Source organism: Jeotgalibaca sp. A122, from assembly GCF_052266715.1.
Taxonomy (GTDB): Bacteria; Bacillota; Bacilli; order Lactobacillales; family Aerococcaceae; genus Jeotgalibaca.
Genome location: NZ_JBQPRB010000010.1, coordinates 1 through 57,671, shown reverse-complemented (window position 1 = coordinate 57,671; position 57,671 = coordinate 1). Strand labels below are relative to the sequence as shown.

The 57,671-nt window shown below is 39.8% G+C and carries 46 protein-coding genes, 2 pseudogenes and 1 other annotated feature; of the genes and pseudogenes, 42 read left to right on the top strand and 6 right to left on the bottom strand.

What is annotated here, in order from left to right; all coding sequences use genetic code 11:
- The first annotated feature begins 172 nt into the window (after positions 1–172).
- Positions 173–1,264 (top strand): baeRF6 domain-containing protein, encoded by a 1,092-nt coding sequence (locus ACTU7M_RS10050; RefSeq protein WP_443474264.1) that lies wholly within the window; start codon positions 173–175, stop codon positions 1,262–1,264.
- A 20-nt stretch (positions 1,265–1,284) separates the two neighbouring features.
- Here ACTU7M_RS10050 and ACTU7M_RS10045 read toward each other — a convergent pair whose 3' ends face one another.
- The gene (locus ACTU7M_RS10045; RefSeq protein WP_443474263.1) at positions 1,285–2,169 is read right to left on the bottom strand and encodes a helix-turn-helix domain-containing protein; all 885 of its coding nucleotides are present in this window, start codon (positions 2,167–2,169) and stop codon (positions 1,285–1,287) included.
- A gap of 114 nt (positions 2,170–2,283) precedes the next feature.
- Here ACTU7M_RS10045 and ACTU7M_RS10040 point away from each other — a divergent pair, with 114 nt between their 5' ends.
- The 3 genes from ACTU7M_RS10040 (at position 2,284) to ACTU7M_RS10030 (ending at position 5,038) form a co-directional block, all read left to right on the top strand.
- Positions 2,284–2,427 carry a hypothetical protein gene (locus ACTU7M_RS10040; RefSeq protein WP_443474262.1) on the top strand — a complete coding sequence of 48 codons (144 nt, stop codon included), beginning with the start codon at positions 2,284–2,286 and terminating at the stop codon, positions 2,425–2,427.
- A 121-nt stretch (positions 2,428–2,548) separates the two neighbouring features.
- Positions 2,549–3,022: a hypothetical protein gene (locus ACTU7M_RS10035; protein ID WP_443474261.1), complete on the top strand. Its 474-nt coding sequence runs from the start codon at positions 2,549–2,551 to the stop codon at positions 3,020–3,022.
- Positions 3,023–3,703: 681 nt separating this feature from the next.
- Entirely contained in the window at positions 3,704–5,038 is a 1,335-nt protein-coding gene (locus ACTU7M_RS10030; RefSeq protein WP_443474260.1) for a M20 family metallopeptidase, read from the top strand.
- A gap of 44 nt (positions 5,039–5,082) precedes the next feature.
- On the opposite strand, the gene ACTU7M_RS10025 is transcribed toward ACTU7M_RS10030, so the two are convergent.
- Both ACTU7M_RS10025 and ACTU7M_RS10020 read right to left on the bottom strand, forming a co-directional pair.
- Complete coding sequence (locus ACTU7M_RS10025) at positions 5,083–5,787, bottom strand: DUF6612 family protein (RefSeq protein WP_443474259.1); 705 nt, start codon at positions 5,785–5,787, stop codon at positions 5,083–5,085.
- Between the two features lie 139 nt (positions 5,788–5,926).
- Positions 5,927–6,940 carry a ring-cleaving dioxygenase gene (locus ACTU7M_RS10020; RefSeq protein ID WP_443474258.1) on the bottom strand — a complete coding sequence of 338 codons (1,014 nt, stop codon included), beginning with the start codon at positions 6,938–6,940 and terminating at the stop codon, positions 5,927–5,929.
- Positions 6,941–7,136: 196 nt separating this feature from the next.
- On the opposite strand from ACTU7M_RS10020, the gene ACTU7M_RS10015 reads away from it, so the two are divergent.
- Entirely contained in the window at positions 7,137–8,633 is a 1,497-nt protein-coding gene (locus ACTU7M_RS10015) for an alpha-amylase (RefSeq protein ID WP_443474257.1), read from the top strand.
- Between the two features lie 88 nt (positions 8,634–8,721).
- Here the strand turns inward: ACTU7M_RS10015 and ACTU7M_RS10010 are convergent, their stop codons facing one another.
- Positions 8,722–9,831 (bottom strand): ABC transporter ATP-binding protein, encoded by a 1,110-nt coding sequence (locus ACTU7M_RS10010; RefSeq protein WP_443474256.1) that lies wholly within the window; start codon positions 9,829–9,831, stop codon positions 8,722–8,724.
- A 215-nt stretch (positions 9,832–10,046) separates the two neighbouring features.
- Here ACTU7M_RS10010 and ACTU7M_RS10005 point away from each other — a divergent pair, with 215 nt between their 5' ends.
- The 14 genes from ACTU7M_RS10005 (at position 10,047) to ACTU7M_RS09940 (ending at position 27,583) form a co-directional block, all read left to right on the top strand.
- Complete coding sequence (locus ACTU7M_RS10005; protein ID WP_443474255.1) at positions 10,047–10,547, top strand: dUTP diphosphatase; 501 nt, start codon at positions 10,047–10,049, stop codon at positions 10,545–10,547.
- A 91-nt stretch (positions 10,548–10,638) separates the two neighbouring features.
- Positions 10,639–12,018, top strand: coding sequence for a DNA repair protein RadA (gene radA, locus ACTU7M_RS10000; protein WP_443474254.1), 1,380 nt, complete (start codon positions 10,639–10,641; stop codon positions 12,016–12,018).
- Positions 12,019–12,039: 21 nt separating this feature from the next.
- Positions 12,040–13,140: a PIN/TRAM domain-containing protein gene (locus ACTU7M_RS09995; RefSeq protein WP_443474253.1), complete on the top strand. Its 1,101-nt coding sequence runs from the start codon at positions 12,040–12,042 to the stop codon at positions 13,138–13,140.
- A gap of 25 nt (positions 13,141–13,165) precedes the next feature.
- A complete protein-coding gene (gltX, locus tag ACTU7M_RS09990) occupies positions 13,166–14,635 on the top strand; it encodes a glutamate--tRNA ligase (protein ID WP_443474252.1) in 1,470 nt (489 codons plus the stop codon).
- 73 nt (positions 14,636–14,708) lie between these two features.
- Complete coding sequence (gene cysS, locus ACTU7M_RS09985; protein ID WP_443474251.1) at positions 14,709–16,121, top strand: cysteine--tRNA ligase; 1,413 nt, start codon at positions 14,709–14,711, stop codon at positions 16,119–16,121.
- Positions 16,118–16,534, top strand: coding sequence for a Mini-ribonuclease 3 (locus ACTU7M_RS09980; protein ID WP_443474250.1), 417 nt, complete (start codon positions 16,118–16,120; stop codon positions 16,532–16,534). Before cysS ends, ACTU7M_RS09980 begins: the two co-directional genes overlap by 4 nt.
- On the top strand, positions 16,518–17,363 hold the full coding sequence (gene rlmB, locus ACTU7M_RS09975) for a 23S rRNA (guanosine(2251)-2'-O)-methyltransferase RlmB (protein WP_443474249.1): 846 nt from the start codon (positions 16,518–16,520) through the stop codon (positions 17,361–17,363). Before ACTU7M_RS09980 ends, rlmB begins: the two co-directional genes overlap by 17 nt.
- Positions 17,364–17,384: 21 nt before the next feature.
- Entirely contained in the window at positions 17,385–17,912 is a 528-nt protein-coding gene (locus tag ACTU7M_RS09970; protein ID WP_443474248.1) for an NYN domain-containing protein, read from the top strand.
- A 150-nt stretch (positions 17,913–18,062) separates the two neighbouring features.
- Positions 18,063–20,144, top strand: coding sequence for a BglG family transcription antiterminator (locus ACTU7M_RS09965; protein WP_443474247.1), 2,082 nt, complete (start codon positions 18,063–18,065; stop codon positions 20,142–20,144).
- Entirely contained in the window at positions 20,141–20,416 is a 276-nt protein-coding gene (locus ACTU7M_RS09960; protein WP_443474246.1) for a PTS sugar transporter subunit IIB, read from the top strand. Before ACTU7M_RS09965 ends, ACTU7M_RS09960 begins: the two co-directional genes overlap by 4 nt.
- A 19-nt stretch (positions 20,417–20,435) precedes the next feature.
- On the top strand, positions 20,436–21,710 hold the full coding sequence (locus tag ACTU7M_RS09955) for a PTS ascorbate transporter subunit IIC (RefSeq protein ID WP_443474245.1): 1,275 nt from the start codon (positions 20,436–20,438) through the stop codon (positions 21,708–21,710).
- Between the two features lie 43 nt (positions 21,711–21,753).
- Positions 21,754–23,742 carry a transketolase gene (gene tkt / locus ACTU7M_RS09950; protein ID WP_443474244.1) on the top strand — a complete coding sequence of 663 codons (1,989 nt, stop codon included), beginning with the start codon at positions 21,754–21,756 and terminating at the stop codon, positions 23,740–23,742.
- 1,211 nt (positions 23,743–24,953) lie between these two features.
- Positions 24,954–27,020, top strand: a complete 2,067-nt coding sequence (locus ACTU7M_RS09945; protein WP_443474243.1) for a hypothetical protein — start codon at positions 24,954–24,956, stop codon at positions 27,018–27,020.
- Entirely contained in the window at positions 27,020–27,583 is a 564-nt protein-coding gene (locus ACTU7M_RS09940) for a hypothetical protein (RefSeq protein ID WP_443474242.1), read from the top strand. The genes ACTU7M_RS09945 and ACTU7M_RS09940 overlap by 1 nt, the downstream gene beginning before the upstream one ends.
- A 59-nt stretch (positions 27,584–27,642) precedes the next feature.
- On the opposite strand, the pseudogene ACTU7M_RS09935 reads toward ACTU7M_RS09940, so the two are convergent.
- A pseudogene (locus ACTU7M_RS09935) lies at positions 27,643–27,824 on the bottom strand (transposase); the annotation flags it as partial.
- 933 nt (positions 27,825–28,757) lie between these two features.
- Here ACTU7M_RS09935 and ACTU7M_RS09930 point away from each other — a divergent pair.
- The 22 genes and pseudogenes from ACTU7M_RS09930 (at position 28,758) to rpoC (ending at position 55,238) form a co-directional block, all read left to right on the top strand.
- Positions 28,758–29,678 (top strand): hypothetical protein, encoded by a 921-nt coding sequence (locus ACTU7M_RS09930; RefSeq protein WP_443474241.1) that lies wholly within the window; start codon positions 28,758–28,760, stop codon positions 29,676–29,678.
- A gap of 12 nt (positions 29,679–29,690) precedes the next feature.
- The gene (locus ACTU7M_RS09925; RefSeq protein ID WP_443474240.1) at positions 29,691–31,019 is read left to right on the top strand and encodes a phospholipase D-like domain-containing protein; all 1,329 of its coding nucleotides are present in this window, start codon (positions 29,691–29,693) and stop codon (positions 31,017–31,019) included.
- A gap of 802 nt (positions 31,020–31,821) precedes the next feature.
- Positions 31,822–33,138 (top strand): DNA cytosine methyltransferase, encoded by a 1,317-nt coding sequence (locus ACTU7M_RS09920; protein ID WP_443474239.1) that lies wholly within the window; start codon positions 31,822–31,824, stop codon positions 33,136–33,138.
- A 718-nt stretch (positions 33,139–33,856) separates the two neighbouring features.
- Positions 33,857–34,313, top strand: a pseudogene (gene tnpA, locus ACTU7M_RS09915) (IS200/IS605 family transposase).
- The gene (locus ACTU7M_RS09910; RefSeq protein WP_443474238.1) at positions 34,306–35,820 is read left to right on the top strand and encodes a hypothetical protein; all 1,515 of its coding nucleotides are present in this window, start codon (positions 34,306–34,308) and stop codon (positions 35,818–35,820) included. Before tnpA ends, ACTU7M_RS09910 begins: the two are co-directional and overlap by 8 nt.
- A 573-nt stretch (positions 35,821–36,393) precedes the next feature.
- On the top strand, positions 36,394–36,984 hold the full coding sequence (locus ACTU7M_RS09905; RefSeq protein ID WP_443474237.1) for a Gx transporter family protein: 591 nt from the start codon (positions 36,394–36,396) through the stop codon (positions 36,982–36,984).
- A gap of 197 nt (positions 36,985–37,181) precedes the next feature.
- A complete protein-coding gene (locus ACTU7M_RS09900; RefSeq protein ID WP_443474236.1) occupies positions 37,182–39,047 on the top strand; it encodes an FAD-dependent oxidoreductase in 1,866 nt (621 codons plus the stop codon).
- 96 nt (positions 39,048–39,143) lie between these two features.
- A complete protein-coding gene (locus ACTU7M_RS09895; protein ID WP_443474235.1) occupies positions 39,144–39,566 on the top strand; it encodes a NusG domain II-containing protein in 423 nt (140 codons plus the stop codon).
- Positions 39,567–39,587: 21 nt separating this feature from the next.
- Complete coding sequence (locus ACTU7M_RS09890) at positions 39,588–40,568, top strand: polyprenyl synthetase family protein (RefSeq protein WP_443474234.1); 981 nt, start codon at positions 39,588–39,590, stop codon at positions 40,566–40,568.
- 214 nt (positions 40,569–40,782) lie between these two features.
- Positions 40,783–41,313 carry an FMN-binding protein gene (locus ACTU7M_RS09885; RefSeq protein ID WP_443474233.1) on the top strand — a complete coding sequence of 177 codons (531 nt, stop codon included), beginning with the start codon at positions 40,783–40,785 and terminating at the stop codon, positions 41,311–41,313.
- Positions 41,314–41,410: 97 nt separating this feature from the next.
- On the top strand, positions 41,411–42,454 hold the full coding sequence (locus ACTU7M_RS09880; RefSeq protein ID WP_443474232.1) for an FAD:protein FMN transferase: 1,044 nt from the start codon (positions 41,411–41,413) through the stop codon (positions 42,452–42,454).
- Between the two features lie 12 nt (positions 42,455–42,466).
- The gene (gene menA, locus ACTU7M_RS09875) at positions 42,467–43,405 is read left to right on the top strand and encodes a 1,4-dihydroxy-2-naphthoate polyprenyltransferase (RefSeq protein WP_443474231.1); all 939 of its coding nucleotides are present in this window, start codon (positions 42,467–42,469) and stop codon (positions 43,403–43,405) included.
- Between the two features lie 71 nt (positions 43,406–43,476).
- The gene (gene rpmG / locus ACTU7M_RS09870) at positions 43,477–43,629 is read left to right on the top strand and encodes a 50S ribosomal protein L33 (RefSeq protein WP_443474230.1); all 153 of its coding nucleotides are present in this window, start codon (positions 43,477–43,479) and stop codon (positions 43,627–43,629) included.
- A 26-nt stretch (positions 43,630–43,655) separates the two neighbouring features.
- A complete protein-coding gene (secE, locus tag ACTU7M_RS09865; RefSeq protein WP_443474229.1) occupies positions 43,656–43,829 on the top strand; it encodes a preprotein translocase subunit SecE in 174 nt (57 codons plus the stop codon).
- A 127-nt stretch (positions 43,830–43,956) separates the two neighbouring features.
- Positions 43,957–44,508, top strand: coding sequence for a transcription termination/antitermination protein NusG (gene nusG, locus ACTU7M_RS09860; RefSeq protein WP_443474228.1), 552 nt, complete (start codon positions 43,957–43,959; stop codon positions 44,506–44,508).
- Positions 44,509–44,652: 144 nt separating this feature from the next.
- The gene (rplK, locus tag ACTU7M_RS09855) at positions 44,653–45,078 is read left to right on the top strand and encodes a 50S ribosomal protein L11 (protein WP_443474227.1); all 426 of its coding nucleotides are present in this window, start codon (positions 44,653–44,655) and stop codon (positions 45,076–45,078) included.
- 99 nt (positions 45,079–45,177) lie between these two features.
- Positions 45,178–45,873, top strand: coding sequence for a 50S ribosomal protein L1 (gene rplA, locus ACTU7M_RS09850; protein ID WP_443474226.1), 696 nt, complete (start codon positions 45,178–45,180; stop codon positions 45,871–45,873).
- A 48-nt stretch (positions 45,874–45,921) separates the two neighbouring features.
- Positions 45,922–46,049 (top strand) — a sequence feature (ribosomal protein L10 leader region).
- Between the two features lie 36 nt (positions 46,050–46,085).
- The gene (rplJ, locus tag ACTU7M_RS09845; protein WP_443474225.1) at positions 46,086–46,580 is read left to right on the top strand and encodes a 50S ribosomal protein L10; all 495 of its coding nucleotides are present in this window, start codon (positions 46,086–46,088) and stop codon (positions 46,578–46,580) included.
- A 75-nt stretch (positions 46,581–46,655) separates the two neighbouring features.
- Positions 46,656–47,021 (top strand): 50S ribosomal protein L7/L12, encoded by a 366-nt coding sequence (gene rplL, locus ACTU7M_RS09840; RefSeq protein ID WP_443474224.1) that lies wholly within the window; start codon positions 46,656–46,658, stop codon positions 47,019–47,021.
- Between the two features lie 69 nt (positions 47,022–47,090).
- Complete coding sequence (locus tag ACTU7M_RS09835; RefSeq protein ID WP_443474223.1) at positions 47,091–47,708, top strand: class I SAM-dependent methyltransferase; 618 nt, start codon at positions 47,091–47,093, stop codon at positions 47,706–47,708.
- Positions 47,709–47,968: 260 nt separating this feature from the next.
- Positions 47,969–51,514 carry a DNA-directed RNA polymerase subunit beta gene (rpoB, locus tag ACTU7M_RS09830; RefSeq protein WP_443474222.1) on the top strand — a complete coding sequence of 1,182 codons (3,546 nt, stop codon included), beginning with the start codon at positions 47,969–47,971 and terminating at the stop codon, positions 51,512–51,514.
- A 79-nt stretch (positions 51,515–51,593) separates the two neighbouring features.
- Positions 51,594–55,238, top strand: a complete 3,645-nt coding sequence (gene rpoC, locus ACTU7M_RS09825) for a DNA-directed RNA polymerase subunit beta' (RefSeq protein ID WP_443474221.1) — start codon at positions 51,594–51,596, stop codon at positions 55,236–55,238.
- A gap of 222 nt (positions 55,239–55,460) precedes the next feature.
- On the opposite strand, the gene ACTU7M_RS09820 is transcribed toward rpoC, so the two are convergent.
- On the bottom strand, positions 55,461–56,138 hold the full coding sequence (locus ACTU7M_RS09820; RefSeq protein WP_443474220.1) for a prepilin peptidase: 678 nt from the start codon (positions 56,136–56,138) through the stop codon (positions 55,461–55,463).
- A 156-nt stretch (positions 56,139–56,294) separates the two neighbouring features.
- On the opposite strand from ACTU7M_RS09820, the gene ACTU7M_RS09815 reads away from it, so the two are divergent.
- Positions 56,295–57,185: a DUF368 domain-containing protein gene (locus ACTU7M_RS09815; protein ID WP_443474219.1), complete on the top strand. Its 891-nt coding sequence runs from the start codon at positions 56,295–56,297 to the stop codon at positions 57,183–57,185.
- Positions 57,186–57,671: the final 486 nt, after the last annotated feature.

Genomic DNA, 57,671 nt, shown 5'->3' with positions numbered 1-57,671 from the left:
ATCTCGGGAATGTACGTTTTTGGGTAATTCATTCTCAAAATTAAATCGAAATATTACAAAGGCTATTGTTTTACAAAAGTCTTGTTTTTGCTACAATACAAGTATGAGGGAGCGCTTTCTTAATGTGCTCCTTAAGCGTACTAATAGTGTGCCAAACGAAGGAGGAAATCACATGAAACAGTTAAACAAATTTCCAGACCAAGAGCTCTTGAGCGCAGAAGGCCCGTTCGTTACAATATACCAATCTGCGGATCCCACGCAATTAGCCATGGATGCTGAACAGATTAAATTCAAAAATCTTATTAGAAAAGCGCTAGATCAAGTTAACGATGATAAACTTCGTAAACAATTGGAAGACATTCCCAATGATAAACAATTTTGGGCAGCAGGCCGGAGTGGTGTCGCATTTTTTATCACACCTAACCAAACGTTCTTCTATGAAGTGAGTTCCAAATTGCAGGATTTTGTTTCATACGGGGAAAGACCGAACATTTTACCCCTGATTGAAGATTTCCAATATATCGAAAATTACCATCTTTTATGTTTAACCAACCGTGAAATGAAGTTATATGCCGGTAGATTGGATTCGATAGAAAGAATTGAATTACCAGCAGATGCTCCAACAACACTTACCATTGCACTAGGTGACGAATTAACACGTGGAAAACAATTAAATGTTGGTGGTGGCGCAGGTAACATTCATGGTGTGAACGATAAAAATAATGAACTTGAAATTGACCAAGAAAATTATTTCCGTGTCGTTGATAAGTATGTAATGGAAAATTTCAGTAATCCAAATCAAACGCCATTAATATTGTTTGCTTTAACGGAAAATCAAGCGGTCTTCCGTAACCTATCAAAAAATGGGTGCTTGCGTGATGAGCGAATTGAAAGTTCACCAACCTCATTGACAGATAATGATATCAAGAAAGAAGTTGGGGAATTAATTGCGAATGTATTACGGAACCGCCATAGTGAAATTATAAGACGGTATGAAGAAACCACCCCCCAATACAAGTTGGGAGACCAATACCAAGATTTAACAACGGCAAGCCTGGAAGGTCGAATCGAAGTCCTATTCCTTGAAAAAGATTCAAAAGTAACGGGTACGATCGATGATGAAGGACAACTGGGTTATGAAGGAAACGAAAACTTCTTCAACCAATTAGCACTAAATGTGACCCGTACAAATGGGAAAGTATATGTGTTAAATCGTTCTCAAATGCCGGGACTAAAGGACGTAGCAGCGATTCTACGCTATTAATAAAATAAAAAATTCTGCCACTAGTTGGCAGAATTTTTTGGTTTATAATGTTCTATTTCTGTAGTAAGTGCCTTTTTTAAGTTATCGTCTTCAAATGCGTCCAGCATTTTGAGGCCTTTTTTTGTGTCTTCCTCCCAGGAAGCGTCATGTAATAACCGCAAAGCAATACCTTTGCGAATGTAGACAATAGCCAATAAACGATAATTATTTTTTTGTTTGAATCGTATGATTAATTCTTCCAAATTTTCTAAAGCTAATGAATAATTCCCGCTACGAATAAGTAATAATGTTAGGTTGGTTTGGATATTATCCGCTAAAACGCGACTTTCCCGGGTTTGATAGTCTTTTAACTGTTGGACAATCCGTTCGGAAATATTCAAGGCTGTCTCCGTAGGAAAGATGAACAGAATAGCATTGATTAACCGAATTTCCATCATATACCAACGATCAAACTTCTCTAGTCGTTTCCAGACTTTGTTGGCAAAGATAGAAGCCTGTTCATAGTCGCGTTTCTTGGAAATAAGGATAAGAGCCTCACAAATATAAGAGATATCCTCGATAATATAATCCTGTTTATCTAATAAATAGTGATTAACTTCTTGGTGGATGGTAGTGAGGGCGGCTGCATCGTTATAGTTTATTAAGAAAAATTCCTCAATTAATGCATCCCGTGGATCAGGTTCCTCATCCAATAACATTTGGAATTCATATTCACTGACATCAAGTCGACTTAATATTTTCACAAATTTATTATAAGTCAGGTCGATAACACCGCGCTCTAATTTAGAATAAGCAGACTGTGAAATAATACCTTCCGTGACAAACTGTTGTGTGTATTTTTTATTTTGGCGGATTTTTTTTAAAATTTCACCTGTTTTTCTGGTTTGATCTGTAGATTTAACCACATAAATCCTACTCCTTTTTAAGAAATAGTCGTATTTGACTATTTGGTTAGAAAAAGAAACTTCTGTTATATAATAAAGCCAATTAGTCCAATACCCGTAAGGGAGGAAGAAATAATGAAGAATCTGGTTAAAAAAGGCAAACGTTTGGTCGCTTTTATCGCAGTATTTACTTTGTTCACTTCCCCGTTGTTATTAAGCAAAAGTCCTGTCACTACGACACAATCATTAGGAGACGTTTGGTTAATCGGTGGTGAATAAATAATTCATTCACTTCCTAATTTCTGCTAAACGAAAAATGGCATAAGTTTAGATTGAAGTTCTTAAAAGGTATTGTAACTGAAAGTCCACGAAAACAAAAGTCGCAAAGGAGGGATGTAAAATGAGTGCTGAGTATCTAGAAGACAAAGAATTTGCAAGTGACCAAGACCCGGTTGAACTATTACCAACCCTGACCAAAGAAATCCAGGACAGTTTAGAGAGTACGATTAAAAATACCAATAGCAAACTCCGCGAACTGATAAAGAATGGTTACTATAACCGCGTCAGCATCACCTTCCGCTGCCAGGTTTATGAAGCAATTTTATTTTTCGAAGCGACAATGGAAGATTTGAGTGTTTTGTCAGCTGTTGGGAGACGCACACTCTTCTGTTATATGGAAGAATTTAATCAGATTGCACGAACAGCTACTAGTTTAAATACGTCACTTCGTTTCTCGTGGAAAACAGACTCTTATCCAGATGATTATTCATCGGAATGCTTTTTAGTCTTATCAAAGGTTTATCGCGAACTGGCAAATATGTTCGAATCTTTGGAAAAACTTGAGGACATATCTGGATTACTGGAAAACAAATAGAGAGAAATACATAAAGTACGTTGGATAAGGTAAGGGAGACTAGGCTTGCCTAGTCTTTTTTAATAATTAAAGATAAGGACTGGATAGAAATGAAATATTTACAAAAAAAATAAAAGAAAAACCCTTTTCTTTTTTCGTTGGTTGGATTGGAATCGTCATCATACTTTTGAATAATCAGTTTTTCCAAGGCAGCTTTCTATATTCAGAGGATTTTTCATTTCTGACGAGCAATGCTTCGGGAATCGTCTTTTTTATGTTCTTCTTATTATCTGCTATTGAAATCATTAACTTTGATATTAGAGGGAAAGATAACGGCCATAAATAACAGACCTAACAATTAGCACGACCATTTTTTAGTGGTGTGCTATTTTTTGTGTTCGTATTTTAGGTAGCGTTTCCTTTGTGGTATCCTTAACATTAAGAGGTTTCTTTGGATATTGTTGTTGATAGCTATTGGAATCTTTGGTGCCTGGGGTGGTCCAATTAATCCATCGGGATACGAATCAAAGGAGGAAACAAAATGACTCAGTGGTTTTTTGCAATCTTAGGATTAGTCGTATTTGCCTGGAGTTGGTCTAAAATGGGTAGCATTATGGAAGAATGGAAAGACAAGGGCAAGAAGTGAAACTGTATTATCTAAAAGAGCAGTGGTAAAATATCTATAAATAAAGGAGGCTCATTATGAAACAATTTATTTTAGAAAAGCATCAGACAGAAGCCGTAGAATCCTTAAAGACGATTCTATCTTATCCTTCCTACCTACAAGAGGATGATGAGACGCCATTTGGGAAAGATATCCAGGCTGTTTTGGAGAAAACGTTGGAAATCACTGAAAGCTTAGGATTTCGTACTTATATCGATCCCGAAGGCTACTATGGCTATGCAGAAGTCGGTGAAGGCGAAGAACTATTTGCAGTATTGTGTCACTTGGACGTTGTACCACCTGGAAATCTGGAATTATGGGAAACTCAACCATTTGAACCCGTCATTAAAGATGGCTTTATCGTTTCACGTGGAACAGAGGATGATAAAGGTCCAACGATAGCGGCTCTTTACGCAGCCAAAGCCTTGATGGATGCTGGCGAAATTTTTAATAAACGCATTCGTTTTATTTTTGGTGTGGATGAAGAAAACCTCTGGCGTTGTTTGGCACGTTATAATGAGCTCGAAGAAAAAGCTACCATGGGATTTGCACCAGATTCAACTTTCCCAGTAACTTTTGCGGAAAAAGGCTTATTGCAAGTTAAGATGCGTAGCCAAGAAAATTCAAATTATACACTGAAAGCTGGGGGCGCCATGAACGTGGTTCCGGAAGATGCAGCTTATACAGGGGAGTGGGCCGATGCAATTGCAGCTGAATTGGACCGTTTGGGATATGCTTACGAACGTAATGGCGAAACCGTTAATGTAAAAGGTAAATCCGTCCACAGTAAAAATGCCCCTGAAGGCATCAACGCGATTGTGCGTTTAGCGAAAGCAATTGGAGCAAATGACAATAACAAAGTATTGGCGTTCTTGCGTGATGTTATCCAAGAGGATGCACGTGGTTTATCAATCTTTGGGGAAGTCCAGGACGAAGCATCCGGTATTTTGACCTTGAATGCTGCAACACTAACAATTGAGGGCAATGAAACGGTACTGGGAATTGATATCCGTTACCCTGTTACCATTGAAAAAGATTTTATCGTGAAAAAACTCCAGACAGCTGCAGAAAAAGCAGACCTGGTTTATGAAGAGTACGATTATATTGCTCCTCTTTACGTACCATTAGACCATCCGTTGGTGAAGAATTTGATGGCTGTCTATCAAGAAAAAACGGGAGATATGAGTGAGGCACTAGTGTCAGGTGGAGCAACATTTGCCCGTACAATGGATAATTGTGTCGCATTCGGAGCACAACTACCGCATGCAGAGGCCACTCTGCATGGACCGAACGAACGCATGGCCTTGGCTGATCTCTACCAAGCGATGGATATTTATGCGGAAGCATTGTATCGTTTAACGTGTGAAAAATAGAAAATACGACATTCCCCTTTAATCGGGCGGAATGTCGTATTTTTTTATTCGGTCCTGCTGCGAGGCTCATTTAAATTATATTTGGAAAAATGTGCTGACAGATTTTGATTAGTCGTACTTTTTCCAGTCGTTGAGGCCGTTTCAGATTGCATTTGGACTGAAGTAATATAGTCCGTTTTTTTGTCCAAGGTAATGGTGACATCATACTTCGTTCCCGTTACAGGGAATTGTTGAACCAAATCGGAAAGCTCGCGGTTCAATGCTTCATCATAGCCAGAGTAAGTGATGATATACTCTTTGTCTGTTTCAGCTACTGTCCCTTTGCTTTCAAAAAGAGTAACTAAATTAACAAATGTCTCATAAGGGTAGACGGAAATACTTGAGAATAAAGGATCCGGTGTGGCAGAAGCGACCCATGTATCATTATTCTTTTTCTGATAAGCCCCTTCATCTGAAGCATAAATCGATGTCTTATAGGCTTCGAGGTTTGTTCCTTTGTTTACTCTTTGACCATAAGCAAGATTTTCTTCAGGGAAAATGGTTGCTTCAGTAATAGCATATGTACTTTCAATAGTATTTTCTTTTGTTAAGGTTTCTGTTTCAACGGAAATGACTTGGTGGTAGTTTTCAAAATCCTGGGAAGCAGTCAAAGCTGTTTCAGATTGAATATCTGTCGCAAGGGCGCGTTGACAAGCTGATAGTGTGACTGCTGCTGGTACGATAACAAATAACAAACGTCTAATACTCAAATCGCTTACCTCGCTTTTCAACATTCTTCTATATTATTCTACAGAATATTGAACACTTTTGAAAGCCTTTTTTTCAAGAAAATTATAAAGAAATCCGCAATCACCGAAATGAGTGCGGATTAATCTGGTTTATCTCGTTTTAAGCTTCTTTTTCGAAACCAAAATATTCTTTCTCGAACTTTTTAGTACTGCGGACGGTATCGAATTGGCGAACCAATTTTTCAATTTGCTCACGGTGATCGCGGAATTTAGGAGGTAATGCCAATGTTTCTCCCAATATTTCGTATGATTCTTCATCATCGATAAAGCCGGGTTCATCTGTTGCGAACTCGAACAAGATACCGTTTGCTACTGGAGAATAAAGGGACTCAAAGTAGAAGCGATCCACATACCCGGATGTCGGGAATTGGTAACCTTGTAAGCGATCAATCCATTTATCCAATTGCTCGCGGTCTTTCACACGGAAAGCGATATGATGAACAGAACCATATCCTTGCTGGGCACGACCCAAGACAGTATTGTGTTCAATAATGATGGAAGCACCATTTCCACCTTCACCGGTTTCAAAGTAATGCAGGTTGCCTTCTGTTTTTGTTTCGCGGAACATCAATACCATTTCCAGTACTTGTTTCAAGAATTCAAATTCTGCAACCCGGATCAAAGTTGTTCCGAGCCCATGGATACCGAATTCTGTTGGCACAGGCCCATTAATCCAAGCGGTACCTGGTGCAACGCCTTTATCATTCTCATCGGAAATCAATTGCATTTGTTGGCCATCGAAATCTTCAAAGTTGATTACTTTAACGCCAAATTGTTCAGTGATACCGGAATGTTTCACATTAAAGTGATCAAATCGTTTCATCCAATACTCCAAAGCCCGGTCGTTAGGTACACGTAAACCAGAACGATGTATTTCGTTGTTTCCACGTTGTGCTTTTGGGATGTTTGGGAAATCAAAGAAGGTAATATCTGTTCCAGCATTTCCGCGGTCATCGGCAAAGAAGAGATGATAAGTTTGAATATCATCTTGGTTAACAGTTTTCTTAACAAGGCGCATGCCCAATACATTCGTGAAAAAATCATAATTCTTTTCGGCAGAACTTGTAATGGCAGTTATATGGTGAATTCCAGTAAGTGGTAAAAGTTTAGTCATAATTAAGTAATCCCTCTCTTTTCTCTTGTTTTCTATCGACAATCAAAGTATATCTCGAATTCGAATTAATTGCAATTATTTTTATTCGAATCCGAGATAGTGCTTAAAATCGCAATTTTTCAACAGAGTGGTTATAATAAAGTAACTGGTTTAAAAACCAGGACGCAATTATTAAATCTGAAGAAGGTGCATGAACATGGTTGAAAATGGATTGATGATGCAATACTTTGAATGGGAATTGCCAAATGATGGACAGCTGTGGAAGAACCTGAAAGAGGATGCTAAGCATCTAAAAGAATTAGGCGTGACCGCAGTCTGGCTTCCACCTGCTTATAAAGCAACCGGGCAGGCCGATGTAGGGTATGGAATCTATGACCTCTATGACTTGGGTGAATTCGATCAAAAAGGTACAGTGCGAACTAAATATGGCACGAAAGAAGAATATCAAGCAGCTATCGATGCTTTACATGAACAAGGTCTTTTTGTTTACGCTGATGTGGTATTGAATCACAAAGCCGGAGCAGATGGAAAAGAACGTTTTATGGCCTACGAGGTAAACCCGGATAATCGCCAAGAGAAATTAGGTGAACCTTATGAAATTGAAGGTTGGACGCAGTTCAACTTTGAAGGTCGTGGGGGAAAATATTCCGATTTCAAATGGAATTGGCGCCATTTTTCTGGAACAGATTTTAATGCCGAAAATGATAAAGAAGCAATTTATATGATCAAAGGGTTTGAAAAGGGTTGGAGTGACGACGATACGGTCGATAATGAATTTGGTAACTATGATTATTTGATGTTTGCAGATATCGACTATGAAAATGAGGAAGTCGTCAAGGAAGTTTTGAAATGGGCTGATTGGTATATCAATGAAACGGGTGTGGATGGTTTCCGTTTGGATGCCATTAAACACATTAACTATAATTTTGTAAAAAACTTCGTTAATACCGTGCGTAAAAACGACAGACCCGATTTCTTTATAGTAGGGGAGTATTGGAAATCTGATTATGAATCAATTCAAGATTATCTTGAAGATACAGATTTTACGCTGGATTTATTTGATGTTGCACTTCACTATAGTTTCCATACGGCTTCTAAACAAGGAAGAGATTATGATTTACGGAACTTATTAAAAGACGCCTTGGTTGCTAAAAATCCAACGCACTCGGTGACGTTTGTGGATAATCATGATTCTCAACCCGGACAAGCGTTGGAATCTTTCGTTGATGACTGGTTCAAACCGCTGGCGTATAGTTTTATTTTATTAAGGGCAGAAGGTTTCCCATGTTTGTTCTATGGTGATTATTATGGCATTCAGGGCGAGAATCCGATTGAAGGAAAGGCCGATGCTTATCTGGATGCTTTACTATATCTACGCCGCAATCATGCCTATGGAACACAAAACGATTATTTCGATCACCCTAATTGTATTGGCTGGACCCGTGAAGGGGACGCAGAGCATCCGTATGGCATGGCGGTTTTGATGTCAAATGGCGATGATGGTGAAAAAGTGATGCATGTTGGAGAACAATATGCGGGTGTTACTTTTGCAGACTATTCCGGCAATCGCGAAGAAAAAATCGTAATAGATGAGGAAGGAAATGCAACTTTCTTGGTAAATGGTGGTTCTGTATCCGTTTGGGTTCAAGATGGCATTACGCCTGAAGAAGCGTTTCATGAAAATAAAGAATAATTCCCATAACATTAGAAAAAGGCGATCCGTTAGGATCGCCTTTTTCTGGTGGAGGATGGTATATCATTAAGAAAATAGGGATAGTAGATTAAGGAATTGTAATGACATTTTCAGATTCTTTATCAAAGAAATGAATCTTATTCATGTTAAATGCCAATTCAATTATAGAACCTGGTTCATGGTAGTCACGTGCGTCTACACGGGAGATGAACTCAGTGTCACCAACTTGTGAGTAAAGCATTGTTTCTGCACCTAGTAGTTCAGAAACGTTTACTTGTGCACGCACAGTCGATCCAGGATTTGCGTCGATTACAACTTGTTCGGATTGAATATCCTCTGGACGGATACCAAAAATAACTTGTTTGTTGTTGTAACCTTTTTGTTCCAAGACTTTACGTTTACCAGCCGGAATCGTTAGTTCCAAACCTTTACCATCAGAAATGACGCCATCATTCAATGTAACATTGAAGAAGTTCATCGCTGGCGATCCGATAAAACCAGCTACGAATAAGTTTACTGGTGTATCGTAAACTTCTTTTGGAGAGCCGATTTGTTGAACGAAACCGTCTTTCATAATAACGATTCGGTCCGCCATGGTCATTGCCTCTGTTTGGTCATGCGTTACGTAAATGGTAGTTGTATTCAAGCGGCGGTGTAATTTCGCAATTTCCGCACGCATCGCAACCCGCAATTTCGCATCCAGGTTTGACAAAGGTTCATCCATCAAGAAGACTTTAGCGTCACGCACAATCGCACGACCCAGCGCAACCCGCTGACGTTGTCCCCCAGAAAGAGCCGCTGGTTTACGATCTAGATATTCCGTCAAACCAAGGATTTCTGCTGCGTTGTCAACCCGTTGTTTGATTTCTTCTTTTTTGTATTTACGTAATTTCAGACCGAAAGCCATGTTATCAAACACGGTCATATGTGGGTATAAAGCATAGTTTTGGAAAACCATTGCGATGTCACGGTCTTTAGGTGCTACATCGTTCATGACTGTTTCGCCGATCTTCAATTCACCTTCTGTGATATCTTCCAATCCCGCAATCATACGAAGCGTTGTTGATTTACCACAACCGGATGGACCAACAAACACGATAAATTCGCGATCTTGGATATGTAAGTTAAAGTCTGTAACAGAATAATTTTCTGCATTATCATATTTTTTATGAATCTCATTTAATTGGATTTCTACCATAATTTAATCCCGCCTTTGTTGAATGTTTTGTTTATATTTACAATCTTAAATGAAAGCGGATTATTAAGCCAAGTCAAAATGCCTGAATGTGGAAGCGTTTTTTTGTGCACATTGACGAAAGCCTTTTCAAAAGTGGGAAATGGAGAACTTTCAAGGTTTTATTAGACGATATATGGTAAAATCGTACTAATATACAGGTTGGAAAGGGAGATTAAATGCGTACAAGAGGGTTTGAAATTGTTTCTAAATATGAAGGTCAAGGTTTACAATTACCAAAACGGGCAACCGTTCATTCTGCGGGATATGATTTTGAGGCAGCAGAAGATACCGTTTTGCCATCCATCTGGAATACGTTCTTCAAACATGATCGTAATGCTCCTATTAAAGGCATTACACCGGTATTAGTCCCAACAGGAATCAAGGCTTATATGGAAGACGATGAATATCTACAACTTACGAACCGTTCCAGCAATCCTATCAAACATTTTTTGATACTGCCGAATGGTGTCGGTATTGTGGACGCGGATTATTACGGGAACGAAGATAACGAAGGCGAGATTTTCTTTCAATTATTGAATTTTGGTTTGCGGGATAAGGTTATAAAAAAAGGGGACCGTATCGGTCAAGGCATCTTTTTGAAATTTCTGAAGGTGGATAATGAAGAAGTGTCAAAAAACAGCCGTAAAGGCGGATTTGGTTCTTCAGACGCACATTAATTCCAAATTATATGGTTGTCTACTACTTGAGTTGGTGAGTTATATGCTAAAATAGCGTTATATCCATCGTATTATTGAAGGAGTTTAATGAATGGCAAAAAAAAGGATTAAATATGTCTGCCAAGCATGCGGGTATGAGTCACCGAAATGGTTGGGCAAATGTCCGAATTGTGGCGCATGGAATCAAATGGAAGAAGAAAAGGAAATCGCGGCTTCTGAAAAACACCAGCCTCGAGTCAATTTTTCAGGTCAGACAGCTGAGGCTGTTTCTATCCAGAATATTAAGATAGAAGATGTTCCACGCATTCCAACCGATATGGAGGAAGTTAACCATGTCTTGGGTGGCGGTATTGTGCCAGGATCACTTATTTTGATAGGTGGAGATCCAGGGATTGGTAAATCGACACTCCTGCTTCAAGTTTCAGCACAAATAAACAATAAAAACATTCCCGTTCTCTATGTTTCTGGTGAAGAAAGTGCCAGTCAAATCAAATTGCGTGCCGAACGTCTAGGTGTTAAAGGGTCTGATTTTTATATTTATCCCGAAACGGACATTGATGCAATCGCACAGACCATTGAACGTTTGAAGCCAAAACTTGTTATCATCGACTCGATCCAGACCATGATTAAAGCGGATAATGACAGTACGGCTGGTAGTGTCTCGCAAGTGCGGGAATCGACCCAAGCCTTTATGCGAATTGCAAAAACAAATAATATCTCCATTTTTATCGTTGGTCACGTGACCAAGGAAGGGAATATCGCTGGACCCCGTATGCTGGAACATATGGTAGACACGGTTTTATATTTCGAAGGTGACCGCCACCATACATTCCGGATTTTGCGGGCTGTGAAAAACCGGTTTGGTTCGACCAATGAAATTGGCGTTTTTGAGATGGCACAAGGTGGCTTACGGGAAGTTTCCAATCCATCAGAAATGTTCCTGGAAGAAAGACTGGCCGGTGCATCAGGTTCGGCTGTGGTTGCTTCCATGGAGGGCACGCGTCCCATTCTGGCGGAAATCCAATGTTTGATTACACCAACGGCTTTTGGAAATGCACGCCGGACATCAAGTGGTTTGGACTATAACCGCGTTTCGTTAATCTTGGCAGTTTTGGAAAAGCGGGCTGGTCTATTGCTGCAAAATCAGGATGCCTATTTCAAATCTACCGGTGGGGTCCGTCTGGATGAACCCGCTATCGATTTGGCAATAGCAGTCAGTGTCGCCTCCAGCTATTATGACACTGAAACGGCAGCAACGGAATGTTTTATCGGTGAAATCGGTTTGACCGGTGAAGTCCGGAGGGTGAACCGGGTGGAGCAACGTGTCCATGAAGCTGAAAAATTAGGATTTAAACGGGTGTATTTACCCAAGAACAATATGTCGGGATGGGACCATCCAAAAGGAATTGAACTTATTGGCGTTGCAACGGTTTCGGAAACGTTACGCAAAGTCTTTCCAAATCGCAGATAAAAGAAAGAGAGGAGGAATAGCATGAAAATGAAGCGAATTATTTCAATTGTATTTACTTTTGTTGGAGGGAGTGTAGGACTCACAGCAATGCCTTATTTATGGGATGTATTGAATCTTACAAATTCTCCTTTTAATAATGTGTTCGTCAACTTTGGTATTGGTGCACTTATATTCTTTTTATTATCTTTAGCGTTGGCGAGTTGGATTGTCCGTGCTTTCAAGAAAGTTGAAAACTACTTCAGTAAACAATCGGCAACTTTTCTGTTATTTGGTGCTTTGGGTATTATTATAGGATTGGTGTTGGCTTGGTTAATCGGAATTCCTTTAGCGGCCTGGAATATTCCCGTTATCAGCAATATCATGCCTTCGTTACTATCGTTTGGCTTTGCCTATTTAGGTTTTTATGTTGGAACAACGCGAATCGACGAATTCCGGAAATTATTTGCACCAAAAAAACGTCCGGAAGAGGGCCAACTGTTGGACCGCAAAGCCGATTCCAGTTTCCGCAAGTACAAAATCTTGGATACAAGTGTTATTATTGATGGACGTATTTATGAAATTGCAAAGACCGGCTTTTTGGAGGGCGTTTTGGTCATTCCGAACTTTGTTTTACGTGAATTGCAATACATTGCTGATTCATCGGATAGCTTGAAACGCGTTCGGGGACGTCGTGGTTTGGATATTTTGAACAGTTTGCAAAAAGAAGAAGTGATGCAAGTTGAAAGCTACGAAGGAGAATTTGAAGAAATTGCCGAAGTAGACAGCAAATTGATTCGTTTAGCTAAATTAATTGACGGCGTTGTGGTAACGAATGATTACAATTTGAACAAAGTCAGTGAGTTCCAGAACGTTCCGGTATTGAACATCAATGAATTGGCAAACGCCGTTAAACCTGTGGTGATTCCAGGCGAAAACATGCGTGTAACAGTTATTAAAGCAGGTACTGAGCGCAACCAAGGTGTTGCTTATTTGGATGATGGTACGATGATCGTTGTAGAAGACGGACAGTACCATATGAATAAAACGCTTGATGTTGTAGTGACAAGCGCATTACAAACAGCAGCAGGACGGATGATTTTTGCAAAACCCGTCCACTCTCAAAAAGGTATAAAAGGTAATTAGGCATACACAAAAAGGAGAATGAATAATGGCTAAAAAAATTCGAGTACGGTACGCACCAAGTCCAACAGGGCATTTGCATATTGGAAACGCACGTACAGCCCTCTTCAACTATTTATTCGCACGTCACAATGATGGTGAATTTATAATCCGAATCGAGGATACTGACCAAAAACGGAATATTGAACGTGGGGAAGAAAGCCAGTTAGAGAACTTGACATGGTTAGGCGTGGATTGGGATGAAGGTCCAGACAAGCCAGGCGAATACGGACCATATCGTCAATCAGAACGAAAAGATATTTACGATAGCTATATTGATCAACTACTTCTATCTAATCGCGCTTACCAATGCTACTGTACAGAGGAAGAGTTGGAAGAAGAACGTGAACAACAACGTGCGCGTGGTGAAATGCCACATTACGGTGGTCGTTGTGCGCATCTGTCACCAGCAGAACAAGCTGAAAAAGAAGCACAAGGCATTGTACCAACCATTCGTTTCCGTGTACCGAAAGAAAATTCATACACATTCAACGATATCGTAAAAGGCGAAATCAATTTTGAAGCAAGCAGTGTAGGTGGGGATTTTATTATCCGCAAACGCGATGGCTTCCCAACATATAACTTTGCCGTTGTCGTGGATGACTATTTGATGGGAATCACGCACGTTCTTCGTGGTGATGATCACATTGCCAACACACCTAAACAAATGATGATTTACGAGGCTTTTGAATGGGCATATCCAGAATTTGGACATATGACTTTGATCATCAACAGCGAAACAGGCAAGAAATTAAGCAAGCGTGATGAAGCAATTCTTCAATTTATCGAACAGTATAAAGATTTAGGCTACTTACCAGAAGCAATGTTCAACTTCATTACGTTGTTGGGTTGGTCGCCAGTTGGTGAAGAAGAAATCTTCAGCCGCGAAGAATTGATCAAGATGTTTGATCCAGCTCGTTTAAGTAAATCACCAGCAGCGTTTGACGCGAAAAAACTGGAGTGGGTTAACAACACCTACATGAAAGAAACGGAATTGGATACAATTGTTCCTTTGGCAGCGAAACATTTGGCTGCAGCTGGGAAAATTTCTGAAAATCCTGATGAAGAAACCAAACAATGGGTTAAAAAATTGGTTTCCTTATATCATGATCAAATGAGTTATGCGGCAGAAATCGTTGAACTTTCAGAGCTGTTCTTTGCCGAAACTTTGGAACTGGATGAGACAGAAAAAGAAGTACTGGCTTCAGAAACAGTTCCAACAGTATTGAATGCCTTTAAAGAAAAATTAGCTGCAATTGAACCATTTGAAGAAGCTGAAATCAAAGCGGCGATCAAAGAAGTCCAAAAAGAAACCGGCGTTAAAGGTAAAAACCTATTCATGCCGATTCGTGTAGCTATCAGTGGGGAAATGCACGGGCCAGAGCTCGGTAAAACAATCGAAGTATTGGGCCGCGAGAAAAGTTTGAACCATTTAGATACAGTACTTGCAAGTTTATAAAAATGATCAAGAGGACTCTTTCTCGGAAGAGTCCATCTTGCTATTAATAGAGGAAAAATGAAAGGAGCGACGGATGATGAAAATATACAATACATTGACTCGGACAAAGGAAACATTTAAACCACTGGAACCAGGAAAGGTGAAGATGTATGTCTGTGGGCCGACTGTCTACAACTATATCCACATCGGTAATTCACGTAGTACAGTGGCGTTTGATACAATCCGCCGTTATTTCGAATACCGTGGATACGATGTTAACTATGTTTCCAATTTCACCGACGTTGATGATAAAATCATCCGGACTGCTAAAGAAATGAAAGTGACTCCGGTGGAAGTGGCGGAAAAATTTATCGCTGCCTTCACGGAAGACACACGGGCGTTGGAAGTAAAAGAAGCAACGGTTCATCCGCGCGTTATGGATAACATCCCTGAAATCATTGCGTTTATCGAAGTGTTAATCGAAAAAGGTTATGCTTATGAATCCCAAGGGGATGTCTACTACCGGACGGAAAAATTTGAGCATTATGGGCAATTGAGCGACCAATCCATCAAGGATTTACGTATAGGCGCAAGCGAGCGTATCCAGGAAGAAGAGAACTTGAAGAAAGAAAGTCCACTTGATTTTGCCTTGTGGAAACAAGCGAAGCCGGAAGAGATTTCTTGGGATTCACCTTGGGGCGCGGGTCGTCCCGGTTGGCATATTGAGTGCTCGGTAATGGCAACAAAATATTTGGGTGACACAATCGATATTCATGGGGGCGGACATGATTTGACTTTCCCGCATCACGAAAACGAAATCGCTCAAAGTGAAGCGAAAACCGGCCATCCTTTTGCGCACTACTGGATGCATAACGGCTTTGTGACAATTGGCGAATCGGAAGAAAAGATGAGTAAGTCCCTGGGGAACTTCGTGCTGGTCCACGACATGCTTCAAACGGTTGACGCACAGGTATTACGTTTCCTATTGGCTTCTTCCCACTATCGCCGCCCCATTAAGTTCAGTGAGCGGGCATTGGAAGAAGCGCGCATCAACCTGGATAAAATCCGTGTGGCTTATAAAAATGCACAATATCGAATGGACAACGCGGCTGATAGGTTGCCAAGTGACCAAGCGGATGTGGCAGTTTTTATGGAATTAGAAGCGCGTTTCGTTGAAGAGATGGACGATGACTTCCAGGCTGACAATGCGATGACGGTTATCTACCAGTTTGTTAAAGAGTTGAACGTTTATTCAGAACGTCCAGAAGTTTCCAAGGCTGTCTTGGATCAAACTTTGGTATTGTTGGAACAGATCATGATGGTATTCGGCATTAAATTACAAGCGGAAGCGATGTTGGATGATGATATTCAAGCTTTGATCGATGAACGCACCCAAGCGCGAAAAGACAAGAATTTTGCCCGCAGTGATGAAATTCGCGATTACTTGAAGGATCAAGGCATTATTTTGGATGATACGCCGCAAGGGACAAGGTGGAGACGCGCATGAGTGATAAGAACTGGCAATTGTTAAACGGTCTGGCTCTCGCTTATGTTGGCGATGCCGCTTACGAAGTTTACATTCGAGACCATCTTCTTCATAAAGGCTGGACCAAGCCGAATGACCTTCACCGTCGCGCCACGCATTATGTATCAGCAAAAGCACAAGCGGCTTTGATGTATGCGATGCTTGACCAACCCGATTTTTTATCGGAAGAAGAAATCGACATGTATAAACGCGGTCGTAATGCCAAAAGTCATACGATTGCTAAAAATGCAGATGTTACAACCTATCGCATTTCAACAGGATTTGAAGCACTATTCGGTTACCTGCATTTAACAAAGCAAGTGACGCGATTGGAAGAGCTCGTTCGTTGGTGTATCCAGCAAGTGGAGGACAAACAAGATGAATCAAAAAAATAGAAAACCAAAAAGAGATTTTACGAATAAAGGCCGGGATTCCAAACGGAAACCCGATCGTAAACCAGAACAAAAAACAAACGACCGTCCGGAACAACAGGATGATTTCGTCATCGGAAAGCACGCTGTTTATGAAACGCTGCAATCCGAGCGTGACATCAACAAATTGTTCTTGCAAGAAGGTATTGGTGGCGAGAAAATCGGGGAAATCCTGGAGCTGGCTAAAGAACGCCACATCCAGATTTCGATTGTACCTAAAACAAAGTTGGATTTGTTATCCGATAATGGTGTCCATCAGGGCGTCATGCTGGCCACTGCAGCATTCCAATACGCAACACTGGATGATTTGTTTGAAGTGGCTAAAGAAAAGGGTGAGGATCCATTCTTTGTCATTTTAGATGGGATTGAAGATCCACATAACCTCGGTTCCATTCTTCGTACCGCAGATGCGAGCGGCGTACATGGGGTTATTATTCCCAAACGTCGCGCGGTTGGCTTAACCGGTACCGTTGCGAAGACATCAACCGGAGCAATTGAACACGTTCCGGTCGTACGTGTGACAAACTTGGCCCGTACGATTGAAGAGTTGAAGGAACGAGGCGTCTGGATTTACGCAACCGATATGAAGGGGCAATCTTTTGAAAAATGGGATGCGAACCTGCCAGTCGCAGTCGTTATCGGTAATGAAGGAAAAGGTGTTTCACGTTTATTGAAAGATACGGCAGATGGTTTATTGACGATTCCGATGAAAGGTCACGTCCAAAGCTTGAATGCGAGCGTGGCTGCGGGACTGATGATGTATGAAGTGTACCGTAAACGAAATTTTGAATAATGATTAGGAGGTGAGGTTGCGGTGAAAAAGGAAATACTGGTTGTGGATGGGTACAATATGATTGGCGCTTGGCCAGAACTGGTAAGCTTGAAGAACCGTGACCTCATCGATGAAGCACGGGACCGACTCCTACAAATCTTGTCAAATTACCAAGCATTTGAAAACATTGAGATTTGGGTCGTGTTCGATGCCCAATTCGTACCCGGTATCACGAAAGAATATACGAAATATAAAGTAAAAGTCGTCTTCACCGGTCAAGGTGAAACGGCCGATACCTATATCGAAGGCATCGTCGACAAACTAAAAAATGTCCTGACAGAAGTAACCGTTGCGACCAGTGATTTAGCTGAACAGCAACTCGTCTTCAATAAAGGTGCCAACCGTATGTCGGCTCTCGATTTGATGCTCGAACTCCAACGCTCCAAACGTGCTCGTGATAAAGAATCTGAATATCATAAGGTCCAAGGACATGGTCGCAGAAAGCGCGGGAGTTTGACGGATGAGCAGTTGCAGGAATTGGAATTTTTAAGAAATAAATTATCGAATTAAGAGCCTACATAAGGCTCTTTTATTTTAAATAAAGACTCTTTTTTTGAATGCGCTTTCTTTTTTTGTCACTAACAATCACACAAATTGATATGAACTTTAATTGAAAGCGCTTAAATATTGTAATAATCTAATTATAAGGAGGCCCAAACCTTGGAAGAAAGATTAATATTATTAATGAGAATTTTAATTACTCAAGACATTGTCAGTATGAATTATTTGATAGAGCAACTTGAATTGTCTAGAAGACAAGTAGAGTACAGTATATCAAAATTAAATGATTGGTTAAATAGTCAAGGAATAGATGAAGTCATAAAAGTTCCTCGGAAAGGTTATCTGATTTCTGCAGAGTCTAGAAATCACATTCAAAGGTATTTAGTGGAGAGTAACGAAGAAAACAAAAGAAACTATCATCTTGGTAAAGAAGAACGGCAGCATTTACTCTATCTTTTTCTTTTTTTAAAAAATGACTACATATCATTATTTCATTACTCAAATCTTGTGAAGATTAGCTCTACTACAGGTTGGACAGATATCCAAGAAAAAGGTAAAGAAATCTCAGTATTAGATGTCCAAATTAAAAATAATAAGGAGGTAGGTTATTACTTAAGCGGTAATGAAATAGATATTAGATATTTAGCTCTAAAAAGCTTAATAAATCTTCTCGAAAATAAAAAATCGTTCCTAACGATCCTATCATTATTAGCTAAAGAAAAACAAATTGAGTTTACTAATCACTACAGATTTATTAATCATCTACTAGAAAAATATAATATGTACTTTACTGAAGCTAAAAGAGAAGAATTTATATATGGGCTGATTTTACTGTTTTTTAGAATCAAGAATGGAAATACCTTACAACAATCTAAAGAGTTCTCTATTTTTTATTTAATGAAAGAGTTTGAGTTGTCACAAGAATTATTAAATTCATTTTCTCTAGATTCCGATTTTGAAAGAAACTATGTAACTGCATGGATTTTGGGACAATCAGAAGGGAATTATTATGAAGAGACTTGTGATAGAGAAGCAATACTAGAATTAGTGAAAGGTATAACTTTTAAATTTACATCTATTTCAGGAATCAAACTGGACAGGGAAGAAAAGTTTGTTGCAGATTTCTATAGCCATTTTAGATCATCATATTACAGGTTATTATTTAGGCTTCCGACAATAAATGCTCTTGCAGAAAAAATTATTGAAGAATATCCTTTAGTTTATTCTTTTGTTGAAGAAAGTATCAAACCACTCTCTAATACTTTTAGTCAAAAGTTTTCAAAAGATGAAATAAGCTTGATGACAATGTATTTTGCAACGTTGGTTATTGCGAATAGGGATAATCATAGTTTTAAAAATAAACAACTCATTGCAGCAGTGGTATGTCCAAATGGAATTGGAACATCAAAAATATTAACTGAAGAATTAAGAGCATTATTTCCTTATGTCCGTTTCATCGAAACTATAGAAACAACGGATGTAGAAACAGTAAACACTGAGGTTGATTTATATTTTTCAACTACTCCAATCAATCAAAATAGGATAAACGGGCATCCTTGCTTTGTTGTAAGTCCCATCATGAATTACTCTGAGAAAAATAATTTAGTAAAAAATTTTAATAATCACTTTAAATCTGAAGTGAGCGAATTTATTAATTTAGATGAGTTAATAGAGATTATCGAAAAATATTCAACTATTAATAATAGAGAGTCTTTATATTTCGAATTAAGTAGTAAATTAAACAATCACTACAAAAAGAAAAGAAGTGAAGCAATGCTAAGCGATTTGACAAGCGAAAAACTTATTAGTCTCAATGTCCAAGCTGGGAACTGGCGAGAAACAATTAAACTATGTGGTGCATCGCTTGTGACAGAGAAGAAAGTTAAGGAGCAATATATAGATGCAATGATTCATACCGCAGAAGAGTACGGCCCATACATTGTTATTTCAAAACATGTAGCAATGCCTCATGCTAGAGCTGAGGACGGTGTAGTCGAAACTGCCATCAGTATAAGTACTTTAAAAAATCCAGTTGTCTTTGGGAATGAAGAAAATGATCCAGTAAAGTATGTATTTTGTCTAGCCGCCCAAGATAATTCCAGTCATTTGACAGCAATGTCCGAATTGATAGAATTACTTGAATTAGAAGGGTTTTATGAAATGTTAGAATCAGCTACTGATTCAAAATCGGTATACAAATATATTAAAAATTTTGAGAAAGAGAAGGAGGAAATATTATGAAACAAGCGTTAATTGCCTGTAGGACAGGAATGGGTTCAAGTATGATGTTGAAAATTAAGGTAAATCAGGTAATCAAAGAAAACAAGTTTCCGATTAAAGTACAACATGATTCCATTGATGCAGTGAGTCATTTTAATGGGGATCTATTAATCACTATGAATGATTTGAAACAAGAAATGGAAGGAAAAGTCCCTTATGTAATTGGAATAAATAATTTAATGGATAAAGTAGAAATAAAAGAAAAATTATTAATGTTCTTACAAGAAATTTAGGATTGTGGAGGGGTTGTAAATGAGTTTTTTGGAAGTTATCGTATATGACTTATTAGGTTCAGCAGCAATACTTGTAGGTTTAATGGCTTTTATTGGGCTTGTATTACAAAAGTCTCCCGTAGATGAAGTCATTACTGGAACTATTAAAACAATAGTTGGCTTTCTTGTTTTCGGGATTGGGTCTGGAGCTGCAGCTTCAGCATTAAACAGTTTCCAAGAAATGTTTGCTAGTGGGTTTGGTCTTGAAGGAGTGTTGCCTTTAGCAGAGGCAGTAACAGCTTTAGCCCAAGAAAAGTTTGGAACTGTTGTTTCTTTGGTTATGGTGCTAGGATTCGCAATGAACCTTGTTGTAGCTAGAATAACACCTTTTAAAAATATTTTTCTAACAGGACAGCACAACCTTTACTTAGCTGCACTACTTACTGTAATTCTTAAAGCATTAGACGCCAATAATACCGTTATTATTATTTTAGGGGGAGTTATCTTAGGAATATCTGCTGCAGTTTTCCCAGCAATTGCTCAACCGACAATGCGGAAAATTACTGGTCATGACGAGATAGCAATGGGGCACTACGTTACTGTAGGGTATGCTCTCTCTGGGTGGATTGGCAGTAAAGTTGGTAACCCAGAAGACAGTACAGAGAACTTAAAGCTCCCAGGTTGGTTATCAATTTTTAAAGACTATATCGTTGGTGTAGGCTTGACAATGCTAATCTTCTATTATGTAGCGGCTATTGCGGCTGGTAAAGAAACAGTAGAAAATTTATCTGGAGGAGTTAATTGGTTAGTATACCCACTATTCCAATCTTTAAACTTCTCAGCCGGTCTATACGTAATTATTACGGGCGTAAGGTTACTCTTGGGTGAAATAGTAACCGCTTTCGAGGGGATTTCTTCTAAATTAATCCCTAATTCAAGGCCAGCCTTAGACTGTCCAGTTGTATTTCCATATGCTCCAACGGCGACAGTAATTGGGTTCCTAAGCGCTTATGCGGCTGGTTTAATAATGATGTTTATTTTTGGAATGTTAGAAATGCCCGTAATAATCCCTGTAGCGGTTCCTTACTTCTTTATTGGAGCAACAGCGGGTGTTTTCGGTAATGCTACTGGAGGATGGAAAGGTGCGGTTGTAGGATCATTCGTTGTAGGAATTTTAATTGCTGTAGGACCAGCTATTATTTATCCTATTATGGCTGATATCGGTTTACAAGGGACTGCTTTCCCAGAGACAGATTTTAATATTGTTGGTTTCATACTGTATTATATTGGCAAGTTTTTCCAAGGTATATTCTAAGTAAATTATCTGAGAATAAAAAATGTTATGGAGGAATGTAAAAGTGCTAAATGTAGAAAAAAAAATAGAACAGAAATCTGTAGATACTATCCGGACGTTGTGTCTGGATACAGTTGAATATGTTAATCACGGTCACTTAGGAATGCCTCTTGGATCGGCGACTGCAGGATATGTATTATTTAAAGACATCATGAATTATAATCCTCGCAATCCTCTTTGGTTTAATAGAGATAGATTTGTCTTAACTTCTGGTCATGGGTCAATATTACTGTATTCTTTACTTCACTTATCGGGTTATGATCTTTCTATTGAAGATTTAAAATCCTTTAGGCAAGTTGGTAGCAAAACTCCAGGACACCCAGAAGTACATGTTACACCTGGGGTAGAAGCAACAACTGGACCACTGGGGCAAGGATTTTCCATGACAGTGGGATTGGCTTTGGCTGAAGCTCACCTAGCTTCCAAATTTAATACTGATAAACATAAAGTTATCGATCACTACACTTATACCATTTGTGGTGACGGAGATTTAGAGGAAGGAGTTGCAAATGAGGCTGCCTCATTAGCTGGTCATTTAGGATTAGGAAAGTTAATTGTCCTGTATGATTCAAATGATATTACATCGGATGGGGACCTGAGCTTATCCTACTCAGAAGACACACTAAAAAAATTTGATGCTATGAACTGGCATACTATTAAGGTCCAAGATGGAAACGATTGGAAGGAAGTAAAAGAAGCAATCGAAGAAGGAAAAAGAGTAACAGACAAGCCTACTCTTATAGAGGTAAAGACTACAATTGGATATGGTTCTCCAAATCTCCAAGGAACTTCCAATATTCACAGTGACCCTATAGGTGAGAAAGAAACCATGTTAGTTAAAGAATTTTATGAGTGGGACTATGAAGAAAAGTTCTTTGTTCCAGATGATGTTAAGGAACATTATTCTGAAATTCAGGATAAAGGGAAAAAATCAGAAGATGATTGGAATCAGCTTTTTGACTCTTATAGTAAAGAAAATCCTGAGTTATCTGAACAGCTATTAAACGCATTGAATAATAATTATGAATTCCCTCAAATCGAAAAATTTACTCAGGATAAGTTAGCTACTCGTTCAGCAAGCGGAATAGTTTTGAACAAAATTTATGAGCATTATCCAGTTTTACTTGGTGGTTCTGCAGATTTAGCTTCATCAAACAAAACAACTATCACCAGTGAGCCGTTCATGTCCAGAGGGGATTTCACAGGTCCTAATGTACATTTCGGTGTAAGGGAATTTGCAATGGCATCAATTTCCAATGGAGTAGGCTTACACGGAGGGATCAGACCCTACTGTGGTACATTTCTAATATTCTCTGATTATATGCGATCTGCAATCCGACATTCTGCGATTATGGATGTTCCTGTAACATATGTCATGACACATGATTCTTTATTACTTGGACAGGATGGTCCGACACATCAACCATTAGAGCAACTAATGTCCTTAAGAGCTATGCCAAACATTAATGTAGTTCGTCCAGCTGATGCAAATGAGACTATTGCGGCTTGGAAAATCGCATTTGAATCTAAGAATACTCCGACAGTTATTGCTTTGGGTAGACATGATGTTCCAGTATTAAATCAAGCTAGATTAGATGGTGTTGAAAAAGGAGCATATATTATCTCAGAGGTTGAAAATCCAGTGGGTATTATTATTGCAACTGGTTCTGAGGTTGAGTTAGCGCTAGATGCTCAAAATATTTTGAAAGAAGATAATATTGATGTAAACGTTATTTCGATGCCAAGTTGGGAACTTTTTGAAAAACAATCTCAAGAATATAAAGAATCAGTTATGCCATCTGATATTGTTAACAGAGTATCTGTTGAATTAGGAGTTAAGTTTGGATGGAGACAATATGTGGGTGAGAAAGGGTCTATCATTAGTGTTGACACTTTCCAATCATCAGGTCCAGGAGTAGAATTACTACAAAAACTTGATATAAATCCAGAAAGAATTGCTCGAGAAATGAAGAATATCATTGAAATAAACTAATTGATATATTCCTCCTTCAACTTTAAAACTTCTACCTTTTAACATATAAGAGGTAGAAGTTTTATTTTTTTGATTTGTCAATTTAAATAAAATAAAGTAAATACATCGAGACAACTCAAAAATATTTCCAGCGACATTAGGTAAGTTAAGGCTTTTCTGGGAATGTTATTGGCATGTTCGCAATCGAGGTGATAAAGACTTGACCCGTTTGATTGAAGTCCATCTCTTTTGACACCTTATCTTTCCACAGGTAACTGGTGAGGTTTTCATTTAAATGCGCACAATGAAGGCATTCCAGAATTGGCGTAATAAATAACGATATCATCTTGGTTGATTAAAGATTTCCAATTGGAAAATTCTTTCTTACAATCAAACTTAATGGATTTGAATAAGTTATTAGGAATTGATTCAACCATTGATTCAATCTAGACTAATATAATTAAATGGGACAATATAAAACACCTTCGAAATGTGCCTGGCTGAGCAACAACTCTTCTTCAACAAATACGCCAACCGCATGTCGGTTCTCGATTTGATGTTTGAACTCCAAAGATCCAAACGTGCCCGTAATAAAGAATCTGAGTATCACAAGGTTCAAGGACATGGCCGCAAGAAACGCGGGAGTTTGACGGATGAGCAGTTGAAAGAGTTGGGGGGAGTTACGGGAGAATTTGTCGCGCGGAAATCGGTAATATGTTTATCATCTTTTATGTAGTTTTAAAAATAATCTAGTAGGTAACAACTATAGAGATTTTGTCAATAATCTAATGATAATAGTGCTTCTATGGATATTGAATTATTTCGTTTGAAAAAGACGTTTCAAGTTAAATACAGATCAATTTTATTTTTTTTCTGATTATAAAAACTTTGGTTGAAGTCAGTTTTAAAGGTAAAGCTATAGCTTTACCTTTAATCAAAATAATATTGTCGTTGTAAACCATAGGTGGGTACAAGAATAAAATAGTTGTTTTTTGTATTGGAATCATGAATGGTTCACAAACCTTACTTCTTTTCAGAACGCATTAAAGAGGAAAATCATTAGAAGTTACTTGAAAAAAAGATGGTTAAGGTGCCAATTTCATTAATTTAATTTGACAAACTATCTCCATAAAAAGCCATAGGATACATGAAAATGTCATCCATCGAAGCATTGAAGTGGCACAATATTGTGGTAAAATGGAAGGGTGAATACCAAGAAGAGGAGGGGTTGCATGAGTGATCGGAGGAAACTGATACCACTCGAAGAAGAGGCGGATCTTAATGTAACAACATTTTTGGAAGCGCAAACAATCGTGGGAGGAGACGATTGGCTGGGTGGGGATGACGGCGGACTGTTTAGTTGGCAGGAAGCAGAGGAAGAGCCAACCGTCGAACGTAGGCACACGGCATTCCACCGAGCATGCCAATTGCTCCAACGGGACGGTAAGGACCTCAACCCGCCGTTCACGCTCGAGGAGCTAACGTCCTTCTTCTTGGACCTTCGCTACCACATGCCGAACGTGGATGAGTTGGCGGGGGTATGGACGGACCAAGAGGGGCTGACACGGACGCGGGAAGCCCTAGCCCTGGTGACGGAAGGCAAAGGCATGAACTATGAGGAGGCCTACTTGCTCGTATCCACCAACCGGGTCTACGATGCCTATAATGAGCCTCTACCACTTGAAAACCCAGATGCATTCCTTCTCTACGGAATGGGACCAAGTCCTCATATGCAAGCGGAGATTGACTGGGTCTACGAGAAGAATCCGGACGTTTACTATGCGCACTACCGCAAAAGCCGGCATGTGGCAGACAAGAAACGCTACATGTACCCGACGGAGCAGCTAATGACGATAGAGAAGATGGCCGGCATTGCCTCTTACGTCCGAGACACGGGTGATAACGCGCCGCTCAAGCAGCTTTTAAATAAAGGCTACAAGCGACTCCAACGCTATCTGGATCGGAACCAAGTGTTGAGGTACCGGGATATCCAAAAAATTTGGCAAAAGGACAGCTGGCGCTATGAGCAACTAGACGGAACCATGGCCTACCACCGTTTCATCCAAGTGGTCATCGCCCTGATTACAGCTTCGGGCAAAGAAACGGAGGGGATGTTCCGCTTCTACTATGAATACTTTGAAATCGAGGAAGAAATTGACTACTGGGACCTAGGGCAGTTGATAGCAGAAAACGAACGCCTGTTAGCCAGCTGGTCTACAGCCCATAGTGAGTTAACCATCATCGAGGAATTCCGCGAAAGGTTCTTCCATGACGGTCATGTGATGAACGGGATAAGTCGGATTATGGACCATGAGCGGGAACGGGTCGAGAGGTTGATGGAGAAGGAAGCCATGCGCCCAGACCACCAAGCTTTTCTGCTGGAGGCAGAACTGCGACTCGGAAACCCAGTGGCGGTCAATGTCCGCCATGCCCGCGACCGGTTCAGCAGCTACGGATTCCCGCCGCGTTTCTTTGATCGCTCCCTATCCGCGGACGAATGGACCTATTTTTTTCAAAGCTACTGCCTCACCGTTGACGTACAGGGTTCCCAAAATGCTACCTACGAGGAACAGTTTGAAAGCTTGCTGGAAAACCTCGTATCCAACCTCTTCCAGTACGTCTTGGCACGGGACTTCTTCGACACCCGTTCGAAATACCTGAAGGGTATCGACCAGTCTAACGCGGCGGAACTGACCCTGATACAGGAAAAGGAATCACACAGACGGGAAATTCTTGAAAGAGAACTTGGAAAAGAACGGGAATACAGCCGAGCGGCAGCCACACAAGCGGCGGTCCGCTTCGACGCACTGGCGGAGAAAGAGGCAGTCTTACAGCGCGAGACTAAACGCTTGGAACAGGCGCTTGAAAAGGCTACGGAGAGGGAAAGAGTCGCAGAAGAGCGCATCCGATTCCTAGAAGCGACACTGGCGTTTCAGGAGGAGGAAGGCACGGAAGAGGCGGATACCCAACTCCTAAACGGAAAGCACATCATCGTGCTGGCAGGGCGCGTGGACTGGCATAAGAAATTGCAGGCAACCAACCCCAGCTGGGAGTTTGTGGAAGCCGAGCAGCTGGTGACCCGAGATTTGACCTTTTTGGACAACCCAGATGCGCTAGTCTTCTACAATACCCGCCACTCGGGGCATTCGGCCTACCACCGCGTCAAGGGCTTCATGGATAAGCTGGACAAGCCCCTCTATCCAATAGGGGATGCACGCAATGTGGAACTGACCCAAAAGGAGATGGCGGCAGCGATGATGCGGTTCAGCCCGCACACTATCATAGAGGAGGCAAAATAATGAAGAAACAGTTTGGCGGTTTTCGGGACAAGAGCAACCGGACCTATGATGAGAAACTGGAACAGGAAGCGCGCATTGAACGGTTCAAGCGGAGCCGAGGGCACGAACGAAAGCCCGACCTAGTGGTGGAAACTTATTTCCGGACGGCAGCTGGGGAGCCGCTGACAGTCGGCTACTACGGGACGGACCAAATATTAACGGACATGGGACAGGTGAACCGCGTCTTCCAGGAACACAACTTTATCATCGAATACGATTTGATTGAAGCCTATGAATACGCTGGGGCGGTAGAGCTGTTCCCATCAAGCCAACACGCACACATGGCGCTGGATGTCTTATTTGGGAATAATGATAAGCACCTGAAACAGCGGCTGGAAGCTGGGAAGCATGTGCAGCTCGTCTTGACCACTTCGAAAGAGGGGCTGGAAACAGATACTGAAAAACTGGCGGAGCTGATGCGGGACGCCATCGATGCGCTGCGCGCGAAAGCCAGCGGGGATGAAAACGCATTGAAGAATATGAGCAGAGAACGCACGAACAAACGCTGGGGCTTCGGGAAGTGACTGACCTACCGCCAACCCCAGCAAACGCGTCCCGTTAGGAATAGATTCTTCATTCATTTCATTTTACGGTCAGAAAATGTTGTGCGACTATGGGCAAACAAAAACATCTTTAAAAGCATTACAGGATGAAAAGCAGGGCGACCTGTATGAAACGTATCTTCAAGAAGAAATTCCGAAGGAATAGAATCCACAAAATGACTAATGAGGAGGGTTCATGATCATTCGGGATTGTAAAATCCAATTATAGTGTTAAGGTCGTTCCCATTGAGCTATAATTTTGATATATGGTGAGCTACTTCTTTTGTTTTTGTGTGATACTTAAATTATAAGATATTTGGCTCACTGTATATTTTAAAACGATAAAATCCCAACTCCTTCAAAATGAAGGAGTTGGGATTTTTTTATTCAGAGACTGAGTTTTTTCCCAGTCTCTTTTCGTGTTTTTGACATATTGAAGTATTTTCGTACGGTTTCGTAGCCGAATGGGACACCAGTGCGAGTAATATTTTCAAATTTGAAGATATTACTCGCACTGGTGTTATTAGAGAGATTAGCTTTAGCAAAAATAGAATAGTTGTATTGTTAAAGATGCAATCGATAATAGAGAAATAGTCTATCTAAAGTCTTTGTTCAAATGCTTATTAAGGGTACTGTAATTTGCGCTCGGATTTCCAGACGAAAGTTTAATTCTTTTTTATATGTGAAATATAGACAATAGCAGAGGAGTAAGGGGAGATTTTGTATTGTATATGGAAATGTTTGTAAAATATCGTTATAGTAGACTTATGGTCATTAGTGATTGGTATACTTGAAAGGTATTGAAGCAATTTTCAAACCTTAAAAAGAAATTAATTCTTTGGGAACTGCGTTGCTACCTATAGAGTTATATGACTAAAGTATTTGGCAAACTAAAACACTAACCCTCGTATTAAAAAATCCCTTGTGAAAAACAGGTCTCACAAGGAAATGTTTATTCAGAAGGGATTCAACCACTTTAAAAAAGTATTCGATATCCGAGCGTTTTTTCAATACAGGTACCCTGCTTCTTCATTGGTGGTTAGGTATACATGAATTGGAGTCCAGCCTATTCTTTATGATTGTATAGTACGGTGCAGTTGACTCAAAGTATAATTTTGAGTGTAAAAGTTGAATCATAAAATATAAGGAGATGCATATGACTACATTTGGGAATGAAGAAAGAAGAATATTATCACTTTTATCTTGTAATCAAATTTTTAACTTTAATGATGAAACATTTATTATATTAAAAAGTGGCAAACCAACCTGTCCTAAAGGCGAACCTAAAACCGATATATATATAAAAGCTGAAAATATAAATCATTTAGGGGAAAATATTGAAATAAAAATATCATTTAAAAAAGAAAATGCAGATTTTATTGAGAATAAAACAAATGCCGAGAGAGCAGAGCAATTACTTGGTCCAAATTGGCAAGTGTTGATTCAAAGTGCTACTAATAGCAAAAGACATTTGTTTATGTCAAGAAATCTTGTATACAAAATAAAAAAACAACGCACTAATGAAGGCTCTATTACATTAGGGTGGAAATTTGAATTAGTAAATAAACTTAGTGGGGATCTATCGGGTTTAATGCCCCTCAGTCGTACCCAAGTACTTGATGTATATTCAGGTACAAACCTGAGTATAGATAAGAAAAATGCTTATATTAATGGAGAAGTAATTGCGAACTCCGGTATTGCCAACTACATTTTAATTAATGATTATATAATGACTACGCAGGATGTAATAGATAATCTTATACCAATAGAAGAGTATGTGAATGCTAATCCTAACGTATATTTTGCTTGCAAAGCACTAAACTACAGAACTATAGAAGAAAAATGGGATGGTAATAGACCTTTGGCTGTGTACGTAGATTGGCGAATAGTTGCAAATAAACTAACTCCTATTGTTAAATTTGACAATCCATTAAATATAAAGGGAGATAGTGTTGCAAATAATTTGGTTGATTGCTTAAGAGAACTAGGTATCTCTAATGCTCATGATATCAATAGTACAAATTTCAGTAATCCAGAACTTATACACCCTTATCCAACTATAACAATAAACAGTTAGGAGATGTGCTGTATGCCAAATGCGCAGTTAATATATGATAGTCCGTCTTTATATGCTGATCCTGAAAAATATTACTTACAGGGCAGCAGTCCTACTATCTTAAAAAAATTTACTGAATATATCGAAATGAATAAGGAAAATATTACTGAAATTAATGCAAGCCTCTATCTTTATAATAATCCTATATTACATTCTTTTTTTAAAAAATTATCCGAACAAGGTATTAAAATAAACATTATTTCTATTCCTTTAGAAGGCTATGATAACAGTTACCCTAAAAAGATTACTAATTTAAAAACTTCAAATTTTTGTTTTAATGGTAAGCCTGTTTCAAAATATGATGTTGCAGATGCTATATATAAAGATTCTATAAATTATACAAATCCTAACTTCAGAATGTATATTTTCCCTCATATGTATATTCGAAGTAGAAAAGTAAAAAAATTTTCGAGAGGAAATATGCCTTATAGTTTACACATAAAATCTTTTTATATAAAATTCAAAAACGGTTCTCACGCAGTAGCACTAACTTCATCTAATCTAGCCGTGAGGGATAAGATAAAGGATGAATTAATGATTATTTGTGAAAATTTTAATAATTTTAGAAACTCTGCCCAGATATTTTTTACCACATTAATAACTAATTCAATTTCCATTGAAAGTTTCAACCAACAAAAAAAATTCAATCACTATCAAATAATTAAAAAACCTAATTATATGGTTAGCGAACCCGAAAAAAATCATAATTTTTATATGGGACCTTTTTTTTACCAGTCTCAAAGTGTTTTTGAAAATTATTTAATCGATTTAGTAAAAAAATCAAAAAATAGGATATATATATGTGGTCAACATGTTTCTGCTTATTCTTATTATGTTACTAGTAATAGTACTGCTACCAAAAGATATGGATTCTTAAATGAACTACTTAAAGAAACAAAAAAAGACATTGAGATAAGAATCTTATCTCAAACTTTTGTAGATGAAAACAACCATTCTCACGGGAAAAGAAAACCTGTGAATACACATTCATTTAAAGAATTTATCAAAAATTATACTATTACAAACAAACATTTATATGCTGTAAACGATTCAGTTCACTGTAAATTTATAATAGTTGATGATATTGCAGTAATAACTTCATGTAATTTCACACCTACACAATTCATTTATTCAGAAAATATTAACATAGAAGAATTTGATAATATTCCTGATTTCTCTTATTCTGGTATCCACTCAGAGGTGGGTGAATATATTGTAATTAAGAACAAAGACGTATGTGACAGTTTGATAAGGTTTTTTAATTATATTTGGTGTAAAGAAAGTACATACCATCATTCATAAGCAAGGATGGATGAATTCCGACCCAGAGATAAAAACCTTTAAGTTCCAAGTTTAAATTAGTCGTGTATAATAATCCGATCATTAGATTCCGCTTACTAACTGATTATTCTAATAGTGTAGACCTTCATGACAGGAAAAATCCGTTACCAAGGGGAAACGGATTAAGTCACAACTATATTCTTATTTGAGTTCACAGACATATGCGTGGATCTTTCCGCTAAGGGTAGAAATCCTGCATCAATTTTCCTTGATTTTTATGAAGATGCCGATTTTCCAGTAACCAGACTATTCCCGGTTAGTCCATGGGTATGAATATTGTTGTGAGTTGAATGATGAGATGTTAAACAAATAGTGTTTTTTTGTAAAGCTATTACGTCCGGTGACTATTTTTTATTTTCCATTTTGGACGTTCAGTTTGAGTGATAGATTTTGAGGAGAGTTGTTGTTTATATTTAAGCGGCATGCTAAAAATGAATAACTTTGATGTTACAAAAACCTTCTTTATTAAAGTAACTATTTGTCAATGTTTTGATTGAAAAAGGTGTTTTTCCCTACATGAAAATGTGTTATCATGGTTTTGCGTCATATGAATTCGATATTATATTGAAGTTACCATAACTTTTAATATAATGTCGAATTCGTATGTTTTTTTTATTTGACACTGGTTGAATTAACTTATAAATTCACTACTCGGTATTATTTAAATTTTTTAATAGATACAAAAAGCTGGCCTTTTGGAATGAGTTTTGATATAGTTACTTTACCAAAGTAGCTATACGATGAATTAAGGGGAATACTAATTATGATTAATGAAGTGAGTATAATTGATAAAGATGATGTCAAATGCTTTAAGCGTAAATTTAGATCTTCTTCTGATTTATCAGTTGACGAAATACAGTCAGTTTTGATGCAAAAAATTGAAGAAGAAGCAAGTAAAATTATAGAGGACGATAACGATATTAAATTATTTAATGATATTAAATATCGAAAAGACAAAATTAGTGTAGCTTCGCTTTTCTCAGGTGCTGGTGGACTAGATTTAGGCACGGAACTAGCTGGATTAGTATCAACTATAGGGTATGAAGAAGCACTATCAGTTTTTCTTTCAAATAAAAATAAATTTGATGCAATAAGAGAAAAAAGTGTTTTTAAAACTATCTATACCAATGATATGTTCTTGGAAGCAAATGAAACATATAAAATGAATTTCAGTAATGAAATTATCCAACATCAAAAAGATATTAGAAAAGTTGCTTTATTTCCCAAAAATTCTCTTATGATAGGTGGATTCCCTTGTCCTGGCTTCAGTGAGGCGGGTCCTCGGTTAATTGATGATGAGCGTAATTTTTTATACATCCATTTTATTAGAGCTCTGATTCAAACTCAACCTGCTTTCTTTGTAGCTGAGAATGTCAAAGGTATGATGACTCTGGGTAAAGGTGAAGTAATAAAGCAGATTATTGAAGATTTTGAAAGTGCAGGTTACACCGTTACACCTCATTTAGTAAATGCTAGAGATTATGGAGTACCTCAATCTCGAGAGCGTGTATTCTTAATTGGAGTACATAAAGAAAAAATTGAAGATAAATTTGGTTACCACTATGAATTGCCAGAACCCACTCATGGAAATCCAAATGAAATTAGTTTGTTAAATGATAAACTTCCTTGGGTTACACTTAGAGAAGCTATTGGGGACCTCGAAGATGATCCGGGTGATTATTTTGAAGGCTCATATAGTACCATGTATATGTCTCGTAATAGAAAAAAAACATGGGATGAGCAGAGCTTTACTATCCAAGCAAGTGGACGTCAAGCTCCGCAACACCCTGGCGGCAAACCTATGGAAAAAATTGGACATAACAAATGGGAATTTCGTGGTGAAAATCGTCGATTATCCATTAAGGAAATCCAAAGGATTCAAACATTTCCAGACTGGTTCGAATTTAGCCTAGGTTCATCTCATGGGAAATTGCGGAAGCCGATATCACATAATGCTCGCATAGATAAAGTATATAAACAAATAGGAAATGCAGTTCCTGTTTTGTTAGCACGAGCTATTGTGCAGCCGATTTCTGATTTTTTGTTGGAAAATATAGATGAAATTAATAATTCATATTAATTTTGTATAAATTATCCATAAAGTACTTTTAATTTTAGCGGCATACCTTTTTATAATTTCGTTGCAGACTATAAGTTTATTTTTCAGAGGTAGTTGTTTTATTGAGTTAAATGCTAATCGGTATTTAACTATGTCAACGTCAAGTAGAATTGAACAGTTAACGTTAATTAAAATTGAACACTTTCGTTTATAAAACATACTCTAGCGATGTTTTATAGGGAAGCGATTTTTATTCATTTGAATGGTATGCAATCCAAAATAGCATTACGATTCCTGTGGTTCTATGACAATATGCATGAAATAATCAAAAATTACTAAATCAAAAGCGCAGGTCCGATTGAGTTCGACTTGCGCTTTTCGCGTAAATTCTTTAGTTCTCAGGAGGGAAAGTCTTAAACGTTAATTGTGCCGCTAGGCGTCTTGTTGATAAAGTCTAATATCTATTGGGAGTAGAAGAGAAATAGAAAAACGCTATCTCCGTTTTTTTATAAATATCGCCATTACGGTCCGTTACCCCCAAACGCCCTTGAAACTCCTTGGATTTATATCCATGCAAAGCAGTTAGAGGCAATCAGAAAAGAAAATACACACCGACGCAAATGTTATTGCAGTGCGCTATCTTGACAAATTACGGAATGAGCATTGTAAAAACCCATTTTTAAAGCATAGGGATACAAGACGTGCTTTTAGTTGTATTATATAGATGTATAATGTGAGCATGAAAAATAAAAAATACAGAACAAATAATAATATCACTTATTCTTGTGCCTATCATGTGGTCTGGTGTCAAAAATATCGGAGACAGGTACTTGTTGGACCGATAGTGGCACGCTTGAAGGAGCTTATTTTAGAAACGTGCGCCTCCTTATCCATCGAAATTCTTGAAATGGAAATCATGCCGGACTATGTTTACCTGCATTTGGCTATTAACCTGTAGTTAGGGGTTCATAAAGCAGTGAAACGCATCAAGGAAACTCCTTCCCGAATACTAAGACAAGAATTTTAAAGAACTGACAACAAAGTTGCCTACTCTTTGGACGAATAGCTATTTCGTTTCTACCGGGGGTCGTGCCCCGCTCGAGATGATTAACCAATACACACAAAGTCAAAAGACTTCGCAACGCCAGTTAATACAAAAGTCACATCCAACGCAAAGGAGGATCACCAATGGCTAAAAGTAAAACCCCATCGTTCGTATTGGAGTTGCGGCTTGTCACGCACCAAAACGAACAAGCTGTCCTGGACAAGCGCTTCGCGATTGCGGAAAACTTGTACAACAAGGTCTTGCATCAGGCGCGTACACAACTGTCAGAGTTGCACAAAAACCGTCGGTACCAAGAGGTGTTGGCAGAACGTCGTCTGGCCGTCAAAGCGAAGGACAAGCGATGTATTACGGCGTGTAATAGAGAATTGGAAGCCATCCAAAAGTCTTTTGGGGTGGCGGAGTACAAACTCCATGACTCTATCAAGCGAATGCGCTACGCCTACAAGAAGCACATAGACAGCCTGACGGCACAAAAAATCGCCACCACGGTTTGGGGAAGTGTGTCCTCCCTACTGTACGGTAAAGGCAAAAAGGTGCATTTCAAGAAGTTCGGGCAACTGGCATCCCTAGAAGGCAAAACAAACGACTCCGGCATGCGCTTCAAAGGAGACCGTTTGGAATGGAACGGGCTGGTCATGCCCGTTAAAATCCGTGCCAACGACTCATTTATTCAGGAATCGCTGGCCCTTAACCGGGTGAAGTATTGTCGTATCGTCCGCCGGGCGTTCAAGGGCGGCAACAAGTACTTCCTGCAACTGGTGCTGGAAGGTGATTCACCTGTGAAACGAAACAAGGATACTGGCATGCCCCGCCATCAACTGAGTCCGGATAAGAAAGTGGGGGTAGACATCGGCACTTCCACCGTCGCGGTGGTAGGCGATGACGGCGTCATCCTGAAGGAGCTGTTCCCTGAAGGGAACGTCTATGACCGCACGATTCACCGATTGAAACGGAAACTCGACCGGAGCCGGCGGGCAACCAATCCCGCGAACTTCAAGGCAGATGGAACCATCAAACGCGACATCAAGCTGTTCTGGGTGCGTAGCAACAACTATATAGAAGTATTATTCCGTTTGAAGGACCTCTACCGTCGACGGGCGGTGGCTTTAAAAATAGCCCATAACAAGACTGCCAATGCCATCCTGGCACTGGGCAATCAGGTGTATGTGGAAGACATGGATTTCCGGGCACTCATGAAGCGGACCAAAGAAACAACCGTCAATAAGAACGGGCGCTTCAACCGCAAGAAACGATTTGGCAAGTCCATCGGTTATCATGCCCCGGGTCTTCTGGTCTCCAGAGTGCAGCAAAAAGCGCCCCGAGAAGGGGGTGGTCTCCACAAGGTGCACACGACCATCTTCCGGGCCAGCCAGTACAATCATAGCAATGATACCTACACCAAGAAGACGCTCGCCGAACGCACCGCTATAGTCGGGGGACACGTTGTTCAACGTGACCTGTATAGTGCGTTCCTCCTTAAGAACAGTCACCCGACCCTTAAAGAAACGGACCGCACCCAGTGCGATGCGACGTTCGCCACCTTCCTGACACATCACGCCACTTGCATTCAGACACTTTGCCATTCTACCGACCGCAAGTCCAGCAACTTCGGGTTGTGCGACTTTCAATTTACCTAACACATGGTTGTAGCAACCAAAAGGTTCAGCTGCGAGCCTTCAACGCCAATGGTGTCACGGGATACCTTGTTGAGAAAGTCCTCGGGCTTTTGGGAATAGAACGGAATTAGAAAAACGTCATCTCTACTGATGTGGGAATGACGTGAGTACGGTCCGTGATGTCCTATCCGCCTATGGACCCCCTTAATTTATACGTGGGGAGCAGTCAGGTGAGGCGTATCGTGACTATGGTGAGCTTCTTTCGAAATTTGAAAAAGAGGTCTATCTCTTATTCATCAGAGGTTTGTCAATAAAAGCCATTGCGGATGAGTTGGAAGTAGAATACATAAGGGTGAAAAACGCAATTGAACGCTGTAGACAAAAATTCAATTCAATTTAATTTAGACCGCTCCAAATAATCTAAAATAATTCAACCTCAGACATATAATTAGCTGGTGCCAAAAGCACTAGCTTTTATTTTTGTATGGGATTAATATTATTCGTTCTTCAGTTATGCTAAACTTAAGTGACTCACTTCTGGCAATTTTTGCCAGTTGCATTATTAAAGAACGATGAATAGTAAAGGTACTGATTATGAAAAAAAATACACGACTTATATATATCGCATTATTAGCCGCTCAAGGTGTCGTCATTACATTATTGGAGCGCTCGATTCCATTTCCATTTGCCTTTGCGCCGGGTGCGAAGCTGGGACTGGCAAATATTATCACAATTTTGGCCATTTTTACCTTACCTTCCAGGGACAGTTTGAAAGTGGTTTGGATGCGACTTTTGATCTCAACATTATTAGGTGGGACGTTGTCGACTTTCCTTTATAGTTTTGCGGGAGCGTTCTTGAGTTACTTCGGGATGTTGTCAGTGCGGAGATTGGGACCGAAACATGTGAGTCTTATCGGCGTCAGTGCAACTGGAGGTATTCTGCATAATGTGGGCCAGTTGGTTGTGGCAAGTACCATTGCGCAATCATTCGGTGTGATGCTTTATTTACCGGTTTTAGCCTTAACGGGAATTTTCTCGGGGATAGCGGTAGGAATAGCGGCGAACTACTTGATGGAACATGTCGTAACGATTAAAACCTTCCAAAGAGAAGAAGCTAAATCAGATCGTTTAACCCGCATGTGGTACGATGCACAATATACGACAGAATTTAAGGAGCTGGAGTGAATCCAGCTCCTTTTTCGTTAGTTGTTTATTAGAAAAACGTCTCAATATGAGAATGCTCTAAAAAAAGACTAGAAACTTAAATTACATTGGACTTCTTTTCACAAGTAAATTATAATGTTTTGGTAAGTGATTTTTAGTAAGTGAATTATTTTGTGCAATTATTTACATAGAGATAGATATATTAAGGAGAAGAAATTATGGCAAAGACTAATATTGTTGTAATCGGTGCCGGTTTTGCTGGCGTTGCGGCAACTAAAAAGTTGTCTAAGCATTTCAAGAAAAATGATGACGTTCTAATTACGTTAATTGACCGTCATTCTTACCAAACGTACATGACTGAACTTCACGAAGTTGCAGCTGGACGTGTAGAGCCCGATGCAATCCAATACGACTTGCAACGTTTGTTCAATCGTAACAAAAACGTTGATATCGTAACAGATGAAGTGACTCACTTAGATAAAGAAAAGAAAGTTGTTACAACTGAAAAATCAACTTTCCACTACGACCACCTAATCTTGGCAATGGGTGGGGAACCAAATACATTCAACATTCCAGGTGTTGCTGAACATGGCTTCACATTATGGTCATGGGAAGATGCAAATACATTGCGTCGTCACATCAAGGATACCGTTGAAGCAGCGGCAATTGAGCATGACGAAGCAAAACGTAAAGCAATGTTGACAATGGTTGTTTCCGGTGCCGGGTTTACTGGTGTGGAAATGATCGGTGACTTGATGGAATGGAAAGACCGTCTAGCAAAAGACAACAAACTAGATCCAAACGAATTCAGTTTCCACTTAGTTGAAGCCGCACCAATCATCTTGGGTGTTGTTACTGAGAAAGAATCTTCTAAAGCGGAAAGATACTTGATCAAAAATGGTGTTAACATCGTTAAAAGTAACGGTGTTGCCAACGTTACTGAAAACAGTATCGAACTTTCTGATGGAACAGTTATCCCAACACATACCCTTATTTGGACAGCAGGGGTTAAAGCAAACTCTGATGTTGAAGAATACGGAATCGAAAAAGGTCGCGCTGGTCGACTGATTGCTAATAAATACATGGAAGCACAAGGTGCAAAAGATGTTTATTTAGCCGGGGACATCGTTTACTACGAAGAACCAGAAAATGATAACAAACCTGTTCCGCAAATCGTTCAAAACGCTGAACAAACCGGACATACAGCAGCTAAAAATATTATTGCTACTATTGAAGGAACAGAAAAAGTTGCGCACAAAGGTAATTACCAAGGGTTCATGATTTCGATTGGTTCTCGTTATGGTGTTGCTTACTTGATGGATAAAATCCACTTGAGCGGTTTTGTGGCAATGGCTGTAAAACACTTAATCAACTTGTTCTACTTCTTGACGATTGGTTCTATCTTCTATTTCGTGAAATACATCCACCACGAATTCTTCCATATTCGTGATGGACGTAGCATTTTCCGCAAACACTTGTCTCGCTACGGTAACGTTCTTTGGAACTTGCCACTACGTGTCTTCTACGGATCCATGTGGTTATGGGAAGGTTTGAAGAAAATGTTTGGTCTCGCTGGAACAACTTCTTGGTTTGGTGATGAAGTAACCATGCCGTTCTCTTGGTTACAAGACCCGGCATCTGGTGCATCTGAAGCAGTTGAAGAAGTAGCTCACAGTGTGTTTGGATTAAACTATGTTTACGGCGAGGAGCCAATGATGGTTCTTGATAAAATGCCAGGTTGGTTCGAAAGCATCATGAAATTCATGGTTCCAAACGTAGAAATGGCATTGTTCATGCAAAAAATGATGACATTGTTGGAAATAGCGATTGGTTTAGCTTTAATTTTCGGTCTGTTCACATGGCTAGTAAGTGCGTTGACAGTCGGTTTGGTCGCAATGTTCAGTTTAACAGGCATGTTCTATTGGGTTAATATGTGGTTCGTTCCTGTAGCAATTAGCTTGATGAACGGATCAGGTCGTGCCTTTGGATTGGATTACTATGTCATTCCTTGGATTTCCAAGAAACTAGGCAAGTGGTGGTATGGTGACATCAAGTCCATTTATGAAGTGGGCGTCAATAAATAATAGAAAAACAATGGAGGTTGAGGTGGGGAAACTTGCCTTTGCCTCCATTTTTCGTATATAGTGAAGCCAACTAAGAAGTGAAGGGATTACATCGAAATGATGAAATATATAAAAATGATTAGGCGTGGCGATATTATTGTCGTTCTGTTATTGATGTTGGGTTCGTTTTTGCCTTTAGGCGTCTTTACCTATGTTCAAGCGACCGCGGATCAAACAAATTTACAGGCGGTTGTGGAAGTTGATGGAGATGTGGTCCACGTGTTTGATTTAGTGGATGATGGTGAAACGGAAACGTATCATTATAAAGATGAACATGGACATGAAAATGTTCTCGTCCGCACGGGTATGTCGGTAAAAATGACAGAAGCCACTTGTTCGGACCAAGTTTGCGTAAGGATGGCGGCAATAGACCAAGTAGGGGATACGATTTTATGTTTGCCGCATAAAATGCTGGTGGAAGTTCGGTCTGACAGTCCAGTTGAGAACAACAATGAAATCGATGTCCTATCTTTAAGGTAATTCAGGGAGTGTGAAAGTTAGATGAAGGTACATCCAATGTGGGATGCCTATCCTGCCCTGCGACATGAGTTAGAAGCAACCATATCGCTAATTGATAATCAAATAACCATCAAAAATAAAGAAGTACAACATAAAATAAAAGAAATGTTATTCTCGGGAGGAAAATTATTACGCCCCGCATACAGTTTGTTGTTTTCCCAGTTTTCCGATAAACGAGATGAGAGCAAGGCGCGAGCAACTGCGGCCGCACTCGAAGTTTTGCATATGGCTACATTGATTCACGATGATGTCATTGATGAGTCGGCTAAACGACGGGGACAAGAAACGTTGAACAGTGCCTATGGCAATCGGGTTGCAGTTTATGCAGGTGACTATTTATTCACGATTTGTTTCCGTCTGCTCCAAAATAATATCGGCGAGGCGAACAGTCTGCAACTAAATACTGAGGGAATGGAAAAAATCCTAATTGGCGAATTGAATCAGATGGATCGTAAGTATGACAGCAACATGCGGATGCGTGACTATTTGAGCCAAATACAAGGAAAAACCGCCCAACTGTTTGGATTGAGTTGCTATTCTGGGGCATACGATACCCAGTATGGGCAGCGATTCGCCCAACAAGCATACCAAATTGGCAGTAACATCGGAATGGCATTTCAAATCACTGATGATATCCTGGACTATGCGGCGGACGATAACAAAACCGGGAAACCAATCTTGCAAGATGTTCGTAATGGTATCTATACTGCTCCTTTAATTTATGCCAAAATGAAGCGAGGATCGGAAATTCATCCGCTTTTGGAAAAAGGAGAAGCAATCACAAATGAAGAAGTAAACAAAATTTACGAAATTGTGATTGAGAGCGGTGGTCTAGACGAAGCAAAAGCTTTAGCAGTCAAATACACAAAAAAAGCGCTTAAACAAATAGAAAAACTGCCTGAAAGCGACACGAAAAAAACGCTATCGCTAATTACTGAGCAAATGTTATCACGAGAGTTCTGAAACCGGAAAGCCTTTATAATAGGCTTTCTAGTTTTTATATTAAATTTAAATGAAAAAACAATGCTAGTTAATGAAATATTTCATAAAGTCGTTTGATTTCGGTTGCATCTTACTTTTTGTAATGGTAATATTATCTTGTAATCATTTGTGAACGTTTTATCAGGAGGATGAAAGGTTCGCAAAAAACAAAAATAATAAAGGTGGTATTTCCCTTATGGCTCTAAATAAAAAAATGACAGCTTGGTCACTAACTTTAGCATCAACATTGTTGCTTGCAGCTTGCGGCAGCGACACAACTACAGAAGAATCAGTTTCATCTGAAGCAGCGTCTGAAGTTATTGAGGAATCATCTGAAGCAACATCTGAAGTAGCGACATCAGAACTTCAAGATGGAACATATACATTGGTTCAAAAAAATCTAGACGAAAATGGTTGGAAAGTTGACTTCACAATGGTAGTTGAAGGTGGCGAAATCACTGAATCAAATTATGACTACAAAAACGAAGCTGGCGAATTGAAATCTGAAGACCAAGCTTACCAAGACAGAATGTCTGAAAAAGTTGGCGTTGGCCCACAAGAATACCTTCCAGAATTAAATAATCAATTGGTTGAAAAACAAGATGCTTCTGAAGTGGAAGTTGTTTCAGGTGCTACACATTCTTCTGATATGTTCAAAGAATATGCACAACAATTGATTGATGCAGCTAAAGAAGGAAACACAGAAACAATCGAAATCGACAACTAATTTAATAGTGACGATAATGATAGAAGGTAGGAACAGACACTCGTTCCTACCTTTTTCGTGTGTTAAAATTGGCGAAAAGACAATTAGGAGAAATTATATGAAAATTATTCGACATCTGTTGGGAGTCGTTGGTGTGCTCGTTTTCTTAAGTGCATGCGGGAACGAAGGCAAGGTAAACACACAAGCCTATAATGATACAGAGTTTCTGATGGGAACTTATGTCAGTCTCAGTATTTATGATGATGGGAAAGAAGACGTCATTGAAGAGGGATTCGCGCTCGTAAGAGATTTAGCTGACAAAATCACCGGCGAAACAACCGAATCCGAAATATCCAAAATAAATAAAGCGGCTGGTCAAGAACCGGTTGTTGTTTCAGAAGAAGTTTATGAATTGATTAGTATCGCTGCTGATTATAGTGATTCATTGGATGGTCAGTTCAATTATACAATCGGCCCTATTACCAATCTTTGGCGTATTGGATTCGACGATGCCCGTAAACCGAGCCAAGCAGAGATAGATGAAGCTCTGCAAAAAATTGATTTCAACAAAGTGATTTTGAATGACGAAGAACGTTCTGTTTATCTCGAAGAACCAGGCATGGAAATGGATTTGGGTGCCATAGCTAAAGGGTACATTACTGATGAAGTAAAAGCGTTATTCGAATCTGAAAATGTGACTACGGCTATTATTGATTTGGGCGGTAATGTTTTTGTGATGGGGGCTTCGCCTGTTCGGGATGGGGATGTTTGGAATGTAGGGATTCAAGATCCGTTTGCAGAGCGGGGTGAAAGCATCGGCTCAACGCAGCAAAGCAATCGTTCGATTGTAACGTCTGGTATCTATGAACGGTTTTTAGAAGTGGATGGTGAAGTTTATCATCACTTGATGAGTCCGGAAACGGGCTATCCATTCGATAATGAAATTGCTGGTGTTTCCATTATCTCCGAAAAATCTGTAGACGGAGATGCGACCTCGACCTTGGTTTTTGCGCTTGGGGTTGAGGAAGGCTTGGCTTACGTTAACGGGCGCAATGATATTGAGGCGGTTTTTGTTACAAAAGATAAAGAGGTCTATCTGTCTGATGGCTTGAAGGATAATTTCGAGTTGCGGAACGAGGATTATAAAATAGTAGAAGAGTAGTGGGGGTTTCGTATGTCACTTTCGATTTTTTTGGAACTGGTTGAAATCAGAACAAAATTAGCCAGTATCTTCCCGTTTTCGCTGGGAATTCTTTATGCATTATATTACTTTGATTCTTTCGATGGAATTAACACGCTGTTGTTCTTCGTTGCCATGATTGTTTTTGATATGGCGACAACAGCCATCAACAATACGATGGATTATGTGAAAGCTAAAAACCTCGTTTATCGTGACGAGGAGAATGTGTTGGGTAGGGAAGGCTTATCCGTTCGTAAAGTTACCTTAATGATTGTTGGTATGATTGCGTTTGCGACCATGATCGGCCTAATCATTACTTACCGCACCAGCTTGTTGTTGCTAGTGATTGGAGCGATTTGCTTTGCGGTAGGGATTTTGTATACATTCGGCCCGTTTCCTATTTCGCGGATGCCCTTAGGAGAAGTGTTATCCGGTTTAACGATGGGATTCGGTATTTTCTTTATTGCCGTTTTGATCAATGTCCCAAACAACGCATTGGCATCGGTCTCCATCGCTTGGCCGCGCTTCGCTATTGAAGGAGATTTAGTGGGAGTATTGGCTGTTTTCTTGAGTTCGTTGCCACTTGTTTTTACGATTGCGAACATTATGCTGGCGAATAATATTTGTGATTTTGAAACAGATGTGAGTAACCATCGTTACACACTTACCTATTATATAGGCAAGCCGACTGCGGTGAAATTGTATGGCATCCTTTACTATGGTGTTTTTGTTTCTATTGGATTAGCAGTCATTCTTCGCGTGATGACGCCATGGATGTTGGGTGTTTTCTTGGTATTCCCCCTTGTCCAAAAAAATATTCGCCTCTTTAAAGCGAAACAAATGAAGAGCGAGACCTTTGCTTTGGCGCTAGTAAACTTGGTTGCTATCCATATTACGCAGATTATTTTACTAACTTTGGGTATCATTTTTTAGTTGACAAGGAAGTCTGTGACCTCTACTATTAGAGGGGTATGCAACATTAGATTAGGAAGAGGTGAGCGACAGTGGTACAAAAGAGAGCAGCGTTAGCTTGCACCGTATGTGGTTCGAGAAATTATACCATTACACCTAGCGAAAAAGGTCGCACGACACGTCTAGAAGTTAAAAAATTCTGCCGTTACTGCGGTATTCACACATTACACAAAGAAACAAAATAACCCATTAAAAAGAAGTGAGGTGCCCCGTGAATTTCTTAAAGAGTGTTAGAGATGAAATGAAACTAGTAACTTGGCCATCAGGCAAGGAACTATCGAAGTACACCAACACCGTTATTGTAACAGTTCTGCTGTTTGCGGCCTTCTTTGCGGTTGTCGATTTTGGTGTAGTTGAATTACTTGATTTAGTCATGAGCTTGTAATCGAATTTCAGTGGCAAATTGACCGTTACTTTGCTATAATAAGAGCGCACAAAGAACCTTTCCCGCAATGAAAGGTTTTTTTTAATACAAAAAAACATAGGATCATACACAGAAAGAAGTGGGAAAAGTGGAAACAGTAGAACAGGAAAAAAATTGGTATGTACTGCACACGTATTCTGGCTATGAAAATAAAGTCAAATTGAATATTGAATCACGTGCTCAAAGCATGAACATGGAAAATTATATTTTCCGGGTAGTTGTTCCTGAAGAGGAAGAAGTAGAAATCAAAGATGGCGAAGAGAAGAAAAAAATCAAAAAAACATTCCCGGGTTACGTTTTGGTTGAGATGATCATGTCCGATGAATCTTGGTATGTTGTTCGTAATACGCCAGGAGTAACAGGTTTTGTAGGCTCTCACGGCGCAGGTAGCAAGCCAGCACCGTTGTTGCAAGAAGAAATAGATTGGATCTTGAAACGTATGGGCTTGAGTACACGTACGCGTGAAATCGAATTCGAAAAAGGCGAGAGCGTGACGATTGTTGAAGGAGCATTCAATGGTCTTTCAGGTGTCGTTGAAGAAGTTGATTCCGAAAAAGGTAAATTGAAAGTGTTGATTGAAATGTTCGGCCGGGAAACTGTTGCTGAACTTGAATACGACCAAGTTGATAAAATGAAATAATCATTTTATTTTTTGAGAAATTGTTGACAATCATTTAAAAACAATTTATAATGCACAGGTGCGTTTAGGCGCATCGAAATGTGTGGGAGGGGAAATCTTAAACCCCATTAAACCACATCACGGACAATCAAGGAGGTATGTATCGTGGCTAAAAAAGTTATGAAATTAGTTAAGTTGCAAATTCCTGCAGGTAAAGCATCTCCAGCTCCACCGGTAGGTCCTGCTCTAGGACAAGCTGGCGTGAACATTATGGGATTCTGTAAAGAGTTCAACGCTCGTACACAAGACCAAGCAGGTATGATTATTCCCGTTGTGATCACAGTATTTGAAGACCGTTCATTTACTTTCATCACAAAAACTCCACCAGCTCCAGTTCTATTGAAGAAAGCTGCTGGCTTGGACAAAGCATCTGGTGAGCCAAACAAGAAAAAAGTTGGTTCTGTAACTCGTGCACAAGTACAAGAAATCGCTGAAACTAAAATGACAGATTTGAATGCAGCAGACGTAGAAGCTGCTATGCGTATGGTCGAAGGTACTGCTCGCTCAATGGGTATTACTGTTCAAGACTAATCTAGACAGCAGCTTCTCATGGAACTCTTTGCTCTCATGAAAGCAAAGGTTACCAGTGGGAGGTAAAACCGTTAAAACCACAATCAAGGAGGAAAAATCATGGCTAAAAAAAGTAAACAATTCCTTGCTGCTTCTGAAAAAGTAGAAAAAGGAACTCTATATTCTGCTGCCGATGCAGTTGCATTGGTTAAAGAAGTCGACTTCGCTAAATTTGATGCAACTATTGAAGTTGCATACCGTCTAGGAATCGACACTCGTAAAAACGACCAACAAATCCGTGGAGCAGTAGTATTGCCACACGGTACAGGTAAAACACAACGCGTATTAGTATTTGCAAAAGGTGACAAAGCTAAAGAAGCTGAAGCAGCTGGAGCAGACTACGTAGGCGAAAACGAATTGGCTGACAAAATCCAAGGTGGCTGGTTTGACTTCGACGTTATCGTTGCAACACCTGACATGATGGGTACTGTTGGACGTTTGGGTCGCGTATTGGGACCTAAAGGCCTAATGCCTAACCCTAAAACTGGTACAGTTACAATGGATGTAACTAAAGCTGTTGAAGAAATCAAAGCTGGTAAAGTAACTTACCGTGCTGACAAACAAGGTAACATCCATGTACCAATCGGTAAAGTATCATTCGACAACGAAAAATTGGTGGAAAACTTCCAAACAATCCACGATGTTGTATTGCGTGCTAAACCATCTGCAGCTAAAGGTCAATACATCAAAAACTTGAGTGTAGCTTCTACATTCGGACCTGGTGTTAAAGTTGATCCATCTTCTGTAGTAAAATAATTTTATAAAGCATCTTGACCTTGATGGTTATCTTTGCTATAATCATCAAGGTTAATATATGTCTTACCGAAGACAGTAGGGGGCTTGCGCCTTAATCATCCTACCGAGGAAGAATCCAGTTGAGAATTACACGGATCCTCTATGTCTAGGTGGCATAGAGTTTTTTGTTTTTACAAAAACTCTATTCAGAAACTTAGGAGGTGAACGATAAGATGAGTGAAGCTGCTATCGCTAAAAAACAAGAACTTGTAGAAATCGCTACTGGCAAAATGCAAGAATCTGCTTCTGTAGTTGTAGTTGATTACTTAGGACTTACTGTTGCTGAGGTGACAGAACTAAGAAAACAATTGCGCGAAGCTGGCGTTGAAATGCAAGTTTTGAAAAACTCTATTATTTCTCGTGCTGCAGTTGCTGCAGGACTAGAAGGTATGGAAGATATCTTCAAAGGCCCAACAGCCGTTGCTTTCAGTAAAGATGATGTTGTAGCACCAGCTAAAATCATGGCTGAATTTGCTAAAACAGCACCGAAACTTGAAATCAAAGGTGGCGTTATCGAGGGTAAAGTTGCTTCTAAAGAAGAAATTGAAGCTCTTGCTAAATTGCCAAACCGCGAAGGAATGTTGTCAATGCTACTTTCAGTATTGCAAGCACCTATGCGCAACTTTGCATTGGCTGTCAAAGCTGTATCCGAAAAAGATGCTGCTTAATAGCGTGCTAATTGCATCGTAAAAACAGAATTACCCATTAAAAAAAATAAACTAACATAAACGGAGGAAATTATAATGGCATTGAATGTTGAACAAATTATTGCTGATATTAAAGAAGCAACAGTTCTAGAATTAAACGATCTTGTAAAAGCAATCGAAGAAGAATTTGGAGTTACTGCAGCAGCACCTATGGCAGCAGCAGCAGCTGGTGCAGCTGTTGAAGAAGAACAAACTGAATTTAACGTAGAATTGGTTTCTGCTGGAGATAGCAAAATCAAAGTTATCAAAGTTGTTCGTGAAGCTACAGGCCTAGGCTTGAAAGAAGCTAAAGCTCTAGTTGATGGCGCTCCTGGCGTTATCAAAGAAGGTTTGTCTAAAGAAGACGCAGAAGCTATGAAAGCTCAACTTGAAGAAGTAGGCGCTTCTGTAGAATTGAAGTAATCTCGTTTCTGATAATTTTAAGGCTGGGACATATGTTCCGGCCTTTCTTTTTGTAAAAGGAGTGATAGTATGTCCGATCATTACTACACAAAAAATCCGTCTATTCAAAGTGACGAAGCAACATGGCGTTTTCGTCTGCGTGACAAAGAGTTCCGCTTTACATCCGATTCAGGCGTTTTCTCAAAAAATACAGTCGACTTTGGGTCGCGTTTGTTGATTGACTCGTTTGAATATCCAGAAGGAATCAGTGGTCCGATTTTGGATGTTGGTTGTGGCTATGGTCCTATTGGCTTAGCACTCGCATCAGCTTACCCAAATACGACAGTCGAAATGGTAGATGTAAATGAACGTGCTTTAAGCTTGGCGAAAAGAAATGCACAAGCCAATCAGGTTAAAAATATCAAAATTTATAGTTCGTCTGTTTATGACAACGTCGAAGGAACCAATCGTTTTGCAGCTATTGTAACCAATCCGCCAATCCGGGCAGGTAAACAAACCGTTCATCAAATCTTGAGTGAAGGCTATGCTTATCTCTTGCCAGGAGGAACGTTGACTGCCGTCATTCAAAAGAAACAAGGTGCACCAAGTGCCCAAAATAAAATGACAGAAGTTTTTGGTAATGCAGAAATTATCGCGCGTGACAAAGGATACTGGATTATCCAAAGTACCAAAGAAAGCGATGCTTGACATAGAATGCTTAGATAGGTATAATATGTAATACTGTAGACGCATAAGAAATAAATAGAAGAATGTGATTGAAATATTGTCCAATCGCGTTTTTCAGGCATAAAACAAAAGACAGAGAACAATTTCCCAGGAATTTGCATCGCTCTTTTGGTTTTTTTTTGCCAAAAAATCGGGTTCTACAGTCACTTGTTAGAAATTCGTAACATTTGTAACAGAAATGTAATATATAACTTGCGTCAAATTTATAAGGGGTGAAGAAGTTGTTAGGACATAATGTCAATTACGGTAAACACCGTACCCGCAGAAGTTATTCACGTATCAGTGAAGTATTAGAGCTTCCAAACCTGATTGAACTTCAAACGGATTCTTATAAATGGTTCTTGGATAAAGGACTTAAAGAAATGTTTGCTGACATTTCTCCGATTGAAGATCACACAGGAAACTTGGCTTTGGAATTCTTGGATTACGAATTGCAAACACCTAAGTACACCGTTACAGAAGCACGTTCACACGATGCTAACTACTCAGCGCCAATCTATGTGAAACTACGTCTGATCAACAAAGAAACGGGCGAAATCAAGGACCAAGAAGTTTTCTTCGGTGATTTCCCACTTATGACAGATATGGGTACTTTCATCATCAATGGGGCAGAACGTGTCATTGTTTCTCAATTGGTTCGTTCGCCAGGTGTTTACTACCATAATAAGATTGATAAAAATGGTAAAGAAACATTCGGTAACACAATGATTCCTAACCGTGGTGCCTGGATGGAATTCGAAACAGATGCAAAAGACATCTCTTATGTACGTATCGACCGTACGAGAAAGATTCCTTTGACTGTTTTGGTCCGTGCCCTTGGATTTGGTTCAGATGACCAAATTTTTGAAATTTTTGGTAATAACGACAGCTTGAAACTCACTGCTGAAAAAGATGTTCACAAAGTTTCTTCCGACTCTCGTGTTGAAGAAGGATTGAAAGATGTTTACGAACGTCTGCGTCCAGGTGAACCAAAAACGGCAGAGAGCTCTCGTAACTTACTTTATGCACGCTTCTTCGACCCAAGAAGATATGATTTAGCTCCTGTAGGTCGCTACAAGCTAAATAAGAAACTAAACATTAAAACAAGACTATATAACCAAATCCTTGCTGAAACATTGGTTGATCCTGAAACAGGAGAAATCTTGGCTGAAAAAGGAACTGAATTAAACCGTGAAGTAATGGATAAACTTGCGCCATACTTGGATAACGGACTAAATGAAGTTATTTTACAACCTTCAGAAGATGGTGTGGTTGTTGAACCAGTACGTATCCAAGTTGTTAAAGTTTACTCACAAGTAGACCCTGAAAAAGAAGTGAACATCATCGGAAACGGTGAAGTGGCTACTGAAATCAAGAACCTGACAACAGCAGATATTTTTGCTTCTATCAACTATTTCTTCAATCTGTATGAAGGATTGGGAAATACGGACGACATTGACCACTTGGGTAACCGTCGTATTCGTTCAGTAGGTGAGTTGTTGCAAAATCAGTTCCGTATCGGTTTGTCCCGTATGGAACGTGTGGTACGTGAAAGAATGTCGATTCAAGACATTTCTACTGTTACCCCACAACAATTGATTAATATCCGTCCAGTAGTAGCTTCCATTAAAGAGTTCTTTGGGTCTTCCCAATTATCTCAATTTATGGACCAACAAAATCCATTGAGTGAGTTGACGCATAAACGTCGTCTATCTGCTCTTGGACCCGGTGGTTTGACACGTGATCGTGCCGGCTATGAAGTTCGTGACGTTCACTATTCCCACTACGGCCGTATGTGTCCGATTGAAACGCCTGAGGGACCAAACATTGGTCTGATCAACAGTTTGTCTTCTTATGCGAAGATTAACGAGTACGGTTTTATCGAAACGCCTTACCGTCGTGTTGACTGGAATACACATAAAGTAACAGATATTATTGATTATTTAACAGCAGACGAAGAAGATAAATTTGTTGTTGCACAAGCGAACTCTATCTTAAATGAAGATGGAAGCTTTGCGAATGATATCGTAATGGCGCGTTATATTCATGATAACTTGGAAGTTCCTATCGAACGCGTTGACTATATGGATGTTTCCCCTAAACAGGTAGTTGCTGTTGCGACAGCATGTATTCCATTCTTGGAAAACGATGACTCCAACCGTGCCTTGATGGGTGCCAACATGCAACGTCAAGCTGTGCCTTTGATTAACCCTAAAGCACCGTTTGTCGGAACAGGTATGGAATACGTAGCCGCACATGACTCTGGGGCAGCACTTCTATGTGAAAATGATGGTGTGGTTGAATATCTAGATGCTTCTGAAATTCGGGTACGTCGCGAAGACGGATCATTGGATAAATACACAGTAATCAAATTCCAACGTTCAAATGCGGGTTCTTGCTACAACCAACGCCCGATTGTACGCGTTGGTGATAAAGTAGAAAAAGGCGATATCCTGGCTGATGGACCTTCAATGGAAAACGGCGAGATGGCGCTTGGCCAAAACATCTTGGTAGCCTTCATGACTTGGGAAGGGTACAACTACGAGGATGCTGTTATCATGAACGAACGTCTTGTTAAAGACGACGTTTATACATCGATTCATATTGAAGAATATGAATCAGAAGCTCGTGATACAAAACTTGGACCTGAAGAAATTACACGCGAACTTCCTAACGTTGAGGAAGACGCTTTGAAAGATTTAGACGAACGCGGAATTATCCGCATCGGAGCTGAAGTTCGTGATGGCGACATCTTGGTTGGTAAGGTAACTCCTAAAGGGGTAACTGAACTTTCTGCAGAAGAACGTTTGTTACATGCGATCTTTGGTGAAAAAGCACGTGAAGTACGTGATACTTCCCTACGTGTTCCTCATGGTGGTGGCGGAATCGTTCACGATGTAAAAGTGTTTACACGTGAAGCGGGTGACGAATTATCGCCAGGTGTGAACTTGTTGGTACGTGTTTATATCGTTCAAAAACGTAAAATCAACGAAGGTGACAAGATGGCTGGACGTCACGGTAATAAAGGGGTTGTTTCCCGTATTATGCCGGAAGAAGATATGCCTTACTTGCCAGATGGAACACCAGTTGACATCATGTTGAACCCATTAGGGGTACCTTCACGTATGAACATCGGACAAGTTCTGGAATTACATATGGGTATGGCTGCTCGTCAATTAGGCATCTATATCGCAACACCTGTATTTGATGGTGCGAACGAGGAAGATGTTTGGGGTACAGTAGAAGAAGCAGGTATGGCAAGGGATGCGAAAACAATCCTTTATGACGGACGTACAGGTGAACCATTTGATAACCGCGTTTCCGTTGGTGTCATGTACTACTTGAAACTATCCCACATGGTCGACGACAAATTGCATGCACGTTCAACTGGACCATACTCCCTTGTTACACAACAACCATTGGGTGGTAAAGCGCAATTCGGTGGACAACGTTTCGGGGAAATGGAAGTTTGGGCATTGGAAGCGTACGGTGCTGCTTATACACTTCAAGAAATTTTGACTTACAAGTCTGATGATGTTGTAGGTCGTGTGAAGACATATGAAGCAATTGTTAAAGGTGAACCAATTCCAAAACCAGGTGTACCTGAATCATTCCGCGTTCTTGTTAAAGAGTTACAAGCTCTTGGTTTAGACATGAAAGTTCTAGATGAGAACAGAGAAGAAATTGAATTACGCGACATGGATGATGAAGACGAAGTTGTGAATTTCGAACGTTTGAGCAAACAAACTGAAGTTAAAAAAGATGACACAGAAGGCCGAGAAGGGTAATTCCCTTCTGGCACTTCGGTGCATTTCGTAAGCAAGACGAGCATATAGGGCAGCTCAACAGAAAAGGGAGGGAAGCCCCTTGATAGATGTTAATAATTTTGAACAAATGCAAATTACTCTGGCTTCACCTGACAAAATCCGTAGCTGGTCTTACGGAGAAGTTAAAAAACCAGAGACAATTAACTACAGAACACTGAAACCAGAAAAAGATGGTCTGTTTTGTGAGCGAATCTTTGGCCCTCAAAAAGACTGGAAATGTTCATGTGGCAAGTACAACGGTATCCGTTACAAAGGAATTGTTTGTGACCGCTGTGGTGTTGAAGTAACGCGTTCGAAAGTTCGTCGTGAACGTATGGCGCATATCGAGCTAGCAGCACCCGTAACACATGTATGGTATTTCAAAGGTATTCCAAGTCGTATGGGTCTTGTATTGGATATGAGTCCGCGTGCATTGGAAGAAATCATTTACTTCGCTAGTTATGTTGTTATTGATCCAGGTGATGCAACACTGGAAGCTAAACAATTACTGACTGAGCGCGAATATCGTGAAAAACGTGCGCAATATGGAAACAGATTCCAGGCAGCTATGGGTGCAGAGGCAATTAAGCAACTCTTGCAACGTGTTGATTTGGAAACTGAATGTGAAGAACTAAAAGAACAATTGAAAACAGCAACAGGTCAAAAACGTACGCGTGCAATTCGCCGTTTGGATATCCTGGATGCGTTCCGTTCGTCTGGTAACAAACCAGAATGGATGGTTATGGATGTTGTTCCAGTTATTCCTCCAGATATTCGCCCGATGGTGCAATTGGAAGGTGGCCGTTTCGCAACGAGTGACTTGAACGATTTGTATCGTCGTGTTATCAACCGTAACAACCGTTTGAAACGTTTGTTGGACCTAAACGCTCCAAACATTATCGTTCAAAACGAAAAGCGGATGCTACAAGAAGCGGTTGATGCTTTGATCGATAATGGTCGCCGTGGCCGTCCTGTTACAGGACCTGGTAACCGCCCATTGAAATCTCTTTCTCACATGTTGAAAGGGAAACAAGGTCGTTTCCGTCAAAACTTGTTGGGTAAACGTGTTGACTATTCTGGTCGTTCTGTAATCGTAGTTGGTCCCTTCTTGAAGATGTACCAATGTGGATTGCCAAAAGAAATGGCATTAGAATTGTTTAAACCATTCTTGATGAAAGAACTTGTGCAACGTGAGTTGGCAGGAAACATCAAAAGTGCTAAACGTAAAATTGACCGTATGGACAACGATGTATGGGATGTCCTGGAAGAAGTTATCCGTGAACATCCAGTTCTATTGAACCGGGCTCCTACGTTGCACAGATTGGGTATCCAAGCTTTCGAACCTGTATTGGTTGAGGGTAAAGCAATCCGTCTGCATCCTTTGGTGTGTGAAGCCTACAACGCCGACTTTGACGGTGACCAAATGGCTGTTCACGTTCCGTTGAGTGAAGAAGCTCAAGCTGAAGCACGTTTGTTGATGCTGGCTGCACAAAACATTTTGAACCCTAAAGATGGTAAACCAGTTGTTACACCATCTCAGGATATGGTTTTGGGTAACTACTATCTAACAATGGAAGAAGCAGGAAAAGTTGGAGAAGGTATGATTTTCTCTAATCCAAATGAAGTTGATATGGCTTATGAGAATGGGTATGTACATCTACATACGCGTATTGGTTTGAATACACAATCTTTACCAGGTAAACCTTGGACAGAAGATCAAAAAGGCAAAATTTTGATTACGACTGTTGGTAAAGTAATGTTCAACGCGATTATGCCGGAAGAGTTCCCATACATGAACGAACCAACGCAAGCAAACCTTGAAGAAGCAACACCAGATAAGTACTTTGTTGAATCAAGTACAGACATAAAAGCACATATCGAACAACAAGAAGTTGTGGGACCATTCAAGAAGAAAAATCTTGGAAACATTATCGCTGCTGTATTTAAAAAATACCATGTCACAGAAACATCACGTATGCTTGATAAGATGAAGGACTTGGGTTACCGAATCTCTACTCGTTCAGGTATTACGGTTGGTATTGCTGATATCTTGGTATTGGAATCTAAAGCAGAAATCATCGATAAAGCTCACTCGCAAGTTGATGCGATTTCAAAACAATTCCGTCGTGGTTTGATTTCCGATGATGAACGTTACAATAGTGTCATTAACACATGGAACGCTGCTAAAGACGAAATCCAAATCAGACTGATTGAATCCTTGCGTCAAGAAAACCCAATCTTCATGATGTCGGATTCCGGAGCCCGTGGTAATATCTCCAACTTTACGCAACTAGCGGGTATGCGTGGTTTGATGGCTTCTCCATCAGGTAAAATCATGGAGTTACCGGTTATCTCAAACTTCCGTGAAGGTTTGACAGTCTTGGAAATGTTCTCCTCAACTCACGGTGCCCGTAAAGGGATGACGGATACGGCTTTGAAAACTGCCGATTCCGGTTACTTAACACGTCGTTTGGTTGACGTTGCACAAGATGTTATCGTTCGTGATGATGATTGTGGAACAGACGGTGGCTTGAATATCTCGGCTATTCGTGAAGGAAACGAAGTTATCGAATCCTTGGAAGAGCGTTTGATTGGCCGTTATGCTCAAAAATCAATCTTAAACCCTGAAACTGGGGAAGTATTAGTTGGACACAACGAATTAATCACAGAAGACTTGGCACGTGAAATTGTGGAACTGGGTATCGAACAAGTTACCATCCGTTCTGTCTTCACATGTAATACACGTCATGGTGTATGTAAACACTGTTACGGTATGAACTTGGCAACTGGTAATGAAGTCGAAGTTGGAGAAGCTGTTGGTACGATCGCAGCGCAATCCATCGGTGAACCGGGTACACAATTGACCATGCGTACATTCCATACGGGTGGGGTTGCCGGAGACGATATTACACAAGGTTTGCCTCGTATCCAAGAAATTTTCGAAGCGCGTAATCCAAAAGGGCAAGCAATCGTTACGGAAGTAACGGGTGAAGTGATCTCTATTGATGAAAATGCTGCTGAACGTTCTAAAGAAGTAACCGTGAAGGGTATTACGGATACACGTACATACGCAATTCCTTATACTTCTCGTATGAAAGTAGCTGAAGGTGATTACGTTCACCGTGGGGAAGCATTGACTGAAGGGTCAATCGATCCGAAAGAATTGCTACGTGTTCGTGATGTATTGTCTGTTGAAACTTACTTGCTACGTGAAGTTCAAAAAGTTTACCGTATGCAAGGGGTAGAAATCGGCGACAAACATATTGAAGTAATGGTTCGTCAAATGTTACGTAAAGTTCGTATCATGGATCCAGGTTCAACTGAAATCTTACCTGGTACATTGATGGATATCGCTGATTTTACTGATCGTAACGAAGCGAGCATCAAAGCTGGTGAAGTGCCTGCAACGGCACGTCCAGTACTGTTGGGTATTACGAAAGCTTCCTTGGAAACAAACAGCTTCCTATCAGCTGCTTCCTTCCAGGAAACAACACGTGTCCTAACAGATGCTGCATTACGTGGTAAGACCGATGACCTACTAGGTCTGAAAGAGAATGTTATTATCGGTAAGGCTATTCCTGCTGGTACAGGAATGTCACGTTACCGTAAGATGTCACCAAAAGCAGTAAACGCTGGAACAGCAAGTGCTTATAGCATTTCGACTGCACCACCTGCTGAAACGGACACAGATACATTGGCAGAGTAAAAAAGGAAAACACCCGAATCTATTCTAACGAATAGGTTCGGGTGTTTTTTTGGTTCTTGGTTATCTGGTGTTGGTGAAGGAAATGCCCTTCGGCCTCCGTGTTTGCTTGTGTACTGCCCTGAGCCTTGCAAGCCTCAATGGTCCCTACTTTCGCATTGCATCCTTGACACGGCCACAAGTAACCCCGACTTCAAAATCCGTCAGGACTTAAGTGGGGAGTGTTCATTGAAAGAACTCTTTTATGACGAAGAAAGCACCGATTAAATAAGGTCCAAAAGGTATAGGTTCCTGTAAGGATTTTTTAAAGAAGAAGCTAATCAGAGCTAGAAGGGCAGCCATAAATAATAACCAAGTGCTTGGGACAGGTCCAAGATAAAAACCGGCAATCATCAGGAATTTAATATCCCCGCCACCAAGCCCGTCTTTAATAGTTATGGAACTTAGGGCTGTGATAATAAGCATTGTAATAGCCCCGAGTAATGACTGGAGAGAACCAGGATCCAGTAACGACAGGGAAAAAAGGATAATTTGCAATGTATCAGGAATAATCATGTAGTGGTGGTCAATAGCCGCCATTAGAAAAAGGATTGAATAAAGAATGAGACTCAGTAATAATCGTTCACCCGTATATTTATTAAAAATGAATAGGGTAATCAGGCCTCCAACGCATTCATATAGTAGATAAGTAATTGGCACTCGGCTATAGCAGTACCGACACCGGCCTCCATTCCTTAGATAGGAGAAAACAGGGACAAGGTCAAAGGCCCCTAGTTTTTTGCTGCAAGTGTCGCACTCCGAACGCGACCACCCTATCATATCGCCTTTAGGAATTCGAATGGCTAGCAGATAAAGAAAGGATGCCCAGGCGCTACCTAACATAAAAAAATAAAAATGACTCATCTTTTTCCACCTCTCAAAATCGTTCTACATATATATAAGCGAAAAAAGCCAAAAACCATTTTTTTATTATGAAAGAAATTCTTATCTTTCCAAAAATGGATATTTCTATATAATAGTTAAGAGGACTTTCTCGAATAAGTAGTAAAGGTGAGATAAATGGAAGAAAAAAGCATGGTTTTAGCTAAAGATAATCCGCAAAAATGGTTCGTCCGTTTTCTTAAGGGAATTGCAGTTGGAGTAGGAGCCATCTTGCCTGGTCTTTCAGGTGGTGTACTAGCTGTAATATTTAATATCTATGACCCCTTATTAAAATTTTTAGGAAATATGAAACAACATTTTAAGGAAAATGTGCTTTACTTTATTCCGGTTGGGATAGGTGGCGTTCTTGGTGTCGTTCTATTCTCCTTGTTTGTTGAACAAGCTTTCGGAAAATTTGCTGCTCAGTTTACGTGTCTCTTTATTGGATTCGTAGCAGGAACTTTCCCATCATTATTTAAAACGGCGGGTAAAGAAGGTCGTAATAATGGAGACTGGCTAACACTTGTACTTTCAGCGGTTGCCATTTTCTTGATCATGTTGATGGGAAGCGCGAGTTTAACTGCCGTTCAGCCAAGTTTCTTAGCATGGATATTCTCTGGTATCTTGATTGGTCTTGGTGTAATCGTACCAGGTATGAGCCCGAGTAATTTCCTGATTTATTTTGGTTTATATGACAAAATGGCCGCAGGTATATCTGCATTTGATTTTAGTGTAATCATTCCATTAGGTATCGGAGTAGTGGCGTGTGTCATTTTATTTGCGAAGCTGGCAAACTGGTTGTTTTTTAAATACTATTCTAAAATGTATCATTTCATTCTAGGCATGGTCGTTGGATCCTCACTGGCAATTTTTCCAACGACGGTATTTCCATCAATGACCCAAAGAGGATTGCAAGAATCAGGGTTAACTTTTGGATCAGCCCTTGTATTTTCAGTTGTCATGTTTATTATTGGAACAATTTTTTCGTTGTGGTTTAGCCGTGTGGAAAATAAATATTCAGTAGAATAGATAGAAGAGTGGGACAACAGGCGTTTAGCCCCGAATCACTGGAGCGAATAAGCGCAATATGGTCGCAGGCCATCTGAGCATTATTCGTGAAGTGGACGTCGGGGCTGCCTGTTGTCGCACGTTTATAATACAGATATTCGTATATCGGAACGAGGGTGAGACTTTTGTCTCACCCTTTTTTGTGGCTATTTATTTGATGAGTATGTTTAAATTTTAACGGACAAAAACGCTAGCTTTAAAGGATTTCAAAAAATGTTTAAAAAAAGAAAGCGTTTCCTTGACTTTGATTTTATTTGTGGCATAATAATTAGTGCACGGTAATAAAATTAATTTTCAGAAAACACTTGACCGTGCTCTTTGCAGATGCTATTATATAAAAGTTGCCGCGAGCACTTCATGGAAAACACGAAAAAATAAATTTTAAAAAAGTGTTGACAAAGAGTTGCGCAGGTGATAATATTAAGAAGTTGTCACGAACGAAACATC

Coding starts and splice junctions, on each gene's coding strand:
- ACTU7M_RS09925 (WP_443474240.1), top strand. CDS start 29,691: ATGCCAAATGCGCAGTTAATATATGATAGTCCGTCTTTATATGCTGAT.
- ACTU7M_RS09980 (WP_443474250.1), top strand. CDS start 16,118: ATGAGTGATAAGAACTGGCAATTGTTAAACGGTCTGGCTCTCGCTTAT.
- ACTU7M_RS10020 (WP_443474258.1), bottom strand. CDS start 6,940: ATGACTAAACTTTTACCACTTACTGGAATTCACCATATAACTGCCATT.
- ACTU7M_RS09880 (WP_443474232.1), top strand. CDS start 41,411: ATGAAAATTATTCGACATCTGTTGGGAGTCGTTGGTGTGCTCGTTTTC.
- ACTU7M_RS09835 (WP_443474223.1), top strand. CDS start 47,091: ATGTCCGATCATTACTACACAAAAAATCCGTCTATTCAAAGTGACGAA.
- ACTU7M_RS10050 (WP_443474264.1), top strand. CDS start 173: ATGAAACAGTTAAACAAATTTCCAGACCAAGAGCTCTTGAGCGCAGAA.
- ACTU7M_RS09905 (WP_443474237.1), top strand. CDS start 36,394: ATGAAAAAAAATACACGACTTATATATATCGCATTATTAGCCGCTCAA.
- ACTU7M_RS09895 (WP_443474235.1), top strand. CDS start 39,144: ATGATGAAATATATAAAAATGATTAGGCGTGGCGATATTATTGTCGTT.
- ACTU7M_RS10030 (WP_443474260.1), top strand. CDS start 3,704: ATGAAACAATTTATTTTAGAAAAGCATCAGACAGAAGCCGTAGAATCC.
- gltX (WP_443474252.1), top strand. CDS start 13,166: ATGGCTAAAAAAATTCGAGTACGGTACGCACCAAGTCCAACAGGGCAT.
- ACTU7M_RS10040 (WP_443474262.1), top strand. CDS start 2,284: ATGAAGAATCTGGTTAAAAAAGGCAAACGTTTGGTCGCTTTTATCGCA.
- rlmB (WP_443474249.1), top strand. CDS start 16,518: ATGAATCAAAAAAATAGAAAACCAAAAAGAGATTTTACGAATAAAGGC.
- ACTU7M_RS09940 (WP_443474242.1), top strand. CDS start 27,020: ATGAAGAAACAGTTTGGCGGTTTTCGGGACAAGAGCAACCGGACCTAT.
- ACTU7M_RS09955 (WP_443474245.1), top strand. CDS start 20,436: ATGAGTTTTTTGGAAGTTATCGTATATGACTTATTAGGTTCAGCAGCA.
- ACTU7M_RS09945 (WP_443474243.1), top strand. CDS start 24,954: ATGAGTGATCGGAGGAAACTGATACCACTCGAAGAAGAGGCGGATCTT.
- ACTU7M_RS09930 (WP_443474241.1), top strand. CDS start 28,758: ATGACTACATTTGGGAATGAAGAAAGAAGAATATTATCACTTTTATCT.
- ACTU7M_RS09960 (WP_443474246.1), top strand. CDS start 20,141: ATGAAACAAGCGTTAATTGCCTGTAGGACAGGAATGGGTTCAAGTATG.
- ACTU7M_RS10005 (WP_443474255.1), top strand. CDS start 10,047: ATGCGTACAAGAGGGTTTGAAATTGTTTCTAAATATGAAGGTCAAGGT.
- rplJ (WP_443474225.1), top strand. CDS start 46,086: ATGAGTGAAGCTGCTATCGCTAAAAAACAAGAACTTGTAGAAATCGCT.
- ACTU7M_RS09815 (WP_443474219.1), top strand. CDS start 56,295: ATGGAAGAAAAAAGCATGGTTTTAGCTAAAGATAATCCGCAAAAATGG.
- ACTU7M_RS09885 (WP_443474233.1), top strand. CDS start 40,783: ATGGCTCTAAATAAAAAAATGACAGCTTGGTCACTAACTTTAGCATCA.
- ACTU7M_RS09995 (WP_443474253.1), top strand. CDS start 12,040: ATGAAAATGAAGCGAATTATTTCAATTGTATTTACTTTTGTTGGAGGG.
- ACTU7M_RS09890 (WP_443474234.1), top strand. CDS start 39,588: ATGAAGGTACATCCAATGTGGGATGCCTATCCTGCCCTGCGACATGAG.
- cysS (WP_443474251.1), top strand. CDS start 14,709: ATGATGAAAATATACAATACATTGACTCGGACAAAGGAAACATTTAAA.
- rplL (WP_443474224.1), top strand. CDS start 46,656: ATGGCATTGAATGTTGAACAAATTATTGCTGATATTAAAGAAGCAACA.
- ACTU7M_RS10015 (WP_443474257.1), top strand. CDS start 7,137: ATGGTTGAAAATGGATTGATGATGCAATACTTTGAATGGGAATTGCCA.
- ACTU7M_RS09820 (WP_443474220.1), bottom strand. CDS start 56,138: ATGAGTCATTTTTATTTTTTTATGTTAGGTAGCGCCTGGGCATCCTTT.
- menA (WP_443474231.1), top strand. CDS start 42,467: ATGTCACTTTCGATTTTTTTGGAACTGGTTGAAATCAGAACAAAATTA.
- radA (WP_443474254.1), top strand. CDS start 10,639: ATGGCAAAAAAAAGGATTAAATATGTCTGCCAAGCATGCGGGTATGAG.
- ACTU7M_RS10010 (WP_443474256.1), bottom strand. CDS start 9,831: ATGGTAGAAATCCAATTAAATGAGATTCATAAAAAATATGATAATGCA.
- ACTU7M_RS09920 (WP_443474239.1), top strand. CDS start 31,822: ATGATTAATGAAGTGAGTATAATTGATAAAGATGATGTCAAATGCTTT.
- rplA (WP_443474226.1), top strand. CDS start 45,178: ATGGCTAAAAAAAGTAAACAATTCCTTGCTGCTTCTGAAAAAGTAGAA.
- ACTU7M_RS09910 (WP_443474238.1), top strand. CDS start 34,306: ATGGCTAAAAGTAAAACCCCATCGTTCGTATTGGAGTTGCGGCTTGTC.
- ACTU7M_RS09900 (WP_443474236.1), top strand. CDS start 37,182: ATGGCAAAGACTAATATTGTTGTAATCGGTGCCGGTTTTGCTGGCGTT.
- ACTU7M_RS10035 (WP_443474261.1), top strand. CDS start 2,549: ATGAGTGCTGAGTATCTAGAAGACAAAGAATTTGCAAGTGACCAAGAC.